This window comes from Lunatimonas salinarum (genome assembly GCF_017811155.1).
Lineage (GTDB): Bacteria > Bacteroidota > Bacteroidia > Cytophagales > Cyclobacteriaceae > Lunatimonas > Lunatimonas salinarum.
In genome coordinates this window covers 230,687-278,614 of record NZ_JACVCV010000008.1, presented here as the reverse complement: position 1 = coordinate 278,614, position 47,928 = coordinate 230,687, and the positions used below count along the sequence as shown (strand labels likewise).

Sequence of the window (47,928 nt, the reverse complement as noted above, 5' to 3'; positions counted from 1 at the left end):
CACACTTTCGGCGAAAGGAATTCCAATCACAAAACCTTAACTTAATAGCATTGGGCTGTGGCCCTTGTGGTATTCCAACACCCGGAGTGCTACTTTCTTTAGTCCCCGACCATGCATTCAGGCAAACCGAAAGTAAGTCCAGTATTTCATCCTCCACACCAAAATGAGTACTTAGTGTAAAAAGCAAATTGTAGTGTGGTATGGAATCAAAAAAACCTGTTATATCTGTTTCGAACTTGTGTGTTGCCCTGTCTTGCTCTATAGCTTTTATTACAGAGTCTTTGAACCTTACAAATAATGATTTCCAAAACTTGAAAAAGAAATATTTCGGATTTTCTTGTTTGAGTAATTCAGCACCTTGCCTTGTGTCTGGCATTAAAACTGAACCAAATACAAAATCATCATGCTCTGCCAATAATTCATAATTTCTTGCTGCTATCACATTTGCAATAGCTTGGTATACTAAAGCATCTTCAATCATCAAAAGCGTTTTTGTCCTTTGTGTGCCTGATGATTTTGGCTCGTAATATTTAAAGCCATGTTGGGGTGAATATTTTCCGACTATGAGTTTCTCTGAAAGTTGCTTTAAGTTTTTGTCCAGTTGAGCACCAAAGGCATGTATTCCAAAACGGTCTTTCACTAACCGTTCAGGCCAGCAAACTATTCTGTAATAGGCTAGTTTAAGGTTGTCAGTACTGAAATATGTTTCTAATGTTCTATCACTCATTATTTCAAGATCTCAAAGTTAAAATTTGTTATGGTGTGCGGCTGGCTAAAATAAATTTTAAAAAATGCGAATGGTTGGCTTTTTCTTTTTCTAATGTCACTTTTCTACATATCAAAACACGGTCAGTTTGAAAGTCTGTTCGCTTGGTCGATTTGGTTTGTATGTCCAGTCCATTTTCAGTCATTGTCTTGCTGTGTCTTCTGTCTTTCTAGGGTTGCTGCCAACAATTGCGTATGCGCTACCCCATAGCGCCTTGTGTGCTGGGACCGCAGCCCTCTCCAGAAGGAAAAAGAACCTGCTAAATCGGTTTCTTCCTTCAACAAGGACAAGCCATGCGCCACTGCTAAAGATAAGGCTTCACCCCAAATAAAAAAATACCCTGATCGGGGTAATTTTAAGCACCTATTTTACCTTATGCCACGATTAAATACTATTTTAAATAGATTAAACCAATATAGACGAATTTTCTTCGTAGCGTGCCTAGGTGCTTTTTGCGGCATTTTCCCAACCTATCCGAAAATTTGCTATTTTTAAGCAATCCAACCGTAGCCTCCATGCCCCATTTTCTAAAACGCCTCTCCCTCCTTTTCTTCACCCTCTTCGCCGCGCTCTCCCAGGCACAGCAGCCCGGCCCCCGATTGATCGTCAGAGGGGATGACATGGGGTCCTCCCGATCGACAAACCTGGCCAGCATAGAAACCTTTGAAAAAGGGATCGAAACTTCCATCGAACTGATGGTGGTCACGCCCTGGTTTCCGGAGGCGGTGCAGCTGCTCCGCAAGCATACCGGCGTGGACGTGGGCCTACACCTGGTGCTGACCAGCGAGTGGGATGGCATCAAATGGCGGCCGCTGACCCAATGCCCCAGCCTCACGGATGCAGATGGCTACTTTCTGCCCATGATCTGGCCCCACCAAAATTACCCCGGACTGGCCATCACGGAGAGGGCCTGGAAACTGGAAGAAATCGAACGGGAGTTTCGGGCACAGATCGAGCTGACCCTAAAGCAGGTGCCCCAAGTCAGCCACCTTTCGGGACACATGGGCTCCACGGGCTTTTATCCCGAAGTGGCAAAAATGGTCTCCCGGCTATCCGAAGAATACGACCTGCCCGTGATGAGTAGGGAGGTGATGCTCGGATTGGGGATCTCCGGAGTCAGCTATGAAGGGCCCAAAGGCAGCTCTTCAGAAAAGGAAGCGTCCTTTATCCGTATGCTGGAAAAACTGGAATCGGGCAGATCCTATCAATTTGTGGACCACCCCTCCTATGACAACCTGGAGATGCGGGGAGTCGGCCACATCGGCTACGAGGACGTGGCCGTGGATCGACAGGGGGTCACCGATACCTGGACCAGCGAAAAGGTAAAAGAAGCAGTGGCAAACAAGGGAGTTGAACTGATCAACTTCATCACGGCCATCAAAGCCTTGCCCCGATCTGACCCGGAGGCGGAAAAAATACGTGCGGAAGCCATCTCAGATTACCTGCAAGCGGTACAAACCGCCGAACAGGACCTGCACAGCCTGATGATCCTCCGAAATGGCAAGGTGGTCTTTGAACGGTGGTTTGGGGAACATGCGGCAAACAAGCCCCATGCCCTCTTTTCGGTCAGCAAGACCTTCACTGCCACGGCGATTGGCTTTGCCGTGCAGGAGGGCCTTTTGAGCGTAAACGATAAGGTCATCTCCTTCTTTCCGGATAAGTTGCCGGCGGAGATCAGTCCCCACCTAGCAGCCATGGAGATACGGCACTTGCTGACCATGACCGCCGGGAATGACGTGGATCCTACCCGGACGATACGGGAAAATCAGGACGCCGATTGGGTACAGGCCTTTCTGGCTTTTCCGGTCGTGCACCGGCCCGGCACCCAATACGTCTACAATAGCCTGGCCACTTTTATGCTTTCCGCCATATTACATCAGGTCACCGGAGAGCGTTTGTTGGATTATTTACAGCCCAGACTATTGCGGCCCTTGGGCATCGTAGGCGCCACCTGGGACCAAAACCCACAGGGATTGGATGTGGGTGGATGGGGACTACAGGTAAAAACCGAGGACATGGCCAAGCTGGGCCTCTTTTACCTACAAAAAGGGGAATGGAAAGGGAAGCAACTGCTGCCCTCCGCATGGATCGAGGAGGCCAGTTCGGCCCAAGTACCCTCCCTCCCTGCAGGTCAGAAAAAAGAGAACCTGAAAGTCAACGCCAAGGATTCCGACTGGCTACAGGGATACGGCTACCAGCTTTGGCGCAGCCGGCACAACTCCTATCGGGCCGACGGTGCCAACGGACAGTTTGTGTTGATACTGCCCGAAAAGAACGCCGTGATCGTCACTACGGCCCATATCCAAAACATGCAGGCGGAGCTCAACCTGATCTGGGAGCATTTGCTGCCGGCGTTTGAATAGTCCTAGCGCTTCCATTTCGGAAGAAACTACTTGCTAACATGGAGGAAAATGCTCTCTATCCTCCAAAACCTGGAAGGTTTAGCTACACATTATCAAGGATTCTCCAAAGACAGCATCCAACGCACGCCAAACTTATCAATAACCATGGCGAACAGCGCTCCCCAGAATTGGGGCTCGAGTTTTTGTACCACCGTTCCCCCTTCGGAAAGCTTTTCGTATAGATGATCTATTTCTTCTTTGGAATCGCAATCCAGGCTTAAATGAACCGAATTGCCTTGCTCCAAATCACCTTGGCCACACATATCGGAGGCCATAAATTTGAAGTTACCGTTGCTTAGTGTGGCGTGGAGAATTAGGTTGTGGAGGTCTTCCGGAAAATGTTCCTTGGCTGGAGATGCTCCGATGGGCATGATTTCAAGGTCTCCGCCAAATAATTCTTGGTAAAACTGCATGGCTTCCTTGCAATTGTCCTGGAAATGCAGGTAGGGTTGTGCTGGGTTTTTCATGGTTAAATTGATATTAATTGATATTCGATCCGCCTTAGTGGACAAGATATTCATGGATAGTATGAAATTAACATTACTGCTAGGTATTGCTTTCCAACTGCGTCCCGATGGACCACATATTTCCCGCATAATCCTTAAAGGTGGCCCTTCTGTCGGAATCGTCTCCCCTTTCTTTGGGTGGTTCTACTGCTTCGCAGCCTGCTGCTAAAACCTTTTCCCAGATTTTATCCACATCAGGCACATACACATGCATCACAATAGGAACCGGAGGAAACCTTTCTGAAGCATTGCTCAACATGATGACCGAGTCGTCAATCTGCAGTTCGGCATGCATAATATTCCCATCCGGCCTCCGATACTCCCGGAGCATTTTGGCATCAAAGATCTGTTGCATCAATGCCACAGATCTGTCTGCGTCCTCTAGGATGAAGTAGGGGGAAGCAGAATTGTAGCCAGCAGGTTTATAAGGAGATTTTGTCATTTTGAACTAATTAGAAATTGGATAGGGTGGATAGTAATGGATAGTTATCGATACTAATGGATACTATGCGTAGCCAAATGGCTAAAGCATTTTATACCCAAACGCTATATGAATGGAGACTATTTCTTTGGGCTTACTTCCTTAAAGCCTAACTCTTTTTCACAAATACGAAATGTTCTTTGTTTTTCCATCAAAACCGGGGTTAATGGGTTTCCACATACTTTTTGAAATTGTTCAAGATAGCCTGCCAGCCATTTTGCTGTAATTCCCTGGAAATGGTTTTCTCGGGGTCAAAACTGACTTTCACGAAAGTCTTTTCGCCATCTTCCCTGAATTCAATTTCCGCCCTACGACCATCACCCATGGTATACACTACCCATTCCGGCTCGCGGATTTCATCAAAAACCGCTTCAAAATCAAACCCAAAGCTTTCATATCAGGTTGGTAGTTGGTTAGGATCACTGAACATGATTTCCCATTGGTGCCCATCAGGATCCGCAATGCTGTCATAATACATCCAGCCATGATCCTGCGCTTCCCTATAGCGGGTGGCGCCGTTTTCCAGGGCCGTTCGGACCATATCATCCACCTGTTGGCGACTTTCCACTGCTATGGCCAACAAAACCTGCGTGGTACTGTGATCTGCCACGGCTCTGTTGGTGAAGGTGGCGAAGAACTCTCTTTGGAGGAGCATGGCACAGATGCTACCTTCGTTCAGCATCAGGCAAAGGGCCTTTTCGTCACAAAATGCTTCATTGAACGAAAATCCAAGCTTAGTCCAAAAGTCTCTGGACCGTTGTAGGTCATCTACAGGAAGGTTTACATAAATGGATTGTATCATTGTGGGTTGGGTTTAGTTGATCATGTGGCCACAGTCATAAGGTCTAAGGTGTAAGTGAATTGTGCAAGTCGGGTATGGTTAATAGGACTTTTTAGCTATTATGGCATTTCCTCCCTCATCGTCTTGCTTTTTAAACTGAGGGATTTAATTAACCCTCTACGTATTTTCGCTACCTCTTCCGATTTTTTCACCAAAGCCTGGGTTTGGTCATCCGTGATTTATCCTAACCTTTGGGCAAGATAAACCATGGACTTCACTTCACTACACGAAGCAATTGCTATGTACAAGAATCGGCAAAAATCCGAATCTGAACTTCGATCAAAACCTTCCGCAATGTTATTGGATACAGAAACCGCAGCGCGACAAATCTGATCCCGAAACCCAAAATCCTTCGAATGCTGGAAAATACCATAACTATCCACAGCCAAATCTTGCGCCCTCTGCCAACCAATTATGTCCTCAAATCGTTGAATTCCCATACTTCTCAGCTTTTATATGCACCTCATTAAACAATACCGGTCTTGAAAGCTGCATCAATTGTAGCCTCTCTTCTTACTCCTTGTGACTTATCCCTTACACCTCAACCTCACCAACTCCCCTTTCCTCTTGACAATATTCTTATAATCCCATTGGATGGCTTTGGACTTCTCCAACCATCGAACCAAATCCTCTTGATCGATTTCAGATACCCGTTGATAGAAAATGGAGGCATCCTTGAATTTCTTACCAACCACGTTCAGCCCCTGTTCCCCAAAATCTGCCCCACTCCAAAACATCAGTCTCACACCAAGTTTTTGGATGCTGTACCCTACAGTAGGATTTCCGTCCAAAAACCAAACCGGATGCCGGTGCCAGATTTTGCTTTCGGCTAAGGGCAAATCCTTGTCGATAATTTCTGATTGCAATTCTCTTTCAGAATCCAGCTCAACTTGATTCTTTAATCCATCCCACCTTCTCCTTCCAGAAATCGATCTCCCTTCTTCTTGCTTTTAAGTCGGCTGGTGGAGTTTGATTATCAATGCTGGCCTGATTTCGAATTACTGCTGTCTGCTCTTCCAACGAATTTAGACCGATATACCATCGTCTTTCATTCACCTTTTCCAAATCATCAAAGGGACTTGGGCTTAAAAGACCATCGTCATCCCAATCAAATTGGGTTCCGTATTGCTGTGGTTTTCCTTCAAATACCGCTATACGGTCAGTTAAATACGCCTTTTGCCTCAATTCATGCAGTGTTTGTTTCACTTCCATTTGCATCAGAACCAAGCACTTTTCATTGAAATTATATTTTCAGCAGCGCAATGTATATCCATGTTGAAATTGAAATGCTATTGGAGCTCCTCTCCTGGTGGAGTCTAGCTAAATTTTCCGTTAGATCCTTCAGATAGGGTCTTGAGTATTTTGAGCGCATCCTTCCAGGTACTTTCAAACATCTCTTTGTGTTCGTCTGCGGTATCCAATTCCACCAGTACTTCTGTGGAACCATCTTTCTCTGCCAATGTGTAATTTTCAAGATTTCCCGCCCATGATTGGACTGCCTCACTGGTAGTATCTTCTTTTCCGTTTTCGACAAAACCCATATGCTCAATCGAGATGAACTCATGTAGTTTGTTTGCTTTTATCTTACTTACCATGCCGGAAATATTCCCTTTACCATCAGGGGCCAAAAACAGGATTTTGCTCCCTTGGCTCCAATCTCCAACAAAATAAGACCCCGGCATAAATACCTCCGTCCATTTTCGGTAGGTTTCATCACCCAACATGGTATCCCAAACTTTTTCCCTAGGGGCATTGATAATGATTGAGAACGTTAACCTTTCCATTTATTTCCAATTTTAGTGATCCAAAAAAACCTTTGGTATTTCTTACAACTAACCGCAAATGACTTTCCAATAGAACCCTTAATCCAAATATACTACAAAGTTAGCCAATAAGAAAAAAGTTACATGTGGCAAAAGCGACAATATAAAGGGTTGAATACGACAAATAAACTACCTATTATTGGTGTATGAAATCGAGCATGACGCAAGCGACACACAGAGGGACGACTGTAATTCGTGCGAGATTCCATCTGACCGCTGAAAAAACAATTATAGACACATGAAACCCGTATCCATTCTACTCCTAAGCAGGTCAATCCTGCGGGCCTTGACAACGCACGGCAGGGGTTGCTGGAAGCCAATCAATTCCTCCTTCAAAAGGGAGTGGATCCGTTGTTCTAAGATCTTTCAGGTGGATTTGGGCCGGCAGACAAAGTCCCCGTTTATCATTTTCAAAGGACGGCGAAACCACTCCGACGAACTGGTCATACAGGTGCAGCAGTACATCGAATCCAAATTTAGTACCCCCTTACCTGTCGTGTAGTCCCAGGCCATCTAAAATCCGCTGCCGGTATTTCTCAATACGCCCCAATCTCGTCGCCGATTGCTTGGGCTGGGAAAAATGAATGATATACCCCCGTTGTCTTCCGGGTGTCAGCGCGTAAAACGCCTTCTTGAAAGCAGCATCCTCCTCAAAGGCCGTTTCCAACTCCTCGGGAACGGGTTCGGGATTCCTGACCGTCTCTACCTGTTGGCCGCTTTCCTCCACCGCAATGGCTTCCATTACATAGGACTTCAGGACGTCTGACAGCTCCCGGATTCGCTGCACGTCGGTAAATCGGATCAGCCGGGCCGATTGGATGGAGCCCTGCTGCTCCAATAGCTTGTGGGGATCCTTCAAGATGGCCCCCTTAAAAAACCCTATATTGGCAGATTCCTTGAGGGCACTGACATTAACGATGTTTTTTCCGTTGAGGGTATATACCGGCACACCCCACTTGATTTCCTCGGTTAGGCCGGTTTGCAACACGATCTGCCGGAGTTCCTGAAGTTCCTGGGTCCAGTTGCGCACCTTGCACTGGGGAGTACCCCCGTATTTGCAGCGCATGCACCCATCGATCAAATACCGATCTACCAATGGATTTAAATTTCCTTTCATTAGCGAGGCGTTTATTGCAGGTGGTGACCACCCTTCACGCATTCATCTGTAATTTGCGGTCTTCAGACCTAAACTTGCTTACCAACCGCAAGCCAAGAATGGGGAGATTGCGGTATGGCTAGTAGGTGCTAGTTTCATCCTCCTTTCCTATTCCGCCTATGGCGGCGCCAAAAAAACAGCCCAACCCCGCCTAGTATCAAAAAGGGCCAAATACGGACCAGCCATAGAAGAAACAGGACAAAACCCTGCCAGCCCTTTTTCAATGCAAGCAGGATGCTCTTACCTACGCCCTCGTCAAGTGCCGGCGTCAAGCCGGGCGAGAGGTTTTCGTAGAAGTATACCTGCAGTGTACTCAGTGCGACCTGATTGCCAAGCATGGCAAACCGCCCTTCCATTTGGTCTATCGCTGTCCTCGTTTCATTTAGGGCCCGTTCGATATCCAACATATCTTTTACATTGGCCGCCTGCTTAAGCAATTGAAGGTACCGCTCTTCCAGTGCCTTCTTGTTTTTGATGCGTGTTTGCAGGTCATAATAATTGCCCGTCACATCCTCCCGGTTGCTATACCGGTTATCTACCCGAACGGCAAGTGCAGAAATCGCCGTCATCAGCGTATCAAACTGCTCGGAGGGTACCCGAATTGTCAAGGTATACGCCTTTTGGTAGGCAGAGGCGGACTGGTTTTCGTTTTCGGCAAAAGCCTGAAAGGTCGGCAGGAGATTTTTTAACTTCCGGTAGTCGTCCTCCAGGTTCCCGGAGCGGAAATCGATCCCTCCCCGGCGGATAATCTTTTTGCTTGGCGTCTCTTCTACCGTTTCCCCCTCGAGGGGTGGGGGAGGCTGCTCGGTATCGCGGACTTCGATGATTTCTTCGAATTCGTTGTCTACATGGCCCAGATCCATTAGGCGTCCATCGGGCGAATGGCACGCAATGCTTAGAAAGATCAGGGAAAGATGAATGAAGGATGGCATCGCTTTCATGTTACATTTGGTTGGTAAATGGTCCATTCTTTTCCAAAGAGGCGACCGGGAGCCTGTTTGAGCATGCCTTTCATCAGGGTTTCGTGGGTCATTTGTAGAAGGAAATCCACCCGCGATTGATCATACTATCCATAAAAATACCATTCTATTGCTAAAAAATAGCGTTAACTTTCGAAAAAAATCAGCTTTCGCATCTTACAATGAACAAGAACGCCCTTAAAAATATCATCTACAGCATTGTACTGCTTTTGGTGGTGTTTTTGGTTTACCTATACCGGCAAAATCAACCCGTACCTGCCCAACCCGAAAATGCGGACACCAAGATGGTGTTTTCGGGTACCACTATGGGTACCTCCTACCGCATCGTCTACCTGGACGAGCAAAGGAGGGACCTGCAGGACGGCATTGATTCGCTCTTGACCGTATTCAACCAATCGCTTTCGACCTACATTCCGGATTCGGAGATCAGCCGCTTTAACGCTTCTGATACCTTGGTATTCGAATTACCCTATTTCTACCCGGTACTTTCCGTGAGTAAGGAAGTGTTCGAAGCCACTGGTGGAGCTTTTGACCCTACGGTAGGTCCATTGGTCAACGCCTGGGGCTTTGGACCCGAAGGCGCTGAACGCAAAGACAGTCTTGGAATACAGCAATTGCTGCAGCGGGTAGGCTTTGACAAGGTGCAGTTCGACCAAAGGGCTGTGATCAAACTTCGGCCTGACCTGTACTTGGACTTCAGTGCCATCGCCAAAGGATACGGCGTGGATGTGGTGGCGGATTACCTTGCCGCCCAGGGCATCGCAAATTATTTGGTGGAAATCGGTGGTGAACTGGCCGCAAAGGGAACCAACGATGCGGGCGAAATCTGGAAGGTGGGGATCACCCAACCCGATGAAGAAGGGCAGGCCAACGAGCTTTACAGCATTGTGGCCCTGGATAACAAGGGGATGGCCACGTCCGGTAACTACCGTAACTTCTACGAACAGGATGGTCAAAAGCTATCCCATACGATCAGCCCCTTTACCGGGTACCCGGTCGTGCATGGCTTGCTGAGTGCCACCGTGCTGGCTAATGACTGCATGACGGCGGATGCCTACGCCACCGCCATGATGGTCCTTGGCACAGAAGCCTCCATCAGCCTACAGCAACAGGTTCCTGGATTGGAGATATTCCTGATATACAACGACGAGCAGGGAAATCTGCGATCCTTTGCCAGTGAAGGGCTCAAGCCATTCCTATCGTTTCCCCAGCAAAACCAGTAAATGCCATGCTAAACGCAACGATACTTTTTGTCTCTGCACTTGCTGCCGGTTCGCTGGCATTGCTTTTGCCGAAGTGGCAGGAAAAGGACTTTAAACTGGCCCTGATCTTTGCGGGAGCCTACTTGTTTTCCATCACGATCCTGCACCTGCTGCCTGAACTCTTTGCAGACCACGAGTCCGCCTACTACATGGGATTGTTTATACTGTTGGGGTTTCTGCTGCAGCAGGTACTCAATTTCATGTCTTCTGGCATCGAGCACGGCCATATTCACCATCACGCAAGCCCAGGTCTTCAAAACAGCGTGTGGACGCTGATGATCGGACTTTTCCTGCATGCTTTTTTGGAAGGTACCTTATTGTCCAAGCAGCCCACCCTTTTGCACCATCATCACGGAAGCGAAACCCTATTGATCGGGATCATTCTCCATAAAATGCCGGAGGCTTTTGCGTTGGTAGCGGTCCTGCTAACCCGGCTGAATAAGCAAAAAACCCTGGCCCTACTGGTGCTGTTTGCCTTGGCCTCCCCGCTGGGACTCTTGTCTACCGACTGGCTTTATACCGAAGCAGTAATCGGGCAGCAGGGCATCAATATCCTTTTCGGGCTCGTGGCAGGTGGATTTCTCCATATCTCCACCACGATCTTTTTCGAAAGCAGCCCCCAACACCGCTTTCAGCTTCACAAACTGCTGATAATCATCGCTGCTTCGGCTTTGGCAATCCTGACCGAATTTATGGTATAGCGGCTAAATCGGCTCCTAAATTCCATAGGTATCGTTTATGTTGCTAATATGGTATATATTCGCTAATTTAGTATATCTCATTGTTTGATCCGCTATGAAAGACCGCTCCTGCCCCAAATGTGATTCCTCCAAAGCCGTTAAGAGCGGTATAATAAACGGAAAACAGCGGTTTCGATGCAAGAATTGCGGCTATCACTTCACGGTGCAAAAGCTGGGAAAGGCCATCGATAAGTACTATGTGGTCAAAGCCCTTCAGCTATACATCGAGGGAGTCAGCTACCGGGAAATCGAAAGAATATTGGGTGTATCGCACGTGTCGGTGATGAACTGGGTGCGGCAATACCGGATCAAAGCACCGGAAAATTACGACTACCGACCAACCTATAAAGTCTTTAATCATACCGAATTGGTCAATTTTATGGCTAAAAACAGCAATCTAAAGGATTCCAGTATGCTGGTTACCGAACTGGGAGACAAATACATGGTGATTCAATGGGAGCGCTTCAAACACCGGTAAACCCAACCGGTATGGGGCAGCTATCTTAATTTTACGAAAATATATATCCATTTTTTTCCTTGTTATTCTAATTCCCACTTTAGATTCCGCAAATCGCGAGGGCCCGGCGAGAGGTTGTACTAACCCGGAATAATCATGAAATCAATTTATTGTACACTACTCACACTCTTGCTTTCCTGGCAGCTACCCGTCAGTAGCCAAGGTCAGGACACGTTGGGCCTGCAGTCGGATCCGGTCATCACCCCCCGGGAATTTGTAGACCACACCTACCGGCCCCTTACCCTAAAACTCACCGAGGACGGCAGCAAATACATCCGCTTTCTCTTCTGGAACCAACTCTGGGCCCGTGCTACCCAGAATAATCCTGGCACACAAGGCGTAGAGGGCAATCCTGCCGAAAGATCCTCCGATATGGGCCTACGTCGAGCCCGGATACTCGCCTATGCGGAGATTTCACCCAAGTTCCTTATCCTGACGCACTGGGGCATCAATAACCAAACCTTTACGAATGGCGGCATTCCCGCCGGGGGCTTTACCGGAAACGCGCAGGCCGTATCATCGGATAAGGATATCTTGGTGAGCAGTAAAAAGCCCGCCATGTTCTTTCACGATATTTGGACAGAATACAAGATCACCGATCAGTTATACTGGGGAATGGGCTTGCACTACTGGAATGGGATTTCCCGGATGACGAGTGCCAGTACCCTAAGTTTTATGACGGTAGATGCCCCTGTTTTCAATTGGCCGCTGATCGATCTTACGGATCAATTTGGGCGGCAATTTGGATTTTATGCCAAGGGGCAGATTGGCAAGCTGGATTACCGGCTGGCGTACAACAAACCCTATTCGGTGGGCAATGGGGGTTCCTACGACGAAACGACCCAGCGGCCAATGGCCGCTAATACCCTCAATGACAACTGGGCCACTCAGGGATACATCGCTTATCAATTTTTAGACAAAGAAAACAATAAATTGCCGTACTTTGCAGGGACTTATTTGGGCACAAAATCGGTATTGAACCTAGGAGCAGGCTGGCACCGCCACCCCGGAGCCACGTCGTCCAGGGACAGTTCCGGTGAGTTAACACGCCACGACATACGGTTGTTGGCGTTGGACGCCTTCCTTGACATCCCGCTCAACAAGCTCACCGGTACCGCGCTCACCGTATATTCGGTGTACTACGATTACGACTTTGGTCCAAATTATATCCGGAACGTAGGCATTATGAATGTAGGCATGGGATCCGGAAGTTCCCAAAATGGACCCGGCAATGCCCAACCTGTGATTGGTACCGGAAAGATCTGGTATACGCAGGCTGGTTACCTGCTAGCTGAAAGGCTGCTGGGGGAAGAGAAGGGAAGGCTTCAGCCGTTTGGCGCATTTACGGTCAAAAATTTTGCTTATTTTGAGCAATCTGCACGCCAGTTTGATCTGGGCATGAATTATTTCATCAACAGCCACCAGGCAAAAATCACCTTGCAGTATAGCCAACGGCCTGTATTCGAAAATTATCGCAAAAGTGGGCATGCGGGCGAATGGATCCTGCAGACCCAAATATTCTTATAACTCCAACAATAGACCATGGAACACCAAAAACAACGCATGAAAGATTATTGGCGGCGAAACATCCAGATTGTTTTGTCACTCCTTGCCATCTGGTTTGCCGTATCCTTTGGGTTTGGCATCTTACTGGCCGAACCGCTCAACGCATTTCGCCTCGGCGGCTTCAAACTTGGATTCTGGTTTGCCCAGCAAGGCTCCATCTTCACCTTTGTCATCCTCATCTTTGTCTACGTCTACTTGATGAACAAGCTGGACGAGGAATTTGACGTCAACGAAAAATAAACCCAACGCATTTATCGAGTTAACATGGAAATTTTAACCTGGACCTACATTTTGGTAGGCTTATCCTTTGCACTTTACATCGGCATTGCCATTTATACAAGGGCCTCTTCCACCAAGGAGTTTTATACCGCTGGTGGGGGTGTTTCCCCATTGGCCAACGGCATGGCCACCGCTGCCGACTGGATGTCAGCAGCTTCCTTTATCTCCATGGCAGGGATCATTGCCTTTAGTGGGTATGACGGTTCGGTCTACCTGATGGGCTGGACGGGCGGCTACGTGCTGCTGGCCTTGCTGTTGGCACCGTACCTTCGGAAGTTCGGCAAGTTTACCGTTCCGGATTTTGTGGGCGACCGCTACTACTCCAATAAAGCCAAGGTGGTGGCTGTCTTTTGTGCCCTCTTTATCTCCTTTACCTACGTGGCCGGTCAGATGCGGGGCGTAGGCATCGTATTTTCGCGCTACTTGGAAGTAGACATCAATACAGGCGTGATTATCGGTATGATGATTGTCTTCTTTTACGCGGTCTTGGGAGGCATGAAGGGTATCACCTACACCCAGGTGGCCCAATACTGCGTGCTGATATTTGCCTTTATGGTTCCGGCAATCTTCGTCTCCATGCAACTTACCGGCAACATCTTTCCTCAGGTTGGCCTGGGCGGCACGGTAGAAGGGGGGGAATACCTCCTGGATAAATTGGATGGGGTATTGGGAGACCTGGGCTTTGCCGAATATACGGCTGGACGGAAGCCGGTAGCAGACATCTTCGCGATTACGCTGGCCCTGATGGTAGGTACTGCGGGGCTTCCCCATGTAATCGTCCGTTTTTTTACCGTACCTCGGGTCAAGGATGCCCGTCTTTCTGCCGGCTACGCCTTGGTCTTCATTGCGATCTTGTATACCACCGCCCCTGCGGTAGCTGCCTTTGGTATATACAATGCGATCAATACTGTGGCGGATAAGTCAGTGGACAACCTTCCAGTCTGGGTAGAGAACTGGCAGAAGACAAACCTGATCAGCGTGGACGACAAAGACGGAGACGGGATGGTCCGTTATACGCCTCAAGCGGAGACCAATGAACTTACCATTGACAAAGACATCATGGTGCTCGCTGCGCCAGAAATTGCCAAACTTCCTAACTGGGTAGTAGGCTTGGTAGCTGCCGGCGGGATGGCCGCCGCACTGTCCACTGCAGCAGGGCTGTTACTGGTGATTTCCACTTCGGTATCACGGGATTTATTCCGCACGTTTTCTCCCAGTATGAGCGAAAAAAAGGAACTCCTCATCGCGCGCCTGTCGGCAGCCACTGCCGTGGTCATAGCAGGATATTTTGGGGTAAACCCTCCCGGATTTGTCGCCGAAGTGGTGGCTTTTGCCTTTGGACTTGCTGCTGCTTCCTTCTTTCCGGTTATCATCATGGGGATCTTTTCCACCCGTATGAATAAAGAAGGGGCCATTGCGGGCATGATCTCCGGGCTGGTATTTACCATGGGCTACATCATCTTTTTCAAATTTATCCAGCCGGACCTGAATACCGTGGAGCATTGGTGGTTTGGCATTTCGCCGGAGGGCATCGGAAGCATCGGCATGCTGATCAACTTCATCGTGTGCTTTGCGGTCTCCATGCTTACCCCCGCCCCTCCGCAGGACGTGCAGGACATGATTCAGGAGATACGGATACCCCGGGGTGCCGGACAGGCCCACGATCACTGATTTTAAAACCACTAACCCTTCTGGCAGCAGGTGCAGAACCCCATTTCGGTACCTGCTGCCTTTATACCTGCAAAAGAATTCCTTAACTTATCCCAAAATCACATGCACCGGCCGAAAATCGGCTGCTAGGAACCACGGAACATGCGAAACCAAAAACTTGTCACTGTTTTCCTTTTGGGGCTGATGGTATGCAACTATCCGCTGATCACGCTTTTTGACCGGGAGGGAACTGTGTGGGGAATTCCAGTACTGTTTTTTTCCGTGTTTGTTACCTGGTTGGGATTGATCCTATTGACTTACGGAGCCCTGCGCTCAGGGGGTGACCAAGACCATGTTTGAGCCGGCGACCGTCATAGCGTTCACATTTGGCTACTTGGCCCTGCTTTTTGCCATCGCCTACCTGACCGACAACCGGTCCAAAAGTGGCTGGGCGGTCTCCAATAACCCCTATGTCTATACCCTTACGTTGGCTGTCTATTGCAGCGCTTGGACTTACTACGGCAGCGTGGGCAATGCCGCCGAAAAAGGGATTTCCTACATGGCCGTATACATTGGTCCGACCTTGTGTGCACCACTCTGGTGGCTGGTGATGCGCAAGATCATCCGCATATCCAAGCTCAAGCAGTTCGCTACCCTCGCCGACTTTGTCTCGGCACGGTATGGCAAAGACGTATTTGTGGGCGGACTGGTCACGGTCATCTGCCTCTTTGGTATTATGCCCTACCTTGCTTTGCAGATAAAGGCCATTACCCAATCATTTGATATTCTGATAGAAAGAGACACCCCTGCGGGCAATACACTGCCTATATACTTAGACACGGCATGGTACCTGACATTGGGACTGGCCGCTTTCACCACTTTTTTTGGCACCCGCCACATTGAAGCTACCGCCCGACGGGAAGGGTTGGTCATGGCTGTCGCATTTGAATCTGTATTTAAGCTGTTGGCGTTTCTGGTTGTGGGTGTTTTTGTTTGTTTCGTGGCATTTGACGGCTTTGCAGATGTTTTTCGGCAGGGAATGGCATCCGGGCTTGGGCACTTGTACCGGTTTGATAGCTCAGGCGTCTCAGATTGGTTTTGGATGGGCCTGCTGTCTATGTTGGCCATCCTGTTCCTTCCCCGGCAATTCCATATGGCCGTCATCGAAAACACCGACGAGAAACATTTGCTGAAGGCCATGTGGCTCTTTCCGGCCTACCTGCTGCTCATCAATCTCTTTGTGCTGCCCATTGCAATCGGTGGCCGGGCCATCTTTCCATTAGCTGTCACTGATGCGGATACCTACGTATTGGCTTTTCCGCTAGCTTTTGATCAGCCTTGGCTGGCGATGCTGGTTTATTTGGGCGGATTCTCTGCCGCTACCAGCATGATAATCGTCGCAGTAATTTCGCTCAGCATCATGGTAAGTAACAGCCTGCTGCTTCCTGCCCTTGTGCCCAATGCGAAGCTGTCCGATGGCGTTTCCGTACCCTTGGATCGGTTGGTATTTCAGGTGAGGCGGGGCAGTATCTTTGTCATCTTGGTATTAGGTTATTTGTTTTATCGCTATGTGGGAACGCAGCTCAGCTTGGTATCTATCGGGCTGATTTCCTTTGTAGCCATCGCCCAACTGGCGCCTGCCATCTTAGGAGGTATCTACTGGAAACAAGGCTCCCGCCTGGGAGCGATAGGGGGCATGCTGACCGGATTTTTCCTTTGGTTTTATACCCTGATCCTACCGGGTATGGTGGATGCAGGCTACCTTTCACCAAGTCTGGTAGCGGATGGCCCCTTTGGGCTGGCACCGCTGCGCCCCAGCTCCTTGCTGGGGATGGAGGGAATGAGCACGGTGGCCCACGGGTTCTTCTTTAGCCTGCTGGCCAATAGCATGGTGTACGTGGTATTGTCGATGTATTCCCGCCAAAGCTCGAAAGAGCATAACGAGGCAGCTGTTTTCGTAGATATCTTCGCCCACAGTCAGCGCTTGGACGATGCAGTTATCTGGCGTGGCAAGGCGGTAGCGGGTGATCTCCGGGACCTTCTTACCCGCTTTCTCGGAAAAGAAAAGACCGAGAAGGCGTTTGGAAAGTATGAAAAGAAATACGGCAAGCTGGCCCCTATGTCCGGGTTTGCCGATCCTGCCCTGGTCAACTACCTCGAACGCCTCCTTTCCGGAGTGATCGGTACGGCTGCCGCACACATTATGGTGGCCTCGGTGGCCAAGGAAGAAGAAATCTCGCTGGAGGAGGTCATCAACCTGCTGGAGGAAACAAAGGAACTGAAACAACTCAATAAAGAACTGCAGGAAGCCACACGCAGGTTAGAGGAAACGTCCCAAAAGCTGCGTTTAGCAAATGAAAGCCTCCAAAGGACCGATGAACTTAAGGATGAGTTTATCTCCACCGTGACACACGAGATGAAGACCCCCATCACCTCTATTCGGGCCTTTGCCGAAATACTGCAGGAGCCTGGACTAAATGAAACCGACAAAAAGCGGTTTTTGTCTATCATCGTAAACGAAACCGAGCGGATGGGGCGTTTAATCGATCAAGTACTCGATCTCGAACGGTTTGACTCCGGGCAGCAAACCCTGCATAAGGAACCCATCGAATTGACAGGCTTGGTGCAAGGAACCCTTGAATCCCTGGAAGGGGCACTCACGGAACAAAAGCTACTGGCTGATGTGCAGACAGTAGGTAGCCTTCCGTTGGCCTACGTGGACGGGGATCGTATGAGACAGGTATTTTTAAACTTAATTGGCAACGCCGTAAAATTTGCCAAATCAAAAGTTTTGGTAAAAGTAAGCTATAAAAACGGTAACTTTGAGGTAATCGTGAGTGACGACGGGCCGGGTATTCCGGAGGCGGAGGTTCCGTTGATCTTTGACAAGTTTTATCAGGCAAAAAATCAAGGAACCCGTACACCAAAGGGGAGTGGACTCGGGCTGGCCATTTCCAAGCGAATAGTCGAACACCATGGGGGAACCTTAACAGTGGGTCGCTGCGATGGACTCACCTGCTTTCAGGTTCGTTTTCCGGCTTTGCCATCAACAACCGATCCAACAGAATGATGAAACAGATTTTGCTCGTAGACGACGAACCCAACATATTGCTATCCCTTGAATTTTTGTTTCGAAAGGAGGCATACGATGTACGTATCGCCCGGGACGGCGTAGAAGCCATGGAGCAGATTGCGGCCGGTCCACCGGATCTCATTGTGTTGGATATCATGATGCCGAATGTAGACGGTTATCAGGTATGCAGTCACGTGAAAGAGCACTTTGGCCATGTCAAGGTGGTCTTCTTATCCGCCAAAAGCAATGCCTCGGATATCGAGGCAGGCCTCGCGCGGGGTGCAGACCTGTACCTCACCAAGCCTTTTTCGACGAAAGAGCTCGTAAGGCAGGTAAAGCATCTTCTAAATTAAGTAATTCATTCAATAATAGATAAAAACCTAAAATAGATCAGATTATGAGCGACAGAATTCATACCCTCAGCGGTTATTTCCATGAGTACCAGAAGAGTGTTTCCCAGCCCGAGGAATTTTGGGCTAGGATTGCCGATTCGTTCCATTGGAGAAAGCGTTGGGATAAAGTATTGGATTGGAACTTTGAGGGCCCCGACGTGAAGTGGTTTGTAAATGCGAAGCTGAACATCACGGAAAATATTTTGGAACGCCACCTGTATACCATCGGAGATCGCCCCGCCATCATCTGGGAACCAAATGACCCGAAGGAAGAGGGGCGAACGCTTACCTACCATGATCTGTATTTGGAAGTGTGTCGTTTTTCCAATGTCTTGAAGGAAAAGGGCATTCAAAAAGGGGATAAGGTCATCATCTACATGCCGATGGTGCCGGAGGCTGCCATTGCCATGCTGGCTTGCGCCCGGGTAGGTGCCGTACACTCGGTAGTGTTTGCCGGTTTTTCCAGTACCGCACTGGCGGATCGCATCAATGATTGCGGGGCTAAAATGGTTCTCACTTCGGATGGAAACTTCCGTGGGGCCAAAAAAATCCCCGTAAAGGCAGTAGTCGATGAGGCACTGGAAAAAACCACCACCGTCCAACACGTCATTGTCTACCAACGTACCAAACAGGACGTCCAAATGGTGGCAGGACGCGACGCTTGGTGGCATGAGTGTGTGGCGGGTCAGTCTGATACCCACAAGGCGGAAACCATGGACAGTGAGGATATGCTGTTTATCCTGTACACTTCCGGATCCACCGGCAAGCCCAAAGGCGTGGTACACACCACCGGTGGCTACATGGTGTACACCAAGTACAGTTTTGAAAACGTATTCCAATACTCCCCAGGAGATGTATACTGGTGCACAGCGGACATCGGCTGGATCACGGGGCACTCCTATATTGTATACGGTCCGCTTTTGGCGGGTGCCACATCCATAATGTTTGAGGGGGTCCCAACTTTTCCCGATGCCGGCAGGTTCTGGGCCATTGTAGATAAATACCAAGTGAATCAGTTTTACACAGCCCCCACTGCGATACGTGCGCTACAGGCACACGGAACGGAACCCCTTGAGGCATATTCCCTGGATTCGCTAAAGGTACTGGGATCGGTGGGCGAACCGATTAACGAGGAGGCTTGGCACTGGTACCACACCCATGTCGGAAAGACCCGCTGCCCCATCGTGGACACCTGGTGGCAGACAGAGACTGGCGGCATCATGGTATCTCCATTGGCAGGTATTACCCCCACCAAACCCGCTTATGCCACCCTGCCATTGCCGGGTATTCAGCTTGCCATCATGGATCCCGAAGGCAAAGAACTCACCGGCAATGCCGTGGAAGGGAACCTCTGCGTAAAATTCCCTTGGCCGGGCATGCTACGCACCACCTACGGCGACCACGAGCGCTGCCAACAAACCTACTTTGCAGCCTACAAAAACAAGTACTTTACCGGAGACGGCGTCAAGCGCGACCACGATGGTTACTACCGCATTCTGGGACGGGTGGATGATGTGATCAACGTATCCGGGCACCGTATGGGCACGGCCGAGGTCGAGAACGCCATCAACGAACACCCACTTGTGATCGAATCTGCTGTGGTGGGATATCCCCACGAGGTAAAAGGTCAGGGAATCTATGCCTACGTGATCTGTGATATGAAAAACCGAACAGCGGAAAACCTGGTCAGCGAAATCAAGGACACGGTAACCAAGATCATAGGGCCCATCGCCAAGCCGGATAAGATACAGATTGTGCCCGGCCTGCCGAAAACTCGATCAGGCAAGATCATGCGCCGTATCCTCCGAAAAGTGGCTGAGGGTAGTTTGGACAGCATGGGCGATACCTCCACGTTGCTCGATCCTGAGGTAGTAGAACAAATCATTGCCGGAAGGGTATAAGTAGCCTTTACGGACCGAATGACGAAAAAAGGGACAGCCAACGAACGTAGCTGTCCCTTTTTTAGGTGGTCAAATGACTCCCTATGCGCGGTGTGCGCGTATATTTATTTCGCTATGGCGCATCACTTGTCCTCTCACCTGCTTCAATCATCGCATCAAGAATATGTTGCTTGGGAGGCAGTGGGCAGGTTGCAAAGGACGTGAATACACAAGGTGGATTGATGGCTTTGTTGAAATCCAGCACTACCCTGCCTTGCGTATCGGGTTTTTCGGCATAAAGATACCTTCCTCCGCCATAGGTGGATCGGCCGCTGCTCTCATCGGCAAAAATCAAAAATAGGGATTCCCCTTCTTCAAAGGCATCAAGCTGATATGCTTTCCCGCCCAACTCAAAGGTTACGGTTCCAACGGCAGGTGTGGGAATTGTTTGACCCAAAACATTGGCCAATGGAACCAGCTTGTGGGGCTTATAGGGCGTAAAAATTCCCAGCTTTCGCCAAGCAAGCTGCCGGGGAAATCGAGCTACTCCCTTAAAATTAAGGACCGCCTCTGAATCCAACTGCCTCAGACGGACGCCCACCCGATCTCCCCGCTGAATGAGTTGCCAGCGAAATGCCTCAAACTCCATAAGGGCGGATAATCCAGTTTCGGCGTCAAATACCAATACCTTTTCTTCCACTGCATGGCCGTCTATCTTGACCCCTTCTACCATCGCCTCGAAGAAGACCTGATTTCCTGACCAATCGAAAACGCCTACTATTTCCGGAGAAGCTGCATCCGGCAGGGACACCTCGAACCCGCCACCGCGTCCCATGCGATTCGGACCGGGAGTCAGCCAGTCCAGGCCGATCAAATTTAACCAGCCATCCTCTGCGGTCAATGCCCGCTTTCGCAGTTCCACCCACTCGGCCATCTCGGCTTCGTGGGCCTCGTCCGTGATGTCCAGCTGGCTTTCTTGGGAAGTACAAGCGACGTATAGCAGGATCATTGCAACGGGAAAAACCAGTCTGATCGGAAGGAAGTTCATGTGATAGGAAATCAGTCTAAAACCCTGTAAATGTACCTATTGCGATTCATTTTTCCTGTCGCGGGTAAGGAAAGAATCATGCGATAAAAGGAGTTAGGCTTTTTGGCCAATGTAAAATTAGCAGAAATCCATTAACTTACCATGTGGATATAGTGCACTGACCCGATCGAAAATCCGGTACCTAAAAGCAATGAACAAGCAACGCCTGATTTATGCCGCCTTACTTTTTGTACTGGCATCATTTTATCCAAGGTCGCAATATGGACCTGTGGATAAAACAACCTATCTTGAGGAACTGAAAAACGAGCTGGAGAAGAAATGGCCCGAGAACCGAACCATAAACCTTGTTTTTCATGGTCATTCTGTTCCTGCAGGATATTTCAAAACCCCCGTCGTAAATACACTGGATTCATATCCTTTTCTCCTGCTGATGAAATTGAAAGCCCAATATCCCTATGCCGTGATAAATGTCATCAATACGGCAATTGGAGGAGAAAATGCCCTCAACGGTGGAAGGCGGTTTGATTCGGAGGTACTGACGCATCGGCCGGACATTCTTTTTATTGACTATTCGCTGAATGACCGGGGACTTGGCCTAGAAAAGGCACTTCAAGCCTGGAATGAGATGATAAAAAAGGCGTTGGCTAGGGATGTTAAAGTGATTCTCCTGACTCCTTCTCCGGATCAGCGGGTCGATGTGTTGAATCCAAATGATGAGTTGGAACAGCATCGGAATCAGGTGGTCAAGTTGGCGGAAGAACATGGGATAGGCTTGGTAGACAGCTATCAGCTATTCAGAGATCGTGTGCTTGCAGGTGATAGCCTTTCCCATTACATGTCCCAAGTCAATCATCCGAATAGAGCTGGCCATCAATTAATAGCGGATGAAATCTTTACTTATTTTGAGTAAAGACCCTATGCGTTCCCAGATGATTTCGTTTTCATAAGGTCCTATTCGGATCTTTCCCAGGATAGTTCCCTTCCCAGAAATGTATCAGCACAGTACAGGATGGTATTTTCGGCGTAGGCCCTAATTTTGACACGTTGGATTAGACCGAAAGGGTGTATTTCCATCAAAAATCCCATTATCCACTGACCCTTTTCTTCATTATTGCTATCTTTAAAGGTGCATGCGTAAACTATCGCCCGTTGGGCATGTTGTACATTCGAAAACCTAACCCATGAAAGTTGGATTATTTATACCCTGCTACGTAGATCAGTTTTACCCTTCGGTAGCTATTGCCACGCTGGAGCTATTGGAAAAACTGGGCGTAGATGTAGATTACCCCATGAGCCAAACCTGTTGTGGACAGCCCATGGCAAACTCAGGATACGAGCATTTCAGCGCCGGTACCTCTGCGCATTTTACCGAAACCTTTGCAGGATATGATTACATCGTGGCGCCTTCCGGTAGCTGTACCCTCCATGTGAAGGAACACGTCATGGCGCAGGATGGCAGTGGCCCACGGATTTACGAGCTGTGCGAATTTCTCACAGACGTGCTTCAGGTGGAAGACCTGGGCGTCAGTTTTCCCCACAAGGTAGGATTTCACTCCAGTTGCCACGGCCTCCGTGGGTTGCGGCTAGCGAAGCCTTCCGAGATTGTGGGAGAGGATTTTAACAAACCGGAGAGCCTTTTGGCCAAGGTAGCCAACCTACAGTTGGTTACCCTGGACCGCAAAGACGAGTGTTGTGGATTTGGCGGAACCTTTGCGGTATTTGAGGAAGGCATATCTGTGCAGATGGGGAAGGACCGAATAGCCGATCATCTTAGTAAAGAAGTGGAGGTGATTACAGGAGCAGATATGTCTTGTTTGATGCATCTGGAGGGACTGTTGAAGCGGCAGAAAAGCCCGGTAAAGATCCTTCACATCGCCGAAATCCTTAACGGAATCACGCTACCCAAAACCTAAGCATCATGTCATCACCGAAAACCCACGCGGCGGCAGCCGAAGAGTTCTTGAAAGACGAAGCCAGGACCCACTGGCACGACGATACCCTTTGGCACGTACGCCAAAAAAGAGACACCTCAGCCCAAAAGCTGCCGGAATGGGAAACCCTCCGCAGTCAGGCCTCACAGATAAAGGACTACGTTCTTTCACACTTGGATGAATTGCTCGTGCAGTTTGAAGAAAACGCCAAAGCGAACGGAATCGAGGTCTTGTGGGCCAAAGACGGAAAGGAACACAACGAGCATGTCTACCGGATACTGCAAGAGCACCAGGTCAAAAAGCTGGTAAAAAGCAAGTCCATTCTGACGGAAGAATGTGGTCTGAACCATTTTTTGGAAGAAAGGGGCTATGATGTAGTAGATACCGATTTGGGGGAGCGGATCATCCAATTTAACCACCAGGTTCCCAGCCACATTGTGATGCCGGCCATCCACCTCAAAAAGAAGGAAATTGGTGAAATCTTCCACAAGCACCTGGGTACTGAAGAGGGGGCGGAAGATCCGGAGTACCTGACCGAAGCAGCACGTATACACCTGCGTGAGAAATTCATCCAGGCCAATGCCGCCATCACAGGGGTGAACTTCGGTATCGCCGAAACAGGGGGATTTGTGGTATGCACCAACGAGGGAAATGCGGACATGGGCACGCACTTGGCAGATGTGCACATCGCCTGCATGGGGATCGAAAAGCTGATACCTCGGGCGGCGGATCTAGGGGTCTACCTGCGCTTGCTCGCTAGAAGTGCTACCGGACAAAGCATCACCAATTATTCCTCGCATTTTCACCGACCTGCACCGGGAAAGAAAATGTACCTGATCTTGGTAGATAATGGCAGAACGACCCAGCTGGGCAGGGAGGATTTTCGAAATTCCCTGAAATGCATCCGATGTGGTGCCTGTATGAATACCTGTCCCATCTATCGAAGAAGCAGTGGCTTCAGTTACGGATCTACCGTACCCGGTCCGATTGGTTCCATTCTTTCTCCGGGCATAGACCTGAATAAATACAGCACCCTTCCCTTTGCGTCTACTCTCTGCGGTTCCTGTTCGGACGTTTGTCCGGTGAAGATCAATATCCATGAGCAACTATACAAATGGCGGCAGGTCATCGCCAAGGAAGGACATCCGCAATTGGCCAAAAAATGGTCGATGAAGCTGGCTGGCAAAGTACTGGGAAATCCTGCTTGGTATAATTTCATGGGTAAGACAGCGCGAACCATGCTGAAAATCACCCCGGATAGCCTGATTTATTCCAAGGTGAATGCGTGGGGCAAAAAGCGGGACCTTCCGGAAGTTCCGAAAGAAAGTTTTAAGGAGTGGTACCAGCATAACCGAAAAAAATGAATAGTAGGCAACAGATTTTAAGCTCCGCAAAAGCGAATAAGCCGGCGCCGACAGCGTTACCGGATCACCTTTCTTTTGCTTCTCCGGCCAAGGAGGAGCTCTTCGAAAGGTTTCAAGAGGCCAGTAGGCTAAATGGCGGACGAACCGTTCTAATCAAGACAAGGGCAGAAATAAACAGCTACCTGAGCGAACATACCGAAAAGGGACTACCGGTGGTTTCTACGGTGCCGGAAGTAACGGGAACGGTAGACCTAAATACCATTACAGATCCGCACGAACTGGAAACCGTGGAACTGGCGGTGCTGGAAGGGACCTGGTCTGCTGCGGAAAATGCAGCCATCTGGATGCCGGAGGAGAATTTGGTGCACCGGGTTCTCCCGTTTATCGCCCAGCACCTCGCAGTGGTGATTTCCAGCAAATACTTGTTAGGGGATATGCATGCGGTGTACCGGGAAATTCAGGTGAATGATCCGGGATACGGTGTGTTTATTGCCGGTCCTTCCAAAACGGCCGATATAGAGCAGTCCCTCGTGATAGGAGCCCACGGGCCGAGGAGCATGACCGTATTTTTGCTCGATGAGGGGTAAATGACACCTTAATCAGGGGCCCTATTTAGAAGCAAAGGAGTATTACGGGTATAATCCATATCCTAGCTTCTTTTCTATGAAACATAAATTCCTGCTACTCCTTGCCGTCACCTGGTTGATTGTGGCTAATGCCCTGTTAGTGGCCCAGCAGCATCCAGACAATAAGCCCGGTTTTTTAATCCACCCTTACCTGCAATTCAGCACACAAACCGAGATATCCATACTTTGGGAAACCACGCATCCTGCCTCTACCGTCGTGGCTTATGGTCCGTCCCAATATCACACAGGTACAGCCAATCTTACCGATCGAGCGGAAAGTCCAGGAGTAAAAACGATGCACGAGGTTACCCTAACCTCTCTAGAGGCAGAAAGGAACTACTTCTATCAGGTTATCTCCATCACCGAGGCCGGAGATACCCTACAAAGTGAAGTGACTCCTTTTCGCACAGTGGTAAACAAAGAAAGTGCCTTTGCATTCACGGTTTTTTCGGATTCCCAATCCAACCCCGAAGTCTGGGGGAACATCACCCGCCATGCGTTCGAAGAGCGCCCTAACTTTGCCGTGCACGCCGGCGACCTTGTAGGGCTTGGCTACCGAAAAAGTGAGTGGGTAAAGGAGTTCTTTGCGCCTGCCAAACACTTTATGAAGCAGATTCCCATTTTTTCAACCCTTGGAAATCACGAGCACGATGCAGCCTATTATTACCAGTACATGAAAAATCCCGAGCCGGAGCATTTCTACACCTTCAGCTACGGCAATGCGGATTTTTTTATGATCGATACCGACCAGTATCAGGAGCCTGGTACACCCCTGCATCTATGGCTGGAGAGAGCCCTAGCCACTTCCCAGGCAACTTGGAAATTTGTCGTGCAACATCATCCGCCTTACTCGTCTGAAGAAAATGACTATGGCAACACCCTGTACGAAAGCTCTGCACTAGGAGATGATGAGGCCCGGCTGTTAGTTCCGCTTTACGAAAAATTCGGAGTGGATATGGTGTTTTCTGGCCACCTACACATGTATGAACGAACCTGGCCCATATTAGATGGTCGGGTAGTGGAGAAAAACGGCGTACGTTATTTTATCTTGGGGGGTTCAGGTGGCGGACTGGAAAAGGCCGCCCCTACTCGGACATGGTTTACCAACAAAGTCCGAACGCTTCATCATTACGCCTACCTTGCGATCAACGGAAATCACTTGCAGTATCAGGCCATAGATCAGCACGGCAATCTTTTTGACCAATTCGAATTGCAAGCGGCTAGGCCAAAAACACCCGCCTCGGCCCTTGCACCGACTACACCGATGCCCGATAACCCGCAGCGAAAATTTTCGAACCCTCTGAAGGTTTCGCTGAGCACCGCCCATGCCGCTGACGAATTATACTACACTACCGACGGCAGCATTCCCTCCAGAAAGGCCAAAAGATATACCGGCCCTATTGATATCAGTGAAAGTACCCAATTGAAGGCCATTGCCTACAATAAGCAGGGACAAAGTTCCATAGGAAGCTATTATTTCGAATACACTCCAGCACGGAAACCTACCGTAGTCAACAATCCCAAGCCGGGTATTCGGTATACCTATTACACCGGTAAGCTTAAGGATTCCAAGGCATCGTTAGCCAGTCAATTAACCGCAACTGCAAGGGGTGTTATTGATTCCTATGACTGGAATCTGCTTCCCCGCAGAGCGTACGATTGGGGAGCGGAGTTGACGGGCTACTTGTCCGTACCCGAAAGCGGGCGCTACCGATTTAAAGGGCATGCCTATCAGCTTTTCCGATTCTATCTTCACGATCAGCTACTTATCGAAGAGTTCAGCAGGGAAGTTGGAGTCTCAGCAGAAGTTTTTTTAGAAAAAGGGCTACACCCTTTTCGCATAGAATACCACCTGCCGGATCGCTACGATGCGTACGGAAGTTTGGAAGTAGTTCATCCAAACGGGCATCGTGAATCGGTGGAGAAATGGCGTTTTTTTCACGAATAAGTCGCGGGGCAAAGGGGCCTCATTTTAGGCCGATGCGATCCGCAGTCGTTGAAATTCGACTTCCAGTGATAAAAAATGTCCGAAAACGGACAAAAAATATGGAAAAAAGGGTAAAAAATACCCCGATCGGGGTATTTTTTTAGCCAAATCATTGCCTTACCTTTACACCGGGTGATTAAGCAACTTTTCAAACTGATAGTTTTTATGTATTAAAATGGGGGGTTATAGGTTTAACTATTTTTTAACCCCCATTTTTTTAAACGTTTTCAAGTAACCTTCCTAAGTATAACCGATAATTAACGTAATAGGATTAACGAACCACTGGTATTTTAACGTATTTTTGCCCAAATGGTAACCCTACGACACCCAAACCAGCCTACGTACCTTCTCTTGGGCATCATTTTGGTCGCTGCCACGCTCAGGCCGACTATCACGAGCGTTGGGCCATTGATCCCTATGATCCGCTCAGACTTGGGTCTCTCCAATGGGCTTGCCGGTTTTTTGACCACCTTGCCACTACTCACCTTCGCCACCTTTTCGTTGTTTTCAGCAGCCATTGGCCGCCGTATGGGATATGCACGGGCGATACTTTTGGGAATGATCATTATTGGGGTGGGGATTTTGCTCCGGGTGACCGGAGGACCCGTATTGCTTTTCCTGGGAACAGGCCTTACAGGTATTGGCATTGTGATATGCAATGTACTGCTCATCCCGCTCGTAAAGGTTCGCATGCCCGGCAAGGTAGGGAAGATCACCGGTATCTATGCCACAGTGATGACGCTGGTGGCGGCGATTGCTTCTGCCGTGAGTGTACCATTGGCGGTGGATTTGGGGTTAGGCTGGCGAGGATCCTTGGTAGCTTGGATTATGCTATTGGCTACTGCCATTTTGGTTTGGTTGCCACAGGTGAAACCCCAAAAGGCGGTTACCCAAAGCCCGCAAAACAGTCCGATAGTGAACGTATGGAAGTCCAAGCTTGCCTGGCAGGTTTCCCTATTTATGGGGGTGCAGTCGCTGCTTTTTTTTACGCTGATTACTTGGCTTCCCGGTCTGTTTATTGCCCGTGGTGTGAGTCCCGTAAATGCGGGTCTCATCCTGTCGCTTATGCAGCTTGTGGCGTTGATTGGAACCTTTTTGGCACCCATTATTGCAGTAAGGTTCCGTGCGCAGTCACGTATGATCTTGGTGCTTGGAGGCTGTTATTTGGTAGGGTTTGGCCTGTTATTTTCGACATCTATTGCGTGGAATATCGGAGGCCTTTGTCTTTCGGGTCTCTGTATGGGCGCTAGTCTGAGTATGGCCTATACGCTGATCACCTTGCGAACAGCCAATGATCGAACGACTGCGGCGCTTTCTGGGATGGCGCAGTCTACCGGATACTACTTGGCTGCTTTAGGGCCGGTACTCTTCGGGGTAGCCATGGATCAGTGGCAAGATTGGGATCATTTGATCTACTTGGTCCTCATTACATCACTGTTCTTCGCAGGATTTGGCTATTTTGCAGGTAAGAATAAGAAGGTTTAGTGCTTTATCGATAACTTTGCCATTTACCAAGCCCATTATCATGCAAGAATACCTAGCGACGTATGGAATATCTGAAAGCATTTTCAACTATTTGATCATGCCGCTTTTGATATTCCTGGCGCGTATTGGGGATGTTTCGATCAACACCTTGCGGATCGTGTTTGTGATGTCCGGGAAGAAATACATTGCGCCGATCATGGGGTTTTTCGAGGCTTTGATTTGGCTCTTGGCGATTGGACAGATTTTCCAAAACATCAATAACCCCCTCTCCTACATTGCCTATTCAGGGGGATTTGCGATGGGCATTTGGGTGGGAATGACCATCGAGGAAAAGTTGGCGTTGGGGCGGGTACTGGTCAGGGTAATTACGCCCGAGCCCATGCCGCAGTTGGTCGAATACATGAAAGAAAAGGGACACCGCTTTACGATTGTGGGTGCGGAGGGTCGCTATGGTAGGGTGCAGTTGCTCTTTACCGTTTTGAAACGGGAAAATCTAAAGGACTTTGTGGCCAAGGTGAAGAAGGTAAACGAAAAGGCTTTTTATACTATCGAAAGTGTGAAGCGGGTAAGCGAAGACGATTTTACCTTGACCGAGGATCGGCCAAATTTTGCAACTCGCTTTCTCGGAAAGATTCGCAAGTAAACCCTATCCAACCATGCTTCTGCGGCAGCAATGGATTCTACCCTTGGTTTTGAAAATGGCTGCATACCACCCGGGTGTAAGTAAATAGGGAATGACTAAAGGTCGACCTGGCCGAGGTTCCGCATGTTTCTCAAAATCCAGCTTTGTCGGTTTCGGATGTAGTTGGTCGGCTGGGCGGGGTTCCAGCGGCGTGGATTGGGCAATACCGCGGCGATTAGGGCGGCTTCCCGAGGGGATAGGTCCGCTGCGGATTTTTTAAAATAGTGCCGTGCCGCTTCCTCAATGCCGTAAATGCCATTGCCCATTTCAATCACGTTCAGGTACACTTCCATGATGCGGCGTTTTCCCCATCCAAATTCGATTAAAAGCGAAAAATAGGCCTCTAAGCCCTTTCTCAGGAGGTTTCTTGCAGGCCAAAGAAATACGTTTTTGGCGGTTTGATTGGTAATGGTGCTACCCCCTCGAAAGCGTTTGCCGGTTGCTATTTCCTTTCGTGCCTGCGCAATGGCCTCCCAGTCAAAACCATTGTGGGAGGGGAACTTTTGATCTTCGGAAGCGATAACCGCCAGTACCACGTGGGGCGAAATACGTTCATAAGGAACCCAAGATTGATGCGGCGCTGAAAACTCCTCCGGCCCCAAAAGCGATTCGGTAGCCCGTATCACCATGAGGGGCGTTATCCATACCGGGACCAATCGGTAGACTGCCACCATGACCCACGAAAAAACTATCAGGCCCAACAGCAGCCGGAGCAAGGATTTTACTATTTTTCGAAGGGTACCGCGCATAGTTCCTTTATCTAATTGCTGCCTAGCCACAGCGAATTTAGGCATAAAACCATCGTTTATGGTGCATAGTCTCCGATAAAATCTATTTTTGCCGTGACGTTGCCCCGCGACCTTTACGAAACCCCGAAACGCATGGAAACCGATTCTCCCCTGCCGAAATCCTTCGTACAATCCCTCGAAGATGTGTTGGAACCAAATGAAATCCCCTCTTTTTTAGCTTCCTTGCAAGAAGAGCCCGTGACCAGTGTTCGGTTAAACCCTTTTAAACCCCTCGCGGGATTTGAGGAGACACTTCCGGTACCCTGGTGTCCGGAAGCCAGCCTACTCCGAAGTCGTCCTTCGTTTACCTTGGATCCGTTGTTTCATGCGGGGGCCTATTATGTGCAGGAAGCCTCCTCTACCTTTCTTTCCCATGTACTATCTGCTCTCTCAGTTCCCAAGGACGCGGTGTTTTTGGACCTTTGTGCCGCTCCAGGCGGAAAATCAACCCTCTTAGCCTCCTACCTAGGTAAGCAAGGCATCCTTGTAGCCAACGAGGTGATTTCAAGCAGGGCGCAAGTACTCAAGGAAAATATCGTCAAATGGGGCATTGGAAACACCGTAGTAACCCAAAACGACGCCTCGCATTTTGAGCCGTTGAAGGGGTTGTTTGATTTGGTTCTGGTAGATGCACCCTGTTCGGGCGAAGGCATGTTTCGAAAGGATCCGAACGCCATCGCCGAATGGTCGCCGGATCATGTGACGCATTGTGCTGTGCGTCAGCGGCGAATTCTCGACGAAGTAGGTGCGCTTCCCAAGGCCGGAGGCTATCTAGTGTATGCTACCTGCACGTACAATAGCCGCGAAAATGAGGAAAATATTCGCTTTCTGGCGGAGGAATTTTCCTTTGAGCCTGTACAGATTCCAGTACCAGCTGAGTGGGGGATCGTGGAAAGCCACATCAAGACCGATGCAGGGGACTTCTTTGGATACCGTTTTTTTCCACACATGGTGGCAGGAGAAGGGTTTTTCATCAGCGTGATGAAGCGGGCCTCTACTGCCACAATTGCCACACCCAAGATGCAAAAGGAATTCCGGCATCCCCACCTGAAACGGATCAACGGCAAGCTGCTAGCCGATGAACTGGCCAAACAGGTGCCTTCTGTGGAGGAATCCTCCTTTTACGCATTGGGCGGAGCCTACTTTTTGTTTCCGAAGGAATTCCAACCTACCTTCGAATTTATCGCAAACCACCTGAACCTTCGTTATATGGGGATCGCACTCGGAGAAATGAACCATAATAGTTGGATTCCAAGCCATGAGTGGGCACTCTCCATCCTTCCAAAGCATCGCGTAAGCAAGGTGGATGTCTCACTGGATCAGGCGCTATCGTTCCTACGAAAGGAAACATTTCCGCTGGAACAAGCGCCCTCAGGATGGGTGTTGGTCACTTATCTGGGGCACGCGTTAGGCTGGGTGAAGAATTTGGGTAGCCGGATAAACAATTACTATCCCAAGGAATGGCGGATCCGCATGGATTAGTAGGTTTCCTCTCCTTCGTCGGTAAATCGAGATAAGTCAAAAACCTCATCCTCCAGGTAATGGGGGTACATTTTTTGGTGTATTTTCTTGACTTCTCCGGTCAGCACACTCCGGAATTCTTCTATATTTATCCCAGACTCCGCAGCCATAAAAACCGGTTTAATGGCTAATTTTTTGGTATAGCTTTCTTCGAGTTTTTCAAAGTCGATGTATCCAGCCTCCTCGACCTCAAGTTCAGTCATTTGCATCAGTACCTCTTCGTCGGGCATCTTCGGGGCAATATCAATCTTATTGAAGACCAAAATCACCGGCTTGTCACCCGCCCCCAATTCGTTAAGGGTCTGGTTTACGACGTTGATCTGATCTTGAAAGCCCGGATGGGATACGTCCACCACGTGCACCAACAGATCGGCTTCCTTGATTTCTGCCAAGGTTGACTTAAAAGACTCGATCAGGTGGGTAGGCAACTTCCGTATGAAGCCCACGGTGTCGGAAAGCAAAAATGGCAGGTTTTCGAGCACTACCTTTCGCACCGTAGAGTCAACCGTGGCAAATAGCTTATCTTCGGCCAATACGTCCGCTTTGGTCATCAGGCGCATCAGGGTGCTCTTTCCTACGTTGGTGTATCCCACCATGGCTACGCGCACGATGCCTGTTCTGCCTTTTCGCTGGGTAATTCCCTGCTTTTCGATTTTATCGAGCTTCTGTTTTAGCAAGGTGATCTTGGCACGTATATCCCTTTTATCCGTTTCAATTTCTTTCTCACCGGCACCGCCGCGGGTAGAAGTTCCACCCCGTTGTCGCTCTAAGTGGGTCCACATCCGCGTAAGTCGGGGTAACAAGTATTGATACCGGGCCAATTCTACCTGAGTTTTCGCTTGCGCTGTTTGGGCTCTTTGAAGAAAAATGTCAAGAATTAACAAGGAACGATCGTAAACCTTGACCTTTAGTTCATTTTCAAGATTCCGCATCTGTGATGGAGATAGGTCATCGTCAAAGATGATCATATCCACTTCAAAAAACTCGATATAGGACTTGATTTCCTCCAGCTTCCCCGATCCCACAAAGGTGCGGATATCCGGCTTTTCCAGCCGCTGTGTAAATCGGTGGATGGCTTCAGCACCGAGCGTCTCGGTCAGCAGCGCAAGCTCATCCAAGTGCTCTTGGATCACCCGGTCTGTGTCCTGCTGATGAATCAGTGCCACCAACACGGCTTTTTCCTGTTCTGGAGCGGTGTCGATTAATTTCTTTAGTTTTCTTGTGTATTTGCTCATCTAACCTTTTCTTAACTCTTAAAACCCCCTTGTGTAGCTAACCTTTGCTTGCCTTTTCTGTTGCTCCATGGGAGTATGATCGGTCAAACCCTGTGCCTAAACCGACGGAATGGCACAAAATTAACTATAGCGCTATTTTAGCAGGTTAAATTTAGCTAATTTTGAAGAAAAATAGGCAGAAAGTATCGGTACTTGATATTCCTGACTTTTCTGTCTATTCCAACATTCGTATAAATCACACCAGATAGCAGCATACCCATGGAGATACGAGAAACACCCATAAAGGATGTCGTGGAAATCTACCCCAAGATATTTCGGGACGAGCGAGGATATTTTTTGGAGACTTATAAACAGGATGTCTTTGAGAAGCATGGTCTGCCAACGGTATGGATGCAGGATAATCAGTCCTTTTCGGAACGGGACATTGTGAGAGGGCTCCATTTTCAGACCGGTGAGTTTGCACAGGCCAAGCTTGCACGAGTGATCGTAGGCAAAGTGCTCGATGTCTGTGTGGACCTAAGAAAGGGATCCCCCACATTTGGTCAGTATCACGCTGTCGTGCTAGATGCCAATCTACAGAACATGCTGTATATCCCAAAAGGCTTTGCCCATGGTTTTGCTGTTTGGGAGGATGCCATATTTTCTTACAAGTGTTCCAATTTGTATCATAAAGCCAGTGAAGGAGGAATTATCTGGGATGATACTCAGCTTAACATCCAATGGGGCGTGTCCCGTCCGTTGCTGTCCGACAAAGACCTGGCGTTGCCGACGTTGGAGGAATTTCAAAAATTGAGTGGAGGAGGGCTTTAATGTCGTTGTTAGATATATTTAAAAAGAAGAGACCCAAAGAAAACCTTCCCTTGGACCTTTCGTGGATGAAGGTGGATATGCATAGCCACCTAATCCCGGGGATAGACGATGGGGCCCAAACCATGGAAGATTCTTTGGAGCTGATTAAGCGTTTGAAAGGCTGGGGACTTCAAAAACTGATCATGACCCCCCATATCATGAGTGAGTTTTATAAAAACACCCCTGAAATCATCCAAGGGGGCTTGGAGGCCCTCAGGAAGGCCGTTGCGAAAGAGGGAATAGATATCCAACTGGAAGCGGCGGCTGAGTATTATTTGGATGAGCTTTTTTACGATAAGATTCTAAAAAAGGAGCCGCTGTTGACACTTGGAGATAATATGATCTTGGTGGAAACCGGATTTATGAACAAGACCCATATTTTGGAAGATACGTTGTTTCGCTTGGAGACTGCGGGGTATAAGCCCATTTATGCCCATCCGGAGCGATACCTGTACCTGCATCAGAATCCATCCCTGCTGGAGTCACTGGCAGAGCGGAATATCTATTTTCAGTTAAATCTATTGTCGCTTACGGGATATTACTCCAAGCCGGTGAAGAAATTTGCCGAAAAGCTAATCGATATGCAGTTGGTAAAGTTGGTCGGTACCGACTGCCATAACCAACGATACCTCGACGCGCTTGAAAATCTGCCAAACGAAAGATATTACGAAAAACTAATGTCCTTACCGTTGGTTAATTCTTCGCTATGAAGGTACTGATCACTGGTATCACCGGCCTATTGGGAAGTTACCTTGCAAGGGAATTTGCAGGGCTGGGAATACTGCATGGATTGAAGAGGAAACAGAGTAAACTGGATCTCTTAGGCGATTTGAGTACGGAGGTTACTTGGCACGAGGGTGATATCAACGATTTTCAGTCGCTGGAAGCCGCTTTTAAGGATGTGGATATCGTGATCCATGCAGCAGGCTTGGTCCCGGTCGATCTGCCAGGGGAGGGTGACTTGCTCAAGGTAAACCTAGAAGGCACGACAAACGTGGTAAACGCCCTCCTTAGCACAGGCATCAAGCGACTGGTATTTATCAGTTCCGCATCTGCCCTGGGGATAGATCCGGATACAGATATCATCAATGAACAATATAAGTGGACCACCTCAGATCTAAATTCCCCCTATGCGGTATCCAAACACCTCGCCGAACTCGAGGTTTGGAGGGGTGCACAAGAGGGACTGGAGGTGATGGTCTTCAACCCGACCACGTTATTGCCAAAAATTTCAGATTGCCGCTCGAGTGCCCACATTTATCAGTATTTGCTTAAATCCGCCTACGGGTCCAATGCAGGAAATTTCAATTATTCCGACATTCGGGATGCGAGTGCGCTTATCGCAAAGCTGGTAAAGGATGGCGAGTGGAATTCACGGTACATTATTAGCAACGGGAGCATTCCGTTCCCGGATCTTTTGGTCCATCTGCGTGAGGCATTTAAATCTGCTCCAGTCAATGAGTTATTCCCCTGGAGGAGCGCAAATAGCTGGAAAAGCCTCTTGCCGTTTTTCTTAAAACGAAAGACTTATGGAAAGTTTGATGGCCTTAATGGGTTGATTGCAGGCAAGCCGCTGGTTTACGAAAATAAAAAAGCGGCGGAGTTGAGCGGATTTTCCTTTCGCCCGTTGACGGAGACACTGCGGTGGGCATCCGGGAACGAAAGCAAAAGCATCCCCGTTTAGTAGGCGATGGGGCGGTGAAAATTATCCCCCCACCTGTGTGCGCTACCAAAAATTTTGGTAACTTATGTGTTAAACAGAAAAGATATTCAATGACGGGAGATTTTGAAAACCATTCAGAACAGGACCGGGAGTTGGTTCTAAGATTCGAAAACTCCCTCAAGGCCAATTTGGACTTGTATTTTGGAGAGGAGGAACTGGAGGATATCGTCAGGTTTTACCTAGACAATCAAAAATTTAAAAAGGCCTACAAAGCCAGTCAGATTGCGTTGGAGAAGTTCCCTTTTTCCCAGGAAATAAAGCTACTTCAGGCACAGGCCATGATATTACTGGATGATATCGAGGAGGGGGTGGAAATACTCGAGCACCTCAATAATATCTCTCCGAACAACGAAGACATCGTTTTGGCACTGGCGAATGCCTACCCCATATTAGGCAACATACGGGAGGCGATTGAATTACTCGAAGCATACCTCCCCGTGGCCGAGGACAAGGCCGAGGTTCATTACTTGCTCGGAAATGTGTACCGTGCCGATGGTCAAAAGGAAAGAGCCATACAATCCTACAAAGACTGTGTGACCCTGAAGCTCAACCACGAAGATGCCCTTTTTCAACTTGCCATGATAACCGAAGAGGAGGGATCCTTCGATGAGATCCTTCAGTTCTATCAGGAGTTTATCGATCAAGATCCGTACAACGCCGGTTCTTGGTACAACCTTGGCGTGGTTTATAACCGTTTAGGGAAATTTGAAGAAGCCATCACGGCCTATGAGTATGCCATCCTGATTGATGATAGCTTTGCCTCTGCCTATTTTAACATGGGCAATGCGTTGATGAACACCCAACAGTATGAACAGGCTCTGGAAGCCTATCAAAACACCATCAACTGTGAGGGAAGCAACTCGGAAAACTGCTGCTATCTGGGAGCGGCCTACGAAAAATTGAATCAAATTGACTTGGCGTTCAAGTATTTCAAAAAATCTGCCAAACTGGATCCCGAGTACGACGACGCGTGGTTTGGGATGGGTATGTGCATGCTTAAAAAGAAGAAATATTTCGAGGCCATTCATTACTTCAAAAAGGCCATCCACCTATCGGACGAAAACGCCAACTACTGGGTCGGTCTGGCAGAGGCCGAATACAACTTGGGAAACCTACAGGCAAGTTCTGAGGCCTATGAGGAGGCTATCAACTTGGAACCCGGGATCATGGAAACATATATCAACCTTTCCATCATCTATTTTGACCAAAATCGATTTGAAGAAGCAGAGGATGTGATCAAAGAAGGCATGGAAGAGTTGCCTGAAGAAGCAGAGCTATATTACCGACTAGTGGTATACCTCATAAAGACGGGGAAATACAAAGAAGCCTTTTCAATTTTAGAAAATGCATTAACTTTGGGGTTTGAAAAACACGTGATTTTATTTGAGTTGATGCCAGAACTGGAGCATCAAAAAGCCATTTATAAAATCATCAACCAATATAGGACCGATTTTACCTAGTGAGTTTTCCTATTATTTCGTCTTTACTAATAACTTATTGAATGAATTACATTCTAAAAAGCATTCCAGACCGTACGGTAAAACCTCGGACTTCGGGATTTACCATGGCTATGGACAAAGGGTTGAGCCTCAGGGAAGTGGAAGATTTTATCGAAGTAAGTGGCGATTTTATAGACATCGTCAAGTTTGGCTGGGCCACTTCCTACGTGACGAAAAATCTCAAAGAAAAAATAGAATTATATCGATCTGCGGGAATACCGGTGTATTTCGGCGGGACATTATTTGAAGCTTTCCTGGTCAGGGATCAATTTGAAGATTACCGAAAGCTACTCGATACTTACGAGCTTACTTTTGCGGAGGTGTCTGACGGATCCATCACATTGGACCATGGAAAGAAGTGCGAATACATCCGTACACTGGCCAAACAGGTCACCGTGCTTTCCGAAGTGGGTTCCAAAGATGCAGCCAAGATTATTCCTCCTTACAAGTGGATCGAACAAATGCAAAAGGAACTGGATGCCGGTGCATGGAAAGTAATCGGTGAGGCTAGAGAAGGGGGAACCGTCGGTCTTTTTAGGGACTCGGGCGAAGTAAGGCAGGGATTAGTAGAAGAGATCCTCACCCGGATTCCTGAGGAGCGAATTATCTGGGAAGCTCCGCAAAAGGAACAACAGGTTTGGTTTATCAAGTTGTTGGGTGCAAATGTAAACTTAGGAAACATCGCTCCCAATGAGTTTATCTCCCTAGAGACACTACGTCTGGGATTGAGGGGTGACACATTTGACCACTTCCTGAATTTGGGGGTTTAGTTCGCCTCATTTTTCAATCCTAATGCACACCTACGGTAACCTTCATGAAAAATTTAACAGATAAGCTCCTTTTGTTTTTAAAGGGAATGGCTATGGGTGGTGCTGACATCGTACCGGGAGTATCGGGAGGTTCTATAGCCCTGGTAACCAAGATATACGAGAAGTTGCTGGACAGTATCCGGTCAATCGATATCGATGCCCTTTACCTCCTTAAGAATTTTGAATTCAGGGCTTTCTGGAAACATGTAAACGGAGGCTTTTTACTGGTCCTTGTGCTGGGAATTCTCACCAGCATATTTACCCTCTCCCGGGTCATTACCTTTTTGATGGAGCACCATGCCATACCACTTTGGTCTTTTTTCTGCGGCTTGATCCTCATCAGTGCAATTGTCATCTTGAGGGATATCCGAAAGTGGAACGTACTGGCCATCATAGCTATTCCCCTGGGAACGGTGATTGCTTACTTTATCACGGAAATCCCTCCGGTATCCACCCCCGAAACCATCTGGTTTACCTTCTTATCCGGAGCGATCGCCATTTGCGCCATGATACTGCCTGGAATTTCCGGTAGCTTTATCTTGTTGATTCTTGGTCAATATGAACAGATACTCCGGGCAGTTACCGAAAGGGACTTTTTGACCTTGGCGGTATTTGCGGTAGGATGTATCGTGGGGATACTTTCCTTTAGCAGGTTAATATCTTGGCTTCTAAAGCGTTTTCACGCAATCACGTTGGCATTTTTGTCGGGATTCATGCTAGGATCCATTAACAAAATCTGGCCCTGGAAGGAGGTAGTTTCTTACCGCCTTTCGAGCAGTGGAGAGCAAAAGCCTTTTTTGACAGAAAATATTTGGCCACATCATTATCAATTGACCACGGGTGAAGAGGCACACTTTTTGATTGCGATTTTGGCCTTTTTTGTCGGAGTCATTTTGGTGGTGGGCATTGAACGCCTGGCAGCATATACCAAAACATCGGAATGAAAATGAAGCAGTTCGGACTAATTGGATATCCTTTGACCCATTCTTTTTCCAAAAAATACTTTACTACAAAATTTGAAAGAGAAGGGCTTCATGACTGTGAGTACAACTTGTATGAAATCCCCGATGTGGCTGAGTTGAAAGCAGTGCTTGCGTCCAATCCCGGTCTGGTAGGCCTGAATGTCACCATTCCCTACAAATTGCAGGTGATACCGTTTATGGATGAACTGGATCCGGCCTGCAAGGCAATCGGTGCGGTAAACACCATTAAGATTAATAAGGGAAGGCTATCCGGATACAATACCGACTACTATGGCTTTAAGTCTTCCCTGCAAGCTTGGTTAGGTCCCTCCAAACCGAAGGCATTGGTATTGGGTACTGGAGGGGCTTCCAAAGCGGTGGTTCAGGTATTGCTCGACTTGGAAATCCCGTATGTTTTGGTAAGCCGCAGGAAGGAGGGTTCCAACAATCCGCTTCTGATCACGTATGAGGATCTGCATAGGAATCCGTCACTGCTGGAAGCATACCCGTTGATCATCAACACCACCCCACTAGGAACCTATCCGAATGTGGAGCTTACCGCAGACATCCCGTTTGACCACGTTGGCAAGCACAACCTGTTGTATGATTTGGTCTATAATCCGGAGAATACCGCCATCATGAACCGCATGGCCTTGAAGGGTGCCAAAGTCAAAAATGGCTTGGAGATGTTGCACTTACAAGCAGAGGCTTCTTGGGAGATTTGGAATAGATAGGCTTGACAGTATTTTTTTAATTGATAGTCAATCCAATACAATGCCTGCAAGCGTCAGCGTGAATCTTTTTCAATCAAATTGGCCAATACCAAGGTTTATTTTTCTAACTTATACGAAGTAGAAAAACCAAGCTTTTGTGCCTATGCCTCGTGTGAAAAAGTCTGAAGAACGTAAAATTTTTGTACTGGATACATCGGTGATACTTTACGCCCACAATTCGATTATGAACTTTGCCGAGCACGACGTGGTCATCCCAATCACCGTGCTGGAGGAGTTGGATCAATTCAAAAAGGGCAACGACACCAAAAATTTTGAAGCCAGGGAGTTTATTCGATTGCTGGATGACCTGTCAAAGGACCACATGATCCACGATTGGACACCGCTCAATGGGAAGGGAAAGGGCTACTTCAAAGTGTTGATGAATCCGGAAAATAAGTTGAATGCCAACGACATCTTTGGCGAGGAAAAGAACGATCACAAAATACTGAACGCGGCTCTAAGTCTCAAGCAGTCAGAAAAGGGCCGAAAAGTCATTCTTGTCAGTAAAGACATCAACCTGCGGTTGAAGGCCAAGTCCTTGGAGATTACAGCGGAGGACTACGAAACCGGTAAGATTAAAAACATCTCCGAACTGGAAAATACCGGTAAGCGTGTACTTGATGAGGTAAACCCGGATAAGATCAATGAGCTCTATGATAAAAGCGTCATCGATGCGTCTGGGATTGTCAACGAAAAATTAAAGGATCCAAACACCTTTTATATCCTCAAAAACAACAGCAAATCGGTACTTGCCTTTTACAACAGCGAGCTGAACCAACTCGAGAAGATTGAGAAGAAAACTGCATACAATATTAAACCCAAAAATGCGGAGCAGGCATTTGCGCTTCATGCGATTCTGAATCCTGCCATCAAGCTTGTAAGTATACAAGGCGTGGCAGGAACCGGTAAAACACTGTTGGCGCTAGCCGGTGCCCTAGAGCAACGCCACGAGTTTAAGCAGATTTTTCTGGCACGGCCTATTGTGCCGCTCAGCAATAAGGACATTGGCTTTTTGCCCGGGGATATCAAATCCAAGCTCAATCCGTACATGGAACCGCTATGGGATAATCTTAAATTTATTCAAAATCAGTACAAAGAAGGTGAAAAGGAATTTCAGAAAATTACGGAACTGGTAAACCTGGAAAAATTGGTGATACAACCTCTGGCTTATATCCGCGGGCGTTCGCTTTCGAATATTTTTTTTATTGTGGACGAAGCCCAAAACCTGACCCCACACGAAGTAAAGACGATCATCAGCCGTGCCGGCGAAAATACAAAGATCGTTTTTACAGGCGACGTGTTTCAAATCGATACCCCCTACCTGGATAGTCAAAGCAACGGTCTATCGTATCTGATAGACCGTGTCAAAAATCATCCAATATATGCACACATCAAACTGGAGAAAGGGGAGAGGTCTGAATTGGCGAATTTGGCCAATGAACTGCTATGAGGAGCGACCTTAACTTTCCGTAATGGTGTTTAGTTTGGCAAGGAATGAGTTGTAATACTGTCGACCTACGGGCACTACGTCGTTGGTTTTCAGTGTGATCTCTTTGGTGTTAAAGTTTTCTATTTGTGCCAACTGAACGATAAAGGACTTCTGCACACGTAAAAACAGGTTTGAAGGCAATTTGTCTTCCATATCTTTCATGGACTTGCGGATGGTGAAGTTCCGGTTTTTGGTAAAGATCGTCACCATGTTTCCATTAGCTTCTACGTAGTAGATATCGGTGTAATTCACCCGTTCAAAGGAGTTGTCTGCCTTGATGAATACCGCATCGTTCACCAAGTAGGGGCTTATTTCAGGGGCTGCACCTCCGTGGTCTACCATCGCAGGGCGGGTGCGTTGATTGTAAAGCACGATCTCCACCATCGCATGGATGTCGTTGCTGTTGAATGGCTTTACAATAAAGCCTGCTGGGTGCGTTCTTTTTGCGCGTTCGATGATCGCAGGGTCACTGTAGGAAGTGACATACACAATCGGAGCGTCTACCATTTGCTGGATAATCTCTCCCAACTCTATCCCATCTTTATCGCCTTTTAGCTTGATGTCCATAAACACCATGTCCGGGCGGTACTTCTTCACTACCTTGATTGCCTGATTTGCAGAGTTGGCGATGTCAATGTTCACATATCCCAGAAGCTGCAATATCTCCTCTATATTCTCTGAGATATTTACATCATCTTCCACTATGAGTATCCGCTCTTCTTTCATGATTTACGTTTTTTTGTTGAAAAATACCTATAGGTTCACGCCTGAATTCCTGAGCTGTTAGCAAGATGGATTCGGGGCTTTTACCGTTTAATTGCCATTGTAAGCTGTACTTCCGGAGCCTTTTGCAGACATTTACCCTCAGAAGGCAAAAATCTGTTCAGACAGCTACTAGAAGCGATTAAATATACAACAATTTGCAAAAAATAGGTAATAAAACGATTTTTTTTGGAAGCTGTACGTTTTCTATAAACTCATCAGGTCCTTAAATCGGGCGGCTTGCCTCCTACTTACCTCGATGCGGTCGCCACCTTTTAATGTCACTACCAGCCCTCCATTAAACCAAGGCTCGATCGTATCCACCCAGCTTAGGTTGATGATGTGTTTTCGACTGGCCCGGAAAAAGGATTTTTCATCCAAGCGTTCGTCTAATGCGTTCAGGGACTTATGGATCATGGGCTTATTGTTATCAAAGTACACTTTGATGTAGTTTCCGTCAGACTCAAAAAGCCGTACGTTGGAAAGCTTAACAAACCAACAGCGATCTCCATCTTTTACGAATACTTGGTCAGCCAAGGAGAGCTTTTTGGGCGCCACCTCGGCGGCTTCTTGCTGTTCCTTTTTGAGATCCTCTATTTTCCTTTCCAGCTTTACAAGCGTTTCTGCCAACCGGGCCGGTTCCACCGGCTTGAGGAGGTAATCCAATGCGTTAACCTGAAATGCTTGAATCGCAAATTCATCGTAGGCAGTGGTGAATACCACTAGCGGTACATGGTCCAGTTCTTCCAGAAGGTCAAACCCGGTCTTTTCCGGCATTTGAATATCCAAAAAAATCACATCAGGCTGTAACTGATCGATCTTCTCTTTCGCATCGTCCACATTCAACGCCTCGCCGACCACTTCTACTTTTTCGTGATTTGAAAGCAGGTTGATCAGTTCTTTTCTGGCTAATCTCTCGTCATCTACTATTAATGCGCGCATTGTCATCTTTATTTTTATTCTAAGTTACTATTTTGTTTCGGTATTTTGATTTCAGTGACTACAAATTCTTGTCCGTGGTTGAATATTTTGAAGGAAGCTCTTCCCCCATAGATGAGTTTTAAGCGTTCAATCGTATTGGAAATACCGTGCCCCTCGCCCGGTCTGTGGCTGACCGACTCGCCCTTAAGCTGTCCGCTGTTTTTTACCCAAATATATAAATCTCCCAGAAGACCGATACTGGATTTAATTTCAATGATACCTCCCCGCATGAGGTTTGAGATGCCGTGTTTGATGGCGTTTTCGGCGATGGTTTGAAGCATCATGGGGGGGATCTTGTATTGAAATGCGGCATCCTCGATCTCATACTGAACGGTTAGCCGTTCTTCAAACCTGATAAGCTCCAAGTTGAGGTAGTCCTTTACCGTGTTCAGCTCTTCGCCAAAGGGGATTACCTTGTGTTTGTCCATGATCAATGAATACCGCAAAATATTCGAAAGTTGGGTGATAGCAGATTTGGCCTTTTTGGGATCCTCGTCCACAAGTGCCCGTACGCTGTTCAGTGCATTAAAGATAAAGTGGGGGTTTAACTGATTGCGTAGGTGTATGAGCTTTATTTCGTTGATTTTTGCCTGATACTTCAGGGTGGCGTTGTAATTATCCAGAAAATAAAACAGGAAATACATCAATACCCACAGCGAGTAAAAAACGAAGCTGGTAAAGAGGTTTGCCAGCAAAAATAGGGGAGTAAGATCCACCAGCGGGTTTAAGATATCGAAGGCCAAGTTGATGATCACCTGGACAAACATGTTTAGGAAACTCAGCGCGACGAGGGATAAAAAGACCTTCTTGAGGAGCTTTTCAAGTGGAAATTCAAACCAAGTGTTTTTCTTGATATAATACCGGAAAAAGTGTGTGGATAAAAAGTAAAAGGTGGCAAGCGAAAGGTAGGCCCCTACCTGAATTGCCGTGATTCCGCGGTCAAAGGATAGAAAAAACAGGTTTAGGCCGGCATATCCCAGCCAACCTACTCCCTGAAGTATCCAATATAATTTGCTCTTATCCATACATGGGATTTAACGTATAATGGGTCGGTCATCTTGCATAAGTAGATGCAGGATGCCTTGCCCATCAGTTAAATACCGCAGTTTTATTCAAAGGAATTTTATCCAAAATCCGCAGAATGATATCTCTGGTGCTGATATTATCTGCTTCGGCTTCGTAATTCAGAATGATCCTGTGGTTCAGCACATCCACGGCGATTTCTTTGATGTCTTCCGGCAGTACGTAATCCCTCCCATCCATGTAGGCGACAGCTTTTGCGGCTAGATTTAAGTTAATGCTTGCCCGTGGTGAAGCTCCAAATTGTATGTAGCGGGATTCCTGTTCCATTCCGTACTTTTCCGGAAACCTGGTGCAGAAAACCAGCTCAATGATGTAGTTTTCGAGCGGCTCGGCTATTCGCACCTTATTGATTTCCGCACGGATCGCAAAAATATCTTCCTTATTTAGAAGCGGATTGACCTCCGACACAAAAAAGGCATCTGTCATCCTCCTCATTACCTCCATTTCGTCTCTTTTGGAAGGATAGTCTATGTTTACCTTCATCATAAAGCGGTCTACCTGTGCTTCGGGAAGGGGATAGGTGCCCTCTTGGTCTACGGGGTTTTGGGTGGCCAATACCAGAAAAGGCTTGTCCAACACAAAGGTAGTCTCTCCAATAGTGACCTGTTTTTCCTGCATCGCCTCCAAAAGTGCAGACTGTACTTTGGCAGGGGAGCGGTTTACTTCGTCTGCCAAGATAATGTTGGAGAATATCGGCCCTTTCTTTACCTCAAAATTGGCGTTTAGTTGATTGTAAATCATCGTGCCTATCAGGTCAGAAGGCAACAAATCCGGCGTAAATTGGATCCGTTTAAAATCCAAATGCAGCACCTTGGCCAAGGTATTTACGGTCAGTGTCTTCGCCAGTCCCGGTACCCCTTCGAGAAGGATGTGTCCGTTTGTAAATAATCCGATCAACAGTCTGTTTATCATCCTGTCCTGACCAACGACTATCTTCTTTACTTCCTGTATGGCTGCTGCTATTTTTTCCTGATGCATATCCAATGGTTGATGTTGTTTTACCTTTGCCGGAGAGTTTCCTTTCCCCGAATTATAATTCGGCCTAAATTAGAACAATTCGCTTGATCTCACAATGAACATGGGGCTGTTATTGTTTTTTGCGTAGAAGAATGGCTTATTTTCTTACTTTGGGGGAATCTCCATTGCGATTCCCGGAAGAAAATCCCAAGCTCAGATAGATTTCGTCCCTTGATTTTTCCACTACCTGTCCAGGTTGCATCCCATCGATCGTGAGATTTTCCATAGACCACCTCACCAACCGCAGCGTAGGGTAACCTACTTTGGCAGTCATTTTTCTTACTTGGCGGTTTTTGCCCTCCGTGAGGGTCAAAGAAATCCAGCAATCCGGCACGTTTTTCCGATAACGGATCGGCGGATTCCGTACCGGCAGCGCTGGCTCGTTGGGAAGAAGCGCGGCTTTTGCCTTTTTGGTAAGGTAATCCTTGTTTTCTACCCGGATGATCACCCCCTCCTGCAGCGCTAGCAGGGCATCCAGCTGAATAAGCCCTTCTACCTGTGCAAGATAGGTACGTTCATGTCCGTAGGATGGATCAAGTAAATAATGATTCAGCGGTTTGTCATTGGTTACCAAAAGAAGGCCTTCACTGTCTTTGTCCAGCCTGCCTACGGGATAGACATCCTTCGGGAAATCGTATAGCTCCCCCAACGTATGTCCTTCCCCGCTAAATTGGCTTAATACGCCAAAGGGCTTATACAGGACAAAGTATCTCAACGGCATGGCTTATTGGTTCAATAGGTTGAACAGTTCATCCAGCTTTGGTGTGAGGATGATTTCCGTTCTCCGGTTTTTTGCTCTACCCTCCGAGCTGTCGTTTGGAGCCTTGGGGTAATAGTAGCTTCTACCCGATGCAATCACCCGCTCCGGAGCTACCTTATAGCTTTCCGTCAGTATTCGCACGATGGCGGTGGCCCTCGCCGTACTCAATGCCCAGTTGTCTTCAAACCGGCCGCTGATGGGCACATTATCGGTGTGTCCTTCTACCATGATCTGAATTTCTTCGTTGGCGTTTAGCACTTCGGATAATTTACCCAACGCCTCCCGTCCGTCTCGATTGACCGTGGCACTGCCCGAGGGGAAGAGCAACTTATCCTGCAAGGAAACATAGAGCTTGCCATCCTCCTCATATACCTGAAGCTCGTCGGATCGGTATTGATTCAATGCCCGGTCTACCGTAGCCTTCAGGCCGGCCATCACCGAACGCTGTTCATCGAGTAGGTTTTGTAGCATATCCAACCGCTCTTGCTGCTCCAAAAGCCGACGTTCTTTTTCGGTCAGCTGTTGCTGCACCGTGGAAGAGGTGGATAATGCTTGGCTTAAACGGCTGTTGAGTGTCTCGACGAGCTCTTTTTCACGGGAAAGCTCGCCCTTGGTCTGCTCGAGCGCTTCTTGGGTGTTTTTTAGGCTCTGCTGCGTCGCTTGAAGCGATGATTCGGTGTCGCCCAAGGTGCGGGTTAGGGTGGCAATCCGCATAGTGGCATCGGTAAATTTTCGTTTGGAAACACACGAGGAAAAGCCCAATATTCCAATCAGAACGACAACTAAAGGTATTCTAGACAAGTGCATAATCATAGAGTATAGGTAAAACTACCGATTAAATAATAAAAACCGTACCAACCGCCCCCTCATGCTGCCTATTCAAACGAAATATACCGCGAATTTGGTACAAAAAACCGGCTTTAGCTTAAGAAATTCGGCTCCAGTTAACGGCGTTTTTCTTCTGCTTGCTGATTTGGGCAAGAATGGGCCTATGTTCCTCTGCCAGTAGCTGGGGATCCTGCTCCAATATCTCTCTTGCTACATCCCGGGCCAATGCCAAAATAGGTGCGTCTTTACTCAAATCGGCGATTTTCAGATCCGTAAGCCCAGACTGCTGCGTACCTGTTAGATCACCTGGACCCCGCAGTTTGAGGTCTACGTCGGCAATTTCAAATCCGTTATTGGTTCTGACCATTGTTTCCAGCCGCACCCTGCTATCTTTGGACAGTTCGTATTTGGTCATCAGAATGCAATAAGACTGGCTGGAGCCGCGACCCACCCTTCCGCGAAGTTGATGGAGCTGTGAGAGGCCAAAGCGCTCGGCATTTTCGATAACCATCACCGTGGCGTTGGGTACATTGACCCCTACTTCGATTACGGTAGTGGCTACCATGATTTTCGTTTCTCCCTTCGCAAACCGGGCCATCTCAAATTCCTTGTCTGCCGGTTTCATATTGCCATGAAGGATTCCAATGGGATATTCCGAAAAGGCGCGACAAATGCTTTCGTACCCGTCCATGAGACTTTTCAAGTCCGATTTTTCAGACTCTTCAATTAGGGGGTACACCATATATACTTGCCTGCCCGCTTCGATCTGCTTACGTATAAAGCCAAATACCCGCAGCCGATCTCTGTCGTATCGGTGGATGGTTTGTATCGGCTTCCTGCCGCTTGGTAACTCATCGATAACCGAAATATCCAGGTCTCCGTACAATGTCATGGCCAAGGTGCGGGGAATCGGTGTGGCGGTCATTACCAAGACATGGGGATAGAGCTCCCGGTTTTTTCCCCATAGCTTGGCACGCTGGGCTACACCAAACCGGTGTTGCTCGTCGATGATTGCCAATCCCAAATTTTGAAATCGCACCACATCCTCCAAAAGAGCATGGGTTCCAATGAGTATGTGGAGGCGCCCCTCTAAAAGTGCCGCATGGATGGCTTCCCGGGAGGAACGCTTGGTAGATCCCGTCAGTAGCGCAATTTCCAATCCCATCTGACTGGCATAATCCTTTAACCCTTCGAAATGTTGTGTAGCGAGGATTTCCGTGGGGGCCATTAGGCAGGTTTGTGCGCCGGAGTCTACGGCTATGAGAATACTGATAAATGCCACAATGGTCTTCCCTGACCCCACATCCCCCTGTACCAGGCGGTTCATTTGTTTGCCTGACTTCAAGTCTGTAAAAATCTCTCGGGTCACCTTCTTTTGTGCATTGGTGAGGTCAAAGGGAAGGTGCTTGGTA

At 48.1% G+C, this 47,928-nt stretch carries 47 protein-coding genes and 2 pseudogenes (1 of these 49 running past the window's edge); 28 read left to right on the top strand and 21 right to left on the bottom strand.

Translation table 11 applies throughout. The features are described 5' to 3' along the window. Window positions 1-727, bottom strand: a 727-nt coding sequence (locus IAQ59_RS12185; RefSeq protein WP_209331085.1) for a reverse transcriptase family protein, incomplete at its 3' end; no start/stop codon positions are given. A 554-nt stretch (window positions 728-1,281) separates the two neighbouring features. Between IAQ59_RS12185 and IAQ59_RS12180 the strand changes: the two genes are divergently transcribed. Continuing rightward, window positions 1,282-3,129, top strand: a complete 1,848-nt coding sequence (locus IAQ59_RS12180) for a serine hydrolase domain-containing protein (RefSeq protein ID WP_209331084.1) — start codon at window positions 1,282-1,284, stop codon at window positions 3,127-3,129. 92 nt (window positions 3,130-3,221) lie between these two features. Here the strand turns inward: IAQ59_RS12180 and IAQ59_RS12175 are convergent, their stop codons facing one another. The 8 genes and pseudogenes from IAQ59_RS12175 to IAQ59_RS12140 all read right to left on the bottom strand — a co-directional run bounded on the left by IAQ59_RS12175 (window position 3,222) and on the right by IAQ59_RS12140 (window position 6,780). Further along, window positions 3,222-3,635: a VOC family protein gene (locus IAQ59_RS12175; RefSeq protein WP_209331083.1), complete on the bottom strand. Its 414-nt coding sequence runs from the start codon at window positions 3,633-3,635 to the stop codon at window positions 3,222-3,224. Between the two features lie 79 nt (window positions 3,636-3,714). After that, window positions 3,715-4,116 (bottom strand): VOC family protein, encoded by a 402-nt coding sequence (locus IAQ59_RS12170; protein ID WP_209331082.1) that lies wholly within the window; start codon window positions 4,114-4,116, stop codon window positions 3,715-3,717. A 202-nt stretch (window positions 4,117-4,318) separates the two neighbouring features. Continuing rightward, window positions 4,319-4,531 (bottom strand): annotated as a pseudogene (locus tag IAQ59_RS12165) (SRPBCC domain-containing protein); the annotation flags it as partial. Between the two features lie 21 nt (window positions 4,532-4,552). After that, window positions 4,553-4,957, bottom strand: coding sequence for a VOC family protein (locus tag IAQ59_RS12160; RefSeq protein WP_209331081.1), 405 nt, complete (start codon window positions 4,955-4,957; stop codon window positions 4,553-4,555). Between the two features lie 218 nt (window positions 4,958-5,175). Then, window positions 5,176-5,436, bottom strand: coding sequence for a four helix bundle protein (locus IAQ59_RS22765; protein ID WP_209331080.1), 261 nt, complete (start codon window positions 5,434-5,436; stop codon window positions 5,176-5,178). 87 nt (window positions 5,437-5,523) lie between these two features. Next, window positions 5,524-5,862: a DUF1801 domain-containing protein gene (locus IAQ59_RS12150; RefSeq protein WP_209331079.1), complete on the bottom strand. Its 339-nt coding sequence runs from the start codon at window positions 5,860-5,862 to the stop codon at window positions 5,524-5,526. A 19-nt stretch (window positions 5,863-5,881) separates the two neighbouring features. Further along, window positions 5,882-6,232, bottom strand: a pseudogene (locus tag IAQ59_RS12145) (DUF6624 domain-containing protein); the annotation flags it as partial. An 80-nt stretch (window positions 6,233-6,312) separates the two neighbouring features. After that, on the bottom strand, window positions 6,313-6,780 hold the full coding sequence (locus IAQ59_RS12140; protein ID WP_209331077.1) for an SRPBCC family protein: 468 nt from the start codon (window positions 6,778-6,780) through the stop codon (window positions 6,313-6,315). A 277-nt stretch (window positions 6,781-7,057) separates the two neighbouring features. Here IAQ59_RS12140 and IAQ59_RS12135 point away from each other — a divergent pair, with 277 nt between their 5' ends. After that, window positions 7,058-7,321: a hypothetical protein gene (locus IAQ59_RS12135; protein ID WP_209331076.1), complete on the top strand. Its 264-nt coding sequence runs from the start codon at window positions 7,058-7,060 to the stop codon at window positions 7,319-7,321. On the opposite strand, the gene IAQ59_RS12130 is transcribed toward IAQ59_RS12135, so the two are convergent. Further along, the gene (locus IAQ59_RS12130) at window positions 7,307-7,936 is read right to left on the bottom strand and encodes a YdeI/OmpD-associated family protein (RefSeq protein ID WP_209331075.1); all 630 of its coding nucleotides are present in this window, start codon (window positions 7,934-7,936) and stop codon (window positions 7,307-7,309) included. The genes IAQ59_RS12135 and IAQ59_RS12130 overlap by 15 nt on opposite strands. Before the next feature lie 134 nt (window positions 7,937-8,070). Beyond that, a complete protein-coding gene (locus IAQ59_RS12125; protein ID WP_209331074.1) occupies window positions 8,071-8,916 on the bottom strand; it encodes a DUF4349 domain-containing protein in 846 nt (281 codons plus the stop codon). Window positions 8,917-9,116: 200 nt separating this feature from the next. Between IAQ59_RS12125 and IAQ59_RS12120 the strand changes: the two genes are divergently transcribed. The 10 genes from IAQ59_RS12120 (at window position 9,117) to acs (ending at window position 20,335) form a co-directional block, all read left to right on the top strand. Next, on the top strand, window positions 9,117-10,178 hold the full coding sequence (locus IAQ59_RS12120; RefSeq protein WP_209331073.1) for an FAD:protein FMN transferase: 1,062 nt from the start codon (window positions 9,117-9,119) through the stop codon (window positions 10,176-10,178). 5 nt (window positions 10,179-10,183) lie between these two features. Next, window positions 10,184-10,918, top strand: coding sequence for a ZIP family metal transporter (locus IAQ59_RS12115; RefSeq protein WP_209331072.1), 735 nt, complete (start codon window positions 10,184-10,186; stop codon window positions 10,916-10,918). Between the two features lie 94 nt (window positions 10,919-11,012). Continuing rightward, window positions 11,013-11,435: an IS1/IS1595 family N-terminal zinc-binding domain-containing protein gene (locus IAQ59_RS12110; protein WP_209331071.1), complete on the top strand. Its 423-nt coding sequence runs from the start codon at window positions 11,013-11,015 to the stop codon at window positions 11,433-11,435. A gap of 135 nt (window positions 11,436-11,570) precedes the next feature. Next, the gene (locus IAQ59_RS12105) at window positions 11,571-13,001 is read left to right on the top strand and encodes a porin (RefSeq protein WP_209331070.1); all 1,431 of its coding nucleotides are present in this window, start codon (window positions 11,571-11,573) and stop codon (window positions 12,999-13,001) included. Between the two features lie 15 nt (window positions 13,002-13,016). Further along, window positions 13,017-13,280, top strand: a complete 264-nt coding sequence (locus IAQ59_RS12100) for a DUF4212 domain-containing protein (RefSeq protein ID WP_209331069.1) — start codon at window positions 13,017-13,019, stop codon at window positions 13,278-13,280. Between the two features lie 24 nt (window positions 13,281-13,304). After that, window positions 13,305-14,990 carry a sodium:solute symporter family protein gene (locus IAQ59_RS12095; RefSeq protein WP_209331068.1) on the top strand — a complete coding sequence of 562 codons (1,686 nt, stop codon included), beginning with the start codon at window positions 13,305-13,307 and terminating at the stop codon, window positions 14,988-14,990. 141 nt (window positions 14,991-15,131) lie between these two features. Next, window positions 15,132-15,329 carry a hypothetical protein gene (locus IAQ59_RS12090; protein ID WP_209331067.1) on the top strand — a complete coding sequence of 66 codons (198 nt, stop codon included), beginning with the start codon at window positions 15,132-15,134 and terminating at the stop codon, window positions 15,327-15,329. Continuing rightward, entirely contained in the window at window positions 15,322-18,039 is a 2,718-nt protein-coding gene (locus IAQ59_RS12085; protein ID WP_209331066.1) for a sensor histidine kinase, read from the top strand. Before IAQ59_RS12090 ends, IAQ59_RS12085 begins: the two co-directional genes overlap by 8 nt. Next, window positions 18,039-18,395 (top strand): response regulator transcription factor, encoded by a 357-nt coding sequence (locus IAQ59_RS12080; RefSeq protein WP_209331098.1) that lies wholly within the window; start codon window positions 18,039-18,041, stop codon window positions 18,393-18,395. Before IAQ59_RS12085 ends, IAQ59_RS12080 begins: the two co-directional genes overlap by 1 nt. A 44-nt stretch (window positions 18,396-18,439) precedes the next feature. Then, window positions 18,440-20,335, top strand: coding sequence for an acetate--CoA ligase (acs, locus tag IAQ59_RS12075; protein ID WP_209331065.1), 1,896 nt, complete (start codon window positions 18,440-18,442; stop codon window positions 20,333-20,335). A 112-nt stretch (window positions 20,336-20,447) separates the two neighbouring features. Here the strand turns inward: acs and IAQ59_RS12070 are convergent, their stop codons facing one another. Then, on the bottom strand, window positions 20,448-21,362 hold the full coding sequence (locus IAQ59_RS12070; protein WP_209331064.1) for a DUF1684 domain-containing protein: 915 nt from the start codon (window positions 21,360-21,362) through the stop codon (window positions 20,448-20,450). 190 nt (window positions 21,363-21,552) lie between these two features. Here IAQ59_RS12070 and IAQ59_RS12065 point away from each other — a divergent pair, with 190 nt between their 5' ends. From IAQ59_RS12065 to IAQ59_RS12035, 7 genes are all read left to right on the top strand, one after another. Beyond that, complete coding sequence (locus IAQ59_RS12065; protein ID WP_209331063.1) at window positions 21,553-22,272, top strand: SGNH/GDSL hydrolase family protein; 720 nt, start codon at window positions 21,553-21,555, stop codon at window positions 22,270-22,272. Between the two features lie 271 nt (window positions 22,273-22,543). Next, a complete protein-coding gene (locus IAQ59_RS12060; protein WP_209331062.1) occupies window positions 22,544-23,275 on the top strand; it encodes a (Fe-S)-binding protein in 732 nt (243 codons plus the stop codon). Between the two features lie 5 nt (window positions 23,276-23,280). Further along, window positions 23,281-24,657, top strand: coding sequence for a lactate utilization protein B (locus IAQ59_RS12055; RefSeq protein WP_209331061.1), 1,377 nt, complete (start codon window positions 23,281-23,283; stop codon window positions 24,655-24,657). Then, complete coding sequence (locus IAQ59_RS12050; protein WP_209331060.1) at window positions 24,654-25,244, top strand: LutC/YkgG family protein; 591 nt, start codon at window positions 24,654-24,656, stop codon at window positions 25,242-25,244. Before IAQ59_RS12055 ends, IAQ59_RS12050 begins: the two co-directional genes overlap by 4 nt. 76 nt (window positions 25,245-25,320) lie before the next feature. Continuing rightward, window positions 25,321-27,231, top strand: coding sequence for a metallophosphoesterase (locus tag IAQ59_RS12045; protein ID WP_209331059.1), 1,911 nt, complete (start codon window positions 25,321-25,323; stop codon window positions 27,229-27,231). 348 nt (window positions 27,232-27,579) lie between these two features. After that, window positions 27,580-28,755 (top strand): CynX/NimT family MFS transporter, encoded by a 1,176-nt coding sequence (locus IAQ59_RS12040; RefSeq protein WP_209331058.1) that lies wholly within the window; start codon window positions 27,580-27,582, stop codon window positions 28,753-28,755. Window positions 28,756-28,795: 40 nt separating this feature from the next. Further along, a complete protein-coding gene (locus IAQ59_RS12035) occupies window positions 28,796-29,398 on the top strand; it encodes a DUF2179 domain-containing protein (protein WP_209331057.1) in 603 nt (200 codons plus the stop codon). A 95-nt stretch (window positions 29,399-29,493) separates the two neighbouring features. Here IAQ59_RS12035 and mtgA read toward each other — a convergent pair whose 3' ends face one another. Next, complete coding sequence (gene mtgA / locus IAQ59_RS12030) at window positions 29,494-30,231, bottom strand: monofunctional biosynthetic peptidoglycan transglycosylase (protein ID WP_342450701.1); 738 nt, start codon at window positions 30,229-30,231, stop codon at window positions 29,494-29,496. Window positions 30,232-30,318: 87 nt separating this feature from the next. On the opposite strand from mtgA, the gene IAQ59_RS12025 reads away from it, so the two are divergent. Beyond that, on the top strand, window positions 30,319-31,707 hold the full coding sequence (locus IAQ59_RS12025) for a methyltransferase RsmF C-terminal domain-like protein (protein WP_209331056.1): 1,389 nt from the start codon (window positions 30,319-30,321) through the stop codon (window positions 31,705-31,707). On the opposite strand, the gene hflX is transcribed toward IAQ59_RS12025, so the two are convergent. Beyond that, on the bottom strand, window positions 31,704-32,981 hold the full coding sequence (gene hflX, locus IAQ59_RS12020; RefSeq protein WP_209331055.1) for a GTPase HflX: 1,278 nt from the start codon (window positions 32,979-32,981) through the stop codon (window positions 31,704-31,706). The two genes, IAQ59_RS12025 and hflX, sit on opposite strands and share 4 nt — an antisense overlap. A gap of 258 nt (window positions 32,982-33,239) precedes the next feature. Here hflX and rfbC point away from each other — a divergent pair, with 258 nt between their 5' ends. The 8 genes from rfbC (at window position 33,240) to IAQ59_RS11980 (ending at window position 41,046) form a co-directional block, all read left to right on the top strand. Next, the gene (gene rfbC / locus IAQ59_RS12015) at window positions 33,240-33,791 is read left to right on the top strand and encodes a dTDP-4-dehydrorhamnose 3,5-epimerase (RefSeq protein ID WP_209331054.1); all 552 of its coding nucleotides are present in this window, start codon (window positions 33,240-33,242) and stop codon (window positions 33,789-33,791) included. After that, window positions 33,791-34,540 carry a tyrosine-protein phosphatase gene (locus IAQ59_RS12010; protein WP_209331053.1) on the top strand — a complete coding sequence of 250 codons (750 nt, stop codon included), beginning with the start codon at window positions 33,791-33,793 and terminating at the stop codon, window positions 34,538-34,540. The genes rfbC and IAQ59_RS12010 overlap by 1 nt, the downstream gene beginning before the upstream one ends. Continuing rightward, the gene (locus IAQ59_RS12005) at window positions 34,537-35,514 is read left to right on the top strand and encodes an NAD-dependent epimerase/dehydratase family protein (RefSeq protein ID WP_209331052.1); all 978 of its coding nucleotides are present in this window, start codon (window positions 34,537-34,539) and stop codon (window positions 35,512-35,514) included. Before IAQ59_RS12010 ends, IAQ59_RS12005 begins: the two co-directional genes overlap by 4 nt. A gap of 89 nt (window positions 35,515-35,603) precedes the next feature. Next, on the top strand, window positions 35,604-37,013 hold the full coding sequence (locus IAQ59_RS12000; RefSeq protein WP_209331051.1) for a tetratricopeptide repeat protein: 1,410 nt from the start codon (window positions 35,604-35,606) through the stop codon (window positions 37,011-37,013). 41 nt (window positions 37,014-37,054) lie between these two features. Continuing rightward, complete coding sequence (locus IAQ59_RS11995) at window positions 37,055-37,822, top strand: phosphosulfolactate synthase (RefSeq protein WP_209331050.1); 768 nt, start codon at window positions 37,055-37,057, stop codon at window positions 37,820-37,822. 44 nt (window positions 37,823-37,866) lie between these two features. Continuing rightward, window positions 37,867-38,805, top strand: coding sequence for a polyprenyl-phosphate transporter (locus IAQ59_RS11990; RefSeq protein WP_209331049.1), 939 nt, complete (start codon window positions 37,867-37,869; stop codon window positions 38,803-38,805). A gap of 2 nt (window positions 38,806-38,807) precedes the next feature. Further along, complete coding sequence (locus IAQ59_RS11985; RefSeq protein WP_209331048.1) at window positions 38,808-39,557, top strand: shikimate dehydrogenase family protein; 750 nt, start codon at window positions 38,808-38,810, stop codon at window positions 39,555-39,557. A gap of 142 nt (window positions 39,558-39,699) precedes the next feature. Further along, window positions 39,700-41,046 carry a PhoH family protein gene (locus tag IAQ59_RS11980; RefSeq protein WP_209331047.1) on the top strand — a complete coding sequence of 449 codons (1,347 nt, stop codon included), beginning with the start codon at window positions 39,700-39,702 and terminating at the stop codon, window positions 41,044-41,046. Between the two features lie 9 nt (window positions 41,047-41,055). On the opposite strand, the gene IAQ59_RS11975 is transcribed toward IAQ59_RS11980, so the two are convergent. The 7 genes from IAQ59_RS11975 to recG form a co-directional block, all read right to left on the bottom strand. Continuing rightward, window positions 41,056-41,811: a LytR/AlgR family response regulator transcription factor gene (locus tag IAQ59_RS11975; RefSeq protein WP_209331046.1), complete on the bottom strand. Its 756-nt coding sequence runs from the start codon at window positions 41,809-41,811 to the stop codon at window positions 41,056-41,058. A 243-nt stretch (window positions 41,812-42,054) separates the two neighbouring features. Further along, complete coding sequence (locus tag IAQ59_RS11970; protein WP_209331045.1) at window positions 42,055-42,789, bottom strand: LytR/AlgR family response regulator transcription factor; 735 nt, start codon at window positions 42,787-42,789, stop codon at window positions 42,055-42,057. Between the two features lie 14 nt (window positions 42,790-42,803). Next, window positions 42,804-43,853, bottom strand: coding sequence for a sensor histidine kinase (locus tag IAQ59_RS11965; protein WP_209331044.1), 1,050 nt, complete (start codon window positions 43,851-43,853; stop codon window positions 42,804-42,806). 64 nt (window positions 43,854-43,917) lie between these two features. Continuing rightward, a complete protein-coding gene (locus tag IAQ59_RS11960; protein WP_209331043.1) occupies window positions 43,918-44,889 on the bottom strand; it encodes an AAA family ATPase in 972 nt (323 codons plus the stop codon). A 136-nt stretch (window positions 44,890-45,025) separates the two neighbouring features. Continuing rightward, complete coding sequence (locus IAQ59_RS11955; protein WP_209331042.1) at window positions 45,026-45,649, bottom strand: pseudouridine synthase; 624 nt, start codon at window positions 45,647-45,649, stop codon at window positions 45,026-45,028. Between the two features lie 3 nt (window positions 45,650-45,652). Further along, window positions 45,653-46,495 carry an OmpA/MotB family protein gene (locus tag IAQ59_RS11950; RefSeq protein ID WP_209331041.1) on the bottom strand — a complete coding sequence of 281 codons (843 nt, stop codon included), beginning with the start codon at window positions 46,493-46,495 and terminating at the stop codon, window positions 45,653-45,655. A 118-nt stretch (window positions 46,496-46,613) separates the two neighbouring features. Next, a protein-coding gene (gene recG / locus IAQ59_RS11945; RefSeq protein ID WP_209331040.1) for an ATP-dependent DNA helicase RecG crosses the window boundary here: on the bottom strand, window positions 46,614-47,928 show its 3' portion. 779 nt of this gene lie beyond the right edge of the window; only the last 1,315 of its 2,094 coding nucleotides appear in the window; its start codon lies beyond the right edge, outside the window — the gene reads right to left on this strand; it ends in the stop codon at window positions 46,614-46,616.

What these genes read in the sequence shown, in the direction of transcription:
- IAQ59_RS12180 (WP_209331084.1), top strand. Translation starts at nt 1,282, where the DNA reads ATGCCCCATTTTCTAAAACGCCTCTCCCTCCTTTTCTTCACCCTCTTC.
- IAQ59_RS12175 (WP_209331083.1), bottom strand. Translation starts at nt 3,635, where the DNA reads ATGAAAAACCCAGCACAACCCTACCTGCATTTCCAGGACAATTGCAAG.
- IAQ59_RS12170 (WP_209331082.1), bottom strand. Translation starts at nt 4,116, where the DNA reads ATGACAAAATCTCCTTATAAACCTGCTGGCTACAATTCTGCTTCCCCC.
- IAQ59_RS12160 (WP_209331081.1), bottom strand. Translation starts at nt 4,957, where the DNA reads ATGATACAATCCATTTATGTAAACCTTCCTGTAGATGACCTACAACGG.
- IAQ59_RS22765 (WP_209331080.1), bottom strand. Translation starts at nt 5,436, where the DNA reads ATGGGAATTCAACGATTTGAGGACATAATTGGTTGGCAGAGGGCGCAA.
- IAQ59_RS12140 (WP_209331077.1), bottom strand. Translation starts at nt 6,780, where the DNA reads ATGGAAAGGTTAACGTTCTCAATCATTATCAATGCCCCTAGGGAAAAA.
- IAQ59_RS12135 (WP_209331076.1), top strand. Translation starts at nt 7,058, where the DNA reads ATGAAACCCGTATCCATTCTACTCCTAAGCAGGTCAATCCTGCGGGCC.
- IAQ59_RS12130 (WP_209331075.1), bottom strand. Translation starts at nt 7,936, where the DNA reads ATGAAAGGAAATTTAAATCCATTGGTAGATCGGTATTTGATCGATGGG.
- IAQ59_RS12125 (WP_209331074.1), bottom strand. Translation starts at nt 8,916, where the DNA reads ATGAAAGCGATGCCATCCTTCATTCATCTTTCCCTGATCTTTCTAAGC.
- IAQ59_RS12120 (WP_209331073.1), top strand. Translation starts at nt 9,117, where the DNA reads ATGAACAAGAACGCCCTTAAAAATATCATCTACAGCATTGTACTGCTT.
- IAQ59_RS12115 (WP_209331072.1), top strand. Translation starts at nt 10,184, where the DNA reads ATGCTAAACGCAACGATACTTTTTGTCTCTGCACTTGCTGCCGGTTCG.
- IAQ59_RS12110 (WP_209331071.1), top strand. Translation starts at nt 11,013, where the DNA reads ATGAAAGACCGCTCCTGCCCCAAATGTGATTCCTCCAAAGCCGTTAAG.
- IAQ59_RS12105 (WP_209331070.1), top strand. Translation starts at nt 11,571, where the DNA reads ATGAAATCAATTTATTGTACACTACTCACACTCTTGCTTTCCTGGCAG.
- IAQ59_RS12100 (WP_209331069.1), top strand. Translation starts at nt 13,017, where the DNA reads ATGGAACACCAAAAACAACGCATGAAAGATTATTGGCGGCGAAACATC.
- IAQ59_RS12095 (WP_209331068.1), top strand. Translation starts at nt 13,305, where the DNA reads ATGGAAATTTTAACCTGGACCTACATTTTGGTAGGCTTATCCTTTGCA.
- IAQ59_RS12090 (WP_209331067.1), top strand. Translation starts at nt 15,132, where the DNA reads ATGCGAAACCAAAAACTTGTCACTGTTTTCCTTTTGGGGCTGATGGTA.
- IAQ59_RS12085 (WP_209331066.1), top strand. Translation starts at nt 15,322, where the DNA reads ATGTTTGAGCCGGCGACCGTCATAGCGTTCACATTTGGCTACTTGGCC.
- IAQ59_RS12080 (WP_209331098.1), top strand. Translation starts at nt 18,039, where the DNA reads ATGAAACAGATTTTGCTCGTAGACGACGAACCCAACATATTGCTATCC.
- acs (WP_209331065.1), top strand. Translation starts at nt 18,440, where the DNA reads ATGAGCGACAGAATTCATACCCTCAGCGGTTATTTCCATGAGTACCAG.
- IAQ59_RS12070 (WP_209331064.1), bottom strand. Translation starts at nt 21,362, where the DNA reads ATGAACTTCCTTCCGATCAGACTGGTTTTTCCCGTTGCAATGATCCTG.
- IAQ59_RS12065 (WP_209331063.1), top strand. Translation starts at nt 21,553, where the DNA reads ATGAACAAGCAACGCCTGATTTATGCCGCCTTACTTTTTGTACTGGCA.
- IAQ59_RS12060 (WP_209331062.1), top strand. Translation starts at nt 22,544, where the DNA reads ATGAAAGTTGGATTATTTATACCCTGCTACGTAGATCAGTTTTACCCT.
- IAQ59_RS12055 (WP_209331061.1), top strand. Translation starts at nt 23,281, where the DNA reads ATGTCATCACCGAAAACCCACGCGGCGGCAGCCGAAGAGTTCTTGAAA.
- IAQ59_RS12050 (WP_209331060.1), top strand. Translation starts at nt 24,654, where the DNA reads ATGAATAGTAGGCAACAGATTTTAAGCTCCGCAAAAGCGAATAAGCCG.
- IAQ59_RS12045 (WP_209331059.1), top strand. Translation starts at nt 25,321, where the DNA reads ATGAAACATAAATTCCTGCTACTCCTTGCCGTCACCTGGTTGATTGTG.
- IAQ59_RS12040 (WP_209331058.1), top strand. Translation starts at nt 27,580, where the DNA reads ATGGTAACCCTACGACACCCAAACCAGCCTACGTACCTTCTCTTGGGC.
- IAQ59_RS12035 (WP_209331057.1), top strand. Translation starts at nt 28,796, where the DNA reads ATGCAAGAATACCTAGCGACGTATGGAATATCTGAAAGCATTTTCAAC.
- mtgA (WP_342450701.1), bottom strand. Translation starts at nt 30,231, where the DNA reads ATGCCTAAATTCGCTGTGGCTAGGCAGCAATTAGATAAAGGAACTATG.
- IAQ59_RS12025 (WP_209331056.1), top strand. Translation starts at nt 30,319, where the DNA reads ATGGAAACCGATTCTCCCCTGCCGAAATCCTTCGTACAATCCCTCGAA.
- hflX (WP_209331055.1), bottom strand. Translation starts at nt 32,981, where the DNA reads ATGAGCAAATACACAAGAAAACTAAAGAAATTAATCGACACCGCTCCA.
- rfbC (WP_209331054.1), top strand. Translation starts at nt 33,240, where the DNA reads ATGGAGATACGAGAAACACCCATAAAGGATGTCGTGGAAATCTACCCC.
- IAQ59_RS12010 (WP_209331053.1), top strand. Translation starts at nt 33,791, where the DNA reads ATGTCGTTGTTAGATATATTTAAAAAGAAGAGACCCAAAGAAAACCTT.
- IAQ59_RS12005 (WP_209331052.1), top strand. Translation starts at nt 34,537, where the DNA reads ATGAAGGTACTGATCACTGGTATCACCGGCCTATTGGGAAGTTACCTT.
- IAQ59_RS12000 (WP_209331051.1), top strand. Translation starts at nt 35,604, where the DNA reads ATGACGGGAGATTTTGAAAACCATTCAGAACAGGACCGGGAGTTGGTT.
- IAQ59_RS11995 (WP_209331050.1), top strand. Translation starts at nt 37,055, where the DNA reads ATGAATTACATTCTAAAAAGCATTCCAGACCGTACGGTAAAACCTCGG.
- IAQ59_RS11990 (WP_209331049.1), top strand. Translation starts at nt 37,867, where the DNA reads ATGAAAAATTTAACAGATAAGCTCCTTTTGTTTTTAAAGGGAATGGCT.
- IAQ59_RS11985 (WP_209331048.1), top strand. Translation starts at nt 38,808, where the DNA reads ATGAAGCAGTTCGGACTAATTGGATATCCTTTGACCCATTCTTTTTCC.
- IAQ59_RS11980 (WP_209331047.1), top strand. Translation starts at nt 39,700, where the DNA reads ATGCCTCGTGTGAAAAAGTCTGAAGAACGTAAAATTTTTGTACTGGAT.
- IAQ59_RS11975 (WP_209331046.1), bottom strand. Translation starts at nt 41,811, where the DNA reads ATGAAAGAAGAGCGGATACTCATAGTGGAAGATGATGTAAATATCTCA.
- IAQ59_RS11970 (WP_209331045.1), bottom strand. Translation starts at nt 42,789, where the DNA reads ATGCGCGCATTAATAGTAGATGACGAGAGATTAGCCAGAAAAGAACTG.
- IAQ59_RS11965 (WP_209331044.1), bottom strand. Translation starts at nt 43,853, where the DNA reads ATGGATAAGAGCAAATTATATTGGATACTTCAGGGAGTAGGTTGGCTG.
- IAQ59_RS11960 (WP_209331043.1), bottom strand. Translation starts at nt 44,889, where the DNA reads ATGCATCAGGAAAAAATAGCAGCAGCCATACAGGAAGTAAAGAAGATA.
- IAQ59_RS11955 (WP_209331042.1), bottom strand. Translation starts at nt 45,649, where the DNA reads ATGCCGTTGAGATACTTTGTCCTGTATAAGCCCTTTGGCGTATTAAGC.
- IAQ59_RS11950 (WP_209331041.1), bottom strand. Translation starts at nt 46,495, where the DNA reads ATGCACTTGTCTAGAATACCTTTAGTTGTCGTTCTGATTGGAATATTG.